Annotated in this window: 51 protein-coding genes and 1 pseudogene (2 of these 52 running past the window's edge); 23 read left to right on the top strand and 29 right to left on the bottom strand. The window is 63.9% G+C overall.

Annotation, left to right across the window (positions count from 1 at the left end; genetic code table 11):
- Positions 1-776 carry the 5' portion of a LysR family transcriptional regulator gene (locus NL532_RS27455; RefSeq protein ID WP_023827984.1) on the bottom strand. Its footprint begins 157 nt before the window's first position, so the window shows 776 of its 933 coding nt (coding positions 1-776); the start codon lies at positions 774-776; the stop codon falls past the left edge of the window.
- Between the two features lie 281 nt (positions 777-1,057).
- Here NL532_RS27455 and NL532_RS27460 point away from each other — a divergent pair, with 281 nt between their 5' ends.
- The 5 genes from NL532_RS27460 (at position 1,058) to NL532_RS27480 (ending at position 6,835) form a co-directional block, all read left to right on the top strand.
- Complete coding sequence (locus NL532_RS27460; protein ID WP_023738384.1) at positions 1,058-1,972, top strand: dihydrodipicolinate synthase family protein; 915 nt, start codon at positions 1,058-1,060, stop codon at positions 1,970-1,972.
- Between the two features lie 268 nt (positions 1,973-2,240).
- The gene (locus NL532_RS27465; RefSeq protein WP_245263069.1) at positions 2,241-4,073 is read left to right on the top strand and encodes an ABC transporter ATP-binding protein; all 1,833 of its coding nucleotides are present in this window, start codon (positions 2,241-2,243) and stop codon (positions 4,071-4,073) included.
- A complete protein-coding gene (locus tag NL532_RS27470) occupies positions 4,073-5,959 on the top strand; it encodes an ABC transporter ATP-binding protein (RefSeq protein WP_023818565.1) in 1,887 nt (628 codons plus the stop codon). Before NL532_RS27465 ends, NL532_RS27470 begins: the two co-directional genes overlap by 1 nt.
- A 361-nt stretch (positions 5,960-6,320) precedes the next feature.
- Positions 6,321-6,485 (top strand): DUF3309 family protein, encoded by a 165-nt coding sequence (locus tag NL532_RS27475; protein WP_023667887.1) that lies wholly within the window; start codon positions 6,321-6,323, stop codon positions 6,483-6,485.
- 215 nt (positions 6,486-6,700) lie between these two features.
- On the top strand, positions 6,701-6,835 hold the full coding sequence (locus tag NL532_RS27480; protein ID WP_023804413.1) for a hypothetical protein: 135 nt from the start codon (positions 6,701-6,703) through the stop codon (positions 6,833-6,835).
- On the opposite strand, the pseudogene NL532_RS27485 reads toward NL532_RS27480, so the two are convergent.
- Positions 6,826-8,006 (bottom strand): annotated as a pseudogene (locus NL532_RS27485) (MFS transporter). The gene NL532_RS27480 and the pseudogene NL532_RS27485 sit on opposite strands and share 10 nt — an antisense overlap.
- Positions 8,007-8,108: 102 nt before the next feature.
- Positions 8,109-8,336, bottom strand: a complete 228-nt coding sequence (locus NL532_RS27490) for a DUF1127 domain-containing protein (RefSeq protein WP_023692229.1) — start codon at positions 8,334-8,336, stop codon at positions 8,109-8,111.
- Positions 8,337-8,591: 255 nt separating this feature from the next.
- On the opposite strand from NL532_RS27490, the gene NL532_RS27495 reads away from it, so the two are divergent.
- Both NL532_RS27495 and NL532_RS27500 read left to right on the top strand, forming a co-directional pair.
- Positions 8,592-10,109 (top strand): winged helix-turn-helix domain-containing tetratricopeptide repeat protein, encoded by a 1,518-nt coding sequence (locus tag NL532_RS27495; RefSeq protein WP_031193231.1) that lies wholly within the window; start codon positions 8,592-8,594, stop codon positions 10,107-10,109.
- Between the two features lie 532 nt (positions 10,110-10,641).
- The gene (locus NL532_RS27500) at positions 10,642-12,138 is read left to right on the top strand and encodes an aldehyde dehydrogenase family protein (protein ID WP_023827983.1); all 1,497 of its coding nucleotides are present in this window, start codon (positions 10,642-10,644) and stop codon (positions 12,136-12,138) included.
- Between the two features lie 25 nt (positions 12,139-12,163).
- Here NL532_RS27500 and doeB read toward each other — a convergent pair whose 3' ends face one another.
- The 10 genes from doeB to ehuR all read right to left on the bottom strand — a co-directional run bounded on the left by doeB (position 12,164) and on the right by ehuR (position 22,219).
- The gene (gene doeB / locus NL532_RS27505) at positions 12,164-13,168 is read right to left on the bottom strand and encodes a N(2)-acetyl-L-2,4-diaminobutanoate deacetylase DoeB (RefSeq protein ID WP_023667881.1); all 1,005 of its coding nucleotides are present in this window, start codon (positions 13,166-13,168) and stop codon (positions 12,164-12,166) included.
- 5 nt (positions 13,169-13,173) lie between these two features.
- Entirely contained in the window at positions 13,174-14,352 is a 1,179-nt protein-coding gene (gene doeA / locus NL532_RS27510) for an ectoine hydrolase DoeA (protein ID WP_023667880.1), read from the bottom strand.
- 129 nt (positions 14,353-14,481) lie between these two features.
- Positions 14,482-15,474: a cyclodeaminase gene (locus NL532_RS27515; protein ID WP_023827982.1), complete on the bottom strand. Its 993-nt coding sequence runs from the start codon at positions 15,472-15,474 to the stop codon at positions 14,482-14,484.
- A gap of 231 nt (positions 15,475-15,705) precedes the next feature.
- Entirely contained in the window at positions 15,706-16,692 is a 987-nt protein-coding gene (eutB, locus tag NL532_RS27520) for a hydroxyectoine utilization dehydratase EutB (RefSeq protein WP_023753988.1), read from the bottom strand.
- Between the two features lie 5 nt (positions 16,693-16,697).
- Positions 16,698-17,477, bottom strand: coding sequence for an ectoine utilization protein EutA (gene eutA / locus NL532_RS27525; RefSeq protein ID WP_023753987.1), 780 nt, complete (start codon positions 17,475-17,477; stop codon positions 16,698-16,700).
- Positions 17,478-17,484: 7 nt separating this feature from the next.
- The gene (ehuD, locus tag NL532_RS27530) at positions 17,485-18,144 is read right to left on the bottom strand and encodes an ectoine/hydroxyectoine ABC transporter permease subunit EhuD (protein ID WP_023686970.1); all 660 of its coding nucleotides are present in this window, start codon (positions 18,142-18,144) and stop codon (positions 17,485-17,487) included.
- Entirely contained in the window at positions 18,144-18,803 is a 660-nt protein-coding gene (gene ehuC, locus NL532_RS27535; protein ID WP_023667875.1) for an ectoine/hydroxyectoine ABC transporter permease subunit EhuC, read from the bottom strand. The genes ehuD and ehuC overlap by 1 nt, the downstream gene beginning before the upstream one ends.
- 205 nt (positions 18,804-19,008) lie before the next feature.
- Positions 19,009-19,860, bottom strand: a complete 852-nt coding sequence (gene ehuB / locus NL532_RS27540) for an ectoine/hydroxyectoine ABC transporter substrate-binding protein EhuB (protein ID WP_023682674.1) — start codon at positions 19,858-19,860, stop codon at positions 19,009-19,011.
- A gap of 63 nt (positions 19,861-19,923) precedes the next feature.
- Positions 19,924-20,709, bottom strand: a complete 786-nt coding sequence (ehuA, locus tag NL532_RS27545; RefSeq protein WP_023682675.1) for an ectoine/hydroxyectoine ABC transporter ATP-binding protein EhuA — start codon at positions 20,707-20,709, stop codon at positions 19,924-19,926.
- Positions 20,710-20,833: 124 nt separating this feature from the next.
- Complete coding sequence (gene ehuR / locus NL532_RS27550; protein WP_023682676.1) at positions 20,834-22,219, bottom strand: MocR-like ectoine utilization transcription factor EhuR; 1,386 nt, start codon at positions 22,217-22,219, stop codon at positions 20,834-20,836.
- An 82-nt stretch (positions 22,220-22,301) separates the two neighbouring features.
- Here ehuR and NL532_RS27555 point away from each other — a divergent pair, with 82 nt between their 5' ends.
- From NL532_RS27555 to NL532_RS27600, 10 genes are all read left to right on the top strand, one after another.
- Positions 22,302-22,790, top strand: coding sequence for an Lrp/AsnC family transcriptional regulator (locus NL532_RS27555; protein WP_023686966.1), 489 nt, complete (start codon positions 22,302-22,304; stop codon positions 22,788-22,790).
- A 129-nt stretch (positions 22,791-22,919) separates the two neighbouring features.
- Positions 22,920-24,413: an NAD-dependent succinate-semialdehyde dehydrogenase gene (locus tag NL532_RS27560; protein WP_023686965.1), complete on the top strand. Its 1,494-nt coding sequence runs from the start codon at positions 22,920-22,922 to the stop codon at positions 24,411-24,413.
- Positions 24,414-24,444: 31 nt separating this feature from the next.
- Positions 24,445-25,824 (top strand): aspartate aminotransferase family protein, encoded by a 1,380-nt coding sequence (locus NL532_RS27565; protein ID WP_023686964.1) that lies wholly within the window; start codon positions 24,445-24,447, stop codon positions 25,822-25,824.
- 17 nt (positions 25,825-25,841) lie between these two features.
- On the top strand, positions 25,842-26,936 hold the full coding sequence (locus tag NL532_RS27570) for an alcohol dehydrogenase family protein (RefSeq protein ID WP_032899967.1): 1,095 nt from the start codon (positions 25,842-25,844) through the stop codon (positions 26,934-26,936).
- 363 nt (positions 26,937-27,299) lie between these two features.
- Positions 27,300-27,971, top strand: coding sequence for an amino acid ABC transporter permease (locus NL532_RS27575; protein ID WP_023827980.1), 672 nt, complete (start codon positions 27,300-27,302; stop codon positions 27,969-27,971).
- Complete coding sequence (locus tag NL532_RS27580; RefSeq protein ID WP_023825949.1) at positions 27,971-28,642, top strand: amino acid ABC transporter permease; 672 nt, start codon at positions 27,971-27,973, stop codon at positions 28,640-28,642. Before NL532_RS27575 ends, NL532_RS27580 begins: the two co-directional genes overlap by 1 nt.
- Position 28,643: 1 nt before the next feature.
- A complete protein-coding gene (locus NL532_RS27585) occupies positions 28,644-29,378 on the top strand; it encodes an amino acid ABC transporter ATP-binding protein (protein ID WP_023699816.1) in 735 nt (244 codons plus the stop codon).
- 2 nt (positions 29,379-29,380) lie between these two features.
- Positions 29,381-30,301 carry an isoaspartyl peptidase/L-asparaginase gene (locus tag NL532_RS27590; protein ID WP_031202556.1) on the top strand — a complete coding sequence of 307 codons (921 nt, stop codon included), beginning with the start codon at positions 29,381-29,383 and terminating at the stop codon, positions 30,299-30,301.
- A 17-nt stretch (positions 30,302-30,318) separates the two neighbouring features.
- The gene (locus NL532_RS27595) at positions 30,319-31,110 is read left to right on the top strand and encodes a transporter substrate-binding domain-containing protein (protein ID WP_023667863.1); all 792 of its coding nucleotides are present in this window, start codon (positions 30,319-30,321) and stop codon (positions 31,108-31,110) included.
- Positions 31,104-32,126 (top strand): LacI family DNA-binding transcriptional regulator, encoded by a 1,023-nt coding sequence (locus NL532_RS27600; RefSeq protein WP_023827979.1) that lies wholly within the window; start codon positions 31,104-31,106, stop codon positions 32,124-32,126. Before NL532_RS27595 ends, NL532_RS27600 begins: the two co-directional genes overlap by 7 nt.
- Positions 32,127-32,207: 81 nt before the next feature.
- On the opposite strand, the gene NL532_RS27605 is transcribed toward NL532_RS27600, so the two are convergent.
- From NL532_RS27605 to NL532_RS27630, 6 genes are read right to left on the bottom strand one after another with little or no spacing between them, the layout of a single operon-like run.
- Complete coding sequence (locus NL532_RS27605; RefSeq protein WP_023827978.1) at positions 32,208-33,467, bottom strand: ABC transporter substrate-binding protein; 1,260 nt, start codon at positions 33,465-33,467, stop codon at positions 32,208-32,210.
- A gap of 36 nt (positions 33,468-33,503) precedes the next feature.
- Positions 33,504-33,932 carry a hypothetical protein gene (locus tag NL532_RS27610; RefSeq protein ID WP_023827977.1) on the bottom strand — a complete coding sequence of 143 codons (429 nt, stop codon included), beginning with the start codon at positions 33,930-33,932 and terminating at the stop codon, positions 33,504-33,506.
- A complete protein-coding gene (locus NL532_RS27615) occupies positions 33,929-34,984 on the bottom strand; it encodes an aldo/keto reductase (protein ID WP_023827976.1) in 1,056 nt (351 codons plus the stop codon). The genes NL532_RS27610 and NL532_RS27615 overlap by 4 nt, the downstream gene beginning before the upstream one ends.
- On the bottom strand, positions 34,981-35,334 hold the full coding sequence (locus NL532_RS27620; protein ID WP_023732249.1) for a TIGR04076 family protein: 354 nt from the start codon (positions 35,332-35,334) through the stop codon (positions 34,981-34,983). The genes NL532_RS27615 and NL532_RS27620 overlap by 4 nt, the downstream gene beginning before the upstream one ends.
- Entirely contained in the window at positions 35,335-35,823 is a 489-nt protein-coding gene (locus tag NL532_RS27625; protein WP_023827975.1) for a DUF3830 family protein, read from the bottom strand.
- Position 35,824: 1 nt separating this feature from the next.
- On the bottom strand, positions 35,825-36,547 hold the full coding sequence (locus NL532_RS27630; protein WP_023686960.1) for a GntR family transcriptional regulator: 723 nt from the start codon (positions 36,545-36,547) through the stop codon (positions 35,825-35,827).
- A 124-nt stretch (positions 36,548-36,671) separates the two neighbouring features.
- On the opposite strand from NL532_RS27630, the gene NL532_RS27635 reads away from it, so the two are divergent.
- From NL532_RS27635 to NL532_RS27655, 5 genes are read left to right on the top strand one after another with little or no spacing between them, the layout of a single operon-like run.
- Positions 36,672-37,472 (top strand): ABC transporter ATP-binding protein, encoded by an 801-nt coding sequence (locus NL532_RS27635; RefSeq protein ID WP_023686959.1) that lies wholly within the window; start codon positions 36,672-36,674, stop codon positions 37,470-37,472.
- A complete protein-coding gene (locus tag NL532_RS27640; protein ID WP_023686958.1) occupies positions 37,469-38,215 on the top strand; it encodes an ABC transporter ATP-binding protein in 747 nt (248 codons plus the stop codon). Before NL532_RS27635 ends, NL532_RS27640 begins: the two co-directional genes overlap by 4 nt.
- Positions 38,212-39,120 (top strand): branched-chain amino acid ABC transporter permease, encoded by a 909-nt coding sequence (locus NL532_RS27645; protein ID WP_023682690.1) that lies wholly within the window; start codon positions 38,212-38,214, stop codon positions 39,118-39,120. The genes NL532_RS27640 and NL532_RS27645 overlap by 4 nt, the downstream gene beginning before the upstream one ends.
- Entirely contained in the window at positions 39,117-40,100 is a 984-nt protein-coding gene (locus tag NL532_RS27650) for a branched-chain amino acid ABC transporter permease (protein WP_023686957.1), read from the top strand. Before NL532_RS27645 ends, NL532_RS27650 begins: the two co-directional genes overlap by 4 nt.
- Positions 40,097-41,392, top strand: a complete 1,296-nt coding sequence (locus NL532_RS27655; RefSeq protein ID WP_023686956.1) for an NAD(P)/FAD-dependent oxidoreductase — start codon at positions 40,097-40,099, stop codon at positions 41,390-41,392. Before NL532_RS27650 ends, NL532_RS27655 begins: the two co-directional genes overlap by 4 nt.
- A gap of 130 nt (positions 41,393-41,522) precedes the next feature.
- Here the strand turns inward: NL532_RS27655 and NL532_RS27660 are convergent, their stop codons facing one another.
- The 8 genes from NL532_RS27660 to NL532_RS27695 form a co-directional block, all read right to left on the bottom strand.
- Complete coding sequence (locus tag NL532_RS27660; RefSeq protein WP_023823560.1) at positions 41,523-44,360, bottom strand: nitrate reductase; 2,838 nt, start codon at positions 44,358-44,360, stop codon at positions 41,523-41,525.
- Positions 44,361-44,363: 3 nt separating this feature from the next.
- Positions 44,364-44,693 (bottom strand): nitrite reductase small subunit NirD, encoded by a 330-nt coding sequence (nirD, locus tag NL532_RS27665; protein ID WP_023686954.1) that lies wholly within the window; start codon positions 44,691-44,693, stop codon positions 44,364-44,366.
- Between the two features lie 5 nt (positions 44,694-44,698).
- Positions 44,699-47,149 (bottom strand): nitrite reductase large subunit NirB, encoded by a 2,451-nt coding sequence (gene nirB, locus NL532_RS27670; RefSeq protein WP_023708118.1) that lies wholly within the window; start codon positions 47,147-47,149, stop codon positions 44,699-44,701.
- 4 nt (positions 47,150-47,153) lie between these two features.
- The gene (locus tag NL532_RS27675) at positions 47,154-47,951 is read right to left on the bottom strand and encodes an ABC transporter ATP-binding protein (protein WP_023827974.1); all 798 of its coding nucleotides are present in this window, start codon (positions 47,949-47,951) and stop codon (positions 47,154-47,156) included.
- Between the two features lie 10 nt (positions 47,952-47,961).
- Entirely contained in the window at positions 47,962-48,852 is an 891-nt protein-coding gene (gene ntrB / locus NL532_RS27680; RefSeq protein ID WP_023682697.1) for a nitrate ABC transporter permease, read from the bottom strand.
- Between the two features lie 94 nt (positions 48,853-48,946).
- A complete protein-coding gene (locus NL532_RS27685; protein WP_023667844.1) occupies positions 48,947-50,275 on the bottom strand; it encodes a CmpA/NrtA family ABC transporter substrate-binding protein in 1,329 nt (442 codons plus the stop codon).
- Between the two features lie 338 nt (positions 50,276-50,613).
- Positions 50,614-51,852 (bottom strand): CmpA/NrtA family ABC transporter substrate-binding protein, encoded by a 1,239-nt coding sequence (locus NL532_RS27690; protein WP_031202552.1) that lies wholly within the window; start codon positions 51,850-51,852, stop codon positions 50,614-50,616.
- Positions 51,853-51,854: 2 nt separating this feature from the next.
- On the bottom strand, positions 51,855-52,457 hold the full coding sequence (locus NL532_RS27695) for an ANTAR domain-containing response regulator (protein ID WP_023667842.1): 603 nt from the start codon (positions 52,455-52,457) through the stop codon (positions 51,855-51,857).
- Positions 52,458-52,739: 282 nt separating this feature from the next.
- Between NL532_RS27695 and NL532_RS27700 the strand changes: the two genes are divergently transcribed.
- Positions 52,740-55,028: a mechanosensitive ion channel family protein gene (locus tag NL532_RS27700; protein WP_245270155.1), complete on the top strand. Its 2,289-nt coding sequence runs from the start codon at positions 52,740-52,742 to the stop codon at positions 55,026-55,028.
- Between the two features lie 177 nt (positions 55,029-55,205).
- Here the strand turns inward: NL532_RS27700 and NL532_RS27705 are convergent, their stop codons facing one another.
- Together NL532_RS27705 and NL532_RS27710 are read right to left on the bottom strand one after the other, a co-directional pair.
- A complete protein-coding gene (locus tag NL532_RS27705) occupies positions 55,206-56,693 on the bottom strand; it encodes an aldehyde dehydrogenase (RefSeq protein ID WP_023692260.1) in 1,488 nt (495 codons plus the stop codon).
- Positions 56,690-57,671, bottom strand: the 3' portion of a protein-coding gene (locus NL532_RS27710) for a cytochrome P450 (RefSeq protein ID WP_023827971.1). Its footprint extends 212 nt past the window's final position; only the last 982 of its 1,194 coding nucleotides appear in the window; its start codon lies beyond the right edge, outside the window — the gene reads right to left on this strand; its stop codon occupies positions 56,690-56,692. Before NL532_RS27710 ends, NL532_RS27705 begins: the two co-directional genes overlap by 4 nt.

The raw sequence follows: 57,671 nt of genomic DNA on the forward strand, positions 1-57,671 counted from the left end.
GGCCACGGCAATTCGACGATCTCGCCGCGATCGAGCGCGTCGGCAACGGCCAGCCGCGGCACCAGGCCCATGCCGACACCAGTCGCCACCAAGCCCGCAATGGCGCCGATGCTGCCCGCTTCGGCGGCAAGTTCTGGCGCTGCAATCTCGGCAAAGGCAGTGTCGAACAGATGCCGGTAGACGCATCCGGTTTCCGTCACCACGAAACTCATCGCGGCGAGCGCGGTTAGGTCGTTCTGTCGCGATGCGGCCGCATGCTCAGCTGATGCGACAAGGACCAGCGGCTCGGCCGATATCGTGCGCCGGGCCAGACGTTCGTCCAGACCGCCCTTGTCGAAACAGAAGGCGACGTCGATCTCGCTCTCTTCGAGCTGCCGCAGCAGGGCATCGCTGCCGGCAATTTTCAGCCGCAGACCGATCTCCGGGTGGTCGCCTCGAAAGGCCGCCAGCCATTGCGGAAGTCTGACGGTCGCAATCGTCTCCAGCGCGCCGACCGTAACCGTTCCGGCGGTCATTCCCGTCGTTGCCTCGACGGCAATACGCGCCTCCTCCGCCAGTTGCAGAATCTCTTCCGCATAGGGTTTCAGCGCGTCGCCGGCCGTTGTCAGGTCGAGGCCGTGGCGCGAGCGGATGAAGAGGACGACACCAAGTTCGCTTTCCAGCGACTGGATCTGGTCGCTGACGCTCGACTGCGCCAGATGAACCTCCCGCGCTGCGCGGGTGATGTTGCGGTGCCGCGCCACGGCGAGGAAGGTCTTGAGCAATCGTGGGTGCATGCCGTTTCCGGATCTGTCTCTGTTCGACATTTCGGGCTTGGCTGGTCCATTTGCAACCCTGTTCCATTTGCAACCCCGGTCCATTTGCAACCCCGGTCCATTTGCAACCCATTGACGCCGGCGTCATCTGGTTGCGGCAGACCGAAGGGCCAGAATTTCGCGGCAATGACCCGCAAGTTTTCCCGCGGCCGGCGCGGTGGCCCAAGAGATCGCCTCTGGCAGATCGCATCGTACGTATGCTCTATGCCAAGCTGATTTCCAGCACCGATGGAAGGACCGACATGCCCCGCCCGCAAGGAACCATCGCCCCGATCCTGACGCCGTTCGAGAACGATGGCCGCATTGCCCGTGACCTTTGGATCTCACACGCCAAATGGGCGCTGGGCCAGGGCGCGCATTTCCTGTCGCCGTTCGGCACCACGGGCGAGGCGCTGTCGCTCTCGCTCGACGAGCGCATGCAGGCGCTGGAATGGCTGGTTGCATCAGGCATTTCGCCGGGGCGCATGATGCCCGGCACCGGCGTCACCGCACTGCCCGAAACCGTCGAACTGTCGAAGCACGCGGTCGGCCTCGGCTGCGCCGCCGTGATGGTGCTGCCATCGTTCTTCTACACGGCCGCCGGGGACGATGGCCAGGCGCGCTACTACAGCGAGCTGATCGAAAGGGTGGCCAACCCGGCGCTGAAGATGATCCTCTACCACATCCCGCAGAACTCCGGCGTGCCGGTAAGCCCTGCCCTGACCGCCCGGTTGAGCGCGGCGTTTCCAGAGACGGTCGTCGCCTACAAGGATAGCGCCGGCGACTGGAACAACACGGCGGCGGTGATTGCCGCCGCACCCGACGTCGCGGTGTTCCCCAGCTCGGAGGCGCAACTGACCAAGGGGCTCGCCAGTGGTGCTGCGGGCTGTATCTCCGCGACCGTCAATCTCAACGCTGCGGCCATCCGCGCCCTCTACGACGCGACGATCGCTGGCCAAGACGTCACGGAAGCGGACGCCGCGATCAGGGCGTTCCGCAAGGTGATCCAGGATGCAGGCCTGATCCCGGCAATGAAGGCCGTGCTGGCGGTGCGCTCCGGCGACAAACGCTGGCTCAACCTGCGCGCGCCGCATGAGAATGCGACGCTGGAAAGCGGCAAGGCGCTGCTCACTGCGCTCGGTCCCGCAGCCGATCACATTGGCCGAGGTCACGCATGATGGCGGTTGGCGCAACCCACATGCTCGCATCTTTTCAATCGGCCTAAAGTGACGAGCCTGCCGCCTCTAACGCCGACACGTGCTTAAGCGGTCGCGGACGATCAGCCCCTTTCAGGCACAGTGCGATACCGCCATTGGCCCTTGAACGGTCAAAATCGAGGCGTACCATCGCGGTATCTGAAACTGAGTCTGTTTTCATTCGTCTGGGCTAATGTCCGGATCGGATTGGGTATTTTCCTTGGCAATGGATGCAACCCGCGGCGCAGCGATGCGCGGCAAATCGTTTGCCCATGTGGCGGAGGCGTCCTGGGGCAAGGGCCTCAGCACGCTGCTGCGCATCCTGCGCATGACGTTGCGCCATCCCTGGCAGGTTGCGATCACCATCGCCTCGACCTTCATCGCCGCGACGCTGCAGCTGTTCATCCCGCGCCTGCTGGGCCACGCCATCGACCAGGCGCAAGGCGTGATGGCTGGAGGCGGCGGCGCGGCGGCTGAGCAGGCGCTGTGGACGACGGCGATCACCTTGCTCGTCGTCAGCATTCTGCGCGGCCTCTTCACCATGGCGCAGAATTATTATGGCGAGGCCGTTGGCCACCGCACCGGCTATGAGCTGCGCCTGGCCTTCTACGAGAAGATCCAGCGGCTGAGCTTCTCCTTCCATGACCGGGTGCATACCGGCGACCTGATTACGCTTGGCCTGCTCGACCTCGACGGCGTGCGCATGTTCTTTTCCACCGGCATATTGCGCGTGGTGCTGCTCGGCGTGCTGATCGGCGTCGGCTCCTATCTCCTGATCAGCACCGATCTCGAGCTCGGGCTGCTCAGTCTGAGTTTCGTGCCGTTCGTCGCCTGGCGCTCCTCGGTCACACAGCTCAGGCTGCGCAGCACCTGGCTGACGCTGCAGGAGCGGCTGTCAGTGCTGAGCCGGGTGATGGACGAGAACCTCGGCGGAATCCGCGTCGTGCGCGCCTTTGCGGCGCAGCGGCATGAGCTGGAAAAATTCGACCGCGCCAAGAAGTCGGCGCTGGAGCTTGCCGACCAGCGCGTCGACATCCGCGTCTCTAACACCAGCGCCATGAATTTTTCCTTCCTGGCGGCCATGGGCCTGGTGCTGTGGTTCGGTGGCCAGAAGGTGATCGCGGGCCAGATCAGCGTCGGCACGCTGGCGCAGTTCCTCACCTTCATGACCATCCTGCAGATGCCGGTGCGCCAGCTCGGGCTGATGGTCAACTCGTTCGCCCGCGCCTCGACCTGCGGCACAAGGCTGTTCGAACTGCTTGACGCCGAACTTGACATCGAGGATGCGCCTGATGCCAAGGATCTCGTGGTCACCGAAGGCTTGCTGCGCTTCGACAATGTCGGCTTCCGCTACGCGGGCGCCGGCGGCCGGCCGGCACTGTCGGGCATTTCCTTCGAGGCCCGGTCCGGCGAGACCGTCGGCATTGTCGGCCCGCCGGGCAGCGGCAAGTCGACCATCGCGCATCTGATCCCGCGCTTCTACGATGTGACGTCAGGCGCGATCACCATCGACGGGCAGGATATACGCGAGGTCACGCTGCAATCGTTGCGCAAGGCGGTCGGCGTCGTGCAGCAGGACGCCTTCCTGTTCACCACCTCGATCGAAAACAACATCGCCTATGGAAATCCGTGGGCGCGCGAGACCCGCATCGGGCAGGCGGCTGAATACGCCCAGTTGCACAATTACATCATCGGGCTTCCGGCCGGCTACACCACGGTCGTGGGCGAGCGCGGCTCATCGCTTTCCGGCGGCCAGCGGCAGCGCCTGACCATCGCCCGCACCCTGATGCTGCGGCCTTCGGTGCTGGTCTTCGACGATTCCACCGCGGCTGTCGACGCCGGCACCGAGCAGCGAATCCGCACCGCGATGAAGCGCTTCGCCAAGGACCGCGTGACGCTGATCATCTCGCACCGGCTGAGCTCGCTGATGCATGCCGACCAGATCCTGTTCGTCGAGAATGGCCGCATCGCCGAGCGCGGCATGCACCAGGAATTGCTGGCGCTGGGTGGACGCTACCGCGCGCTTTACGACCTGCAGCTGCGGCCGGACGACGATTTGCCGGTGGCGGTGGGAGCCGCATGATGTCGACACAGAACGACGACCAGAAGGAAGACACCAGCCGGCGGCCCACCAGGGCCGTCGTCGGTTCGCACCGCGACGAGGAAGAGGTCTTCGGCAAGGTCTACGATCCGCGTATCGTGCGCCGCATCTGGAGCTTCGTGAAACCGTATCAGGGCCGGATCTTCATCTCGGTTGCCGCCGTGCTGGTGTTCACGCTGACGCAATTGGCGATCCCGCTGGTCATCCGTTACGCCATCGACCACGGCATGGCCGCTGGCAAGGCCGACAGCTCCGTCATGAACTGGGCGATCGGCGCCTTCGCTCTGATCATCCTGATCAACTATGGCGCCAGCTATGTCCAGGAAAGTGTCGTCGGCAAGGTGGCCGAGAATGTGCTGTCGGATTTGCGCCGCGCCATGTTCAGCCATCTGCAGCGCGTCTCGCTGAGCTTCATGGACAAGACCGAAGTGGGACGGCTGATGTCGCGCCTGCAGGGCGACGTCAATTCCATGCAGGAATTCCTCGAGACGTCGGTCATGTCGGTGGGCGACATCGTGCTGCTGTTCGGCATCGTGAGCGTTCTGTTGTGGCTCGATTTCCGGCTCGGTCTGCTGACGCTGTCGACCATGCCGGCGCTGTTCATCGTGCGCCTGTTCTGGCTGCCGCGCGCCAAGGTCGCCTTCATGGCCGCGCATGAGACCAACTCGATCGCCAATGGCGCGCTGGCGGAAGGCATCCATGGCGTGCGCACTGTGCAGAGTCTCGAACGCCAGCACGTCAATTTCGACCTCTATGACGAGAAGGTGCTGGCCAATCTCAGGGCTCACCTGACCTCGGCCAAATATGCGCAGGTGATGGTGCCGATCGTCGACACGCTGACCGGCATTGCGATGGCGACGGTCATCGTCGTCGGCGGTTCGATGGTGCTGTCGCACAGCCTCGACATCGGCGTCATGGTGGCGTTCCTGTTCTACATCCAGCGCTTCTTCGACCCGATCCGCTCGCTCACCATGCAGTACAGTGTCATGCAGCGCGCCATGGCGTCGGGCCAACGCATCTCCGAAGTGCTGGACGTGCCGGTCGACGTTAGCGACAAACAAGGCGCGGTGGCGCTGACGCGCGACATGGACGGTTCGGTCGAGTTCAGGAACGTCACCTTCGGCTACCGGCAGAACCAGCCGGTGCTGAAAAACATCTCCTTCCGCGTCAATCCGGGCGAGACGGTTGCGCTTGTCGGCCCGACCGGTTCGGGCAAGTCGAGCTGCATGGCGCTGGTGCACCGCTTCTATGATGTCTGGTCGGGCGAGGTGCGGGTCGGCGGCCACGACGTGCGCGACGTGACGCAGGATTCGCTCGGCGACCAGGTGGCGATGGTGTTGCAGGAGCCATTCCTGTTTTCCGGCACGGTGCTGGAGAACATCCGCTACCACAAGACATCGGCTACCCGCGAAGAGGTTGTGCGCGCCGCGCAGGCCGTCGGCGCGCACGACTTCATCGAGCATTTGCCCGATGGCTACGACACCGAGCTCGAACAGCGCGGCGGCAATCTGTCCCTCGGCCAGCGCCAGCTGATCAGTTTCGCCCGGGCGCTGGTCGCCGACGCCAAGATCCTGGTGCTCGACGAGGCCACGGCGAGCATCGATTCCTACACCGAGATGCTGATCCAGAAAGCGCTGGTCACGCTGCTGGAAGGCCGCACCGGGCTGGTCATCGCGCACCGGCTGGCGACCATACGCGGCGCCGATCGCATCATCGTTCTACAGAACGGCGAGATCGTCGAGAGCGGAAATCACGAGCAGCTGATGGCGGCCAAGGGCCTCTATGCCAGGCTCTACAACATGAACTACGCATCGTTCGACGATATTGCCGAGGAAGACATAGGCGCGCCGGCCGGCAAGGCGACGTGAGCTGCTGCCGGTTCAGCTCGACTGGGAATGGTGCGGGGCCAAAACTCGTCGTCGACCAATTCGGCTTCAGATGACGACACGTTTCAGCTCGCCTTCCAGCGTAAGCCCGGCGTCAAGCCTGCCGCGCGTTCAGGTGGAGGAGCGGCCGGCCGCCTAAAGGGCAATCCCGCGTAAATTCTGAATTCTACGCGCCGCCTGGCGCGATGCACGCGCAGCTTGCGCCTGAACCTCAGCAAACGCCGTCATGATGGCTTTCGTTCCTTAGCCGTCGGATGAAAATCGCCGGGGAACAGGAAGGCTTGCTGGGAGTTTAGTTCTTCGAGCCGCGCCGTGAACGGCGCGGCAGCGAAGGAGACGGCATATGGGCCTGGGTACCATTCTTATTATCATCCTGATCATCGCGTTGCTCGGCGGCTTCAGCGGCCTCGGCGGCGGCCCCTTCTACGGCACTGGTTACTATGGCGGCGGTGGCCTCGGGCTGGTGCTGATCATCGTGATCATTCTGGTTGTTCTCGGGCGAATATAGCGTCGCCATTGGCGGCCGCCGAGTTCTACGGCGGCCGCGTTTTCGCCTGACATCGAGGTTTGAAGACATGGCAGCTGAAGACATTGCTGGTCCGGAAACACTGGGCCGGCCTCGGCGCGAGCGAGAGCGAACGCGACGAGCTGGGATATCCTAATGGTGGCACGATCCGAAGGCGGCGGGCGTAAGCTGCAGACCCCGACACCCGCCTGGCGGCCGTGGCGTTCATCGAGGCGGATCGGACGCTTCGAGGAACCCAGGACGGCGACGAGGCGGGTTCGGCCTTTCTCGCTCTTGTCGACAAGGGCAGCATCGGCCTGAAGGCCGCAATGGCAGGCACGCCTTACGCCTGAACGCGGTCAACCCGCCGTAACTCCGCCAGCAGAAACACCACCAGCACGCAGCACAGCAGGCCAAGCGACGATGGCAGTCCCTGATGTCCGGTCAGTTGCATCGCCAGCCCGGCCACGGGTGAGCCGACGATGCCGCCTACCCCCATACGAACGCGAAGGCGGCATTGCCGGCGATCAAGGCTTGACCGGTGAAACGCTCGCCGAGCTGGATCAGCGACAGCGTGTAGATCCCGAACGAGACCCCGCCCCAGACGAAGAAGAGCGGCCAGATAAGCCACGTAGCGAAGAGCAACGGCAACAGCAGGCAACCGGCCAGGCAAGCCAGGACACAGAACAGCATCATCGGCTTCGAGCCAAACCGTTCGGCGGCGCGCCCAAGCACGACCTGCAGCACGGCATTGCCGGCGATGAAACAGGTGATGAGCGAAGCGATGCGCTGCTCAGTGCTGCCGAGCGCGGCACCATAGACCGCGAACAGCGAAAGCAGGACTTGCTCGAAGGCGGCAGCCGTGAAGACTGCGAACAAGAGCAGCGGCGCCAGCGCGAAGAAGCCGCCGACCGACACCGCTTCGCCCTCACGCGGCATGTCGGGCAGGCGCGGCGCGACGGCAAGCACGATCAGGCCGCAGACAAGGAAGGCCGCGCTGCCGATGATGAAGGGTGGCCATCCTTGCGTGCCGACCAAGCCTAGCGACAGCGGGCCGAGGCCAAAGCCGGCGGAAACGATGGAGGAGTATAGGCCCATGATGCGGCCTCGGCGTGCGGCGGGTGTGATCGAGACCAGCCAGGTTTCACTGATCACGTAAAGCGGATTGGCAAAGAAGCCGAGCAGGAAGCGCAACGGCATCCAGGCCCATACATCCTGCGTCCAGGCAATCGCGATCAGGACGGTTGCTGCCAGGATCGAACACACAACCGCAAAGCGCGCCGCGCCCACCCGCCGGACCAGCGCCGGCGTGAAGAGCGACGATATAATGAAACCCAGAGGCGTCATCGCGGCCGAGAGGCCGATAAGGCCCGGTGTCGTCCCTTGCCGTTCCAGGATGAAGCTGAGCAGCGGATACGTCAGCCCCTGTGCTATGGCGAACACCGTAACTGTCGCGATGATGCCGGCCATCGCGGCCCATGCGATGTGGTTCTCCGGCGGTGACGTCGCGTCTTCGGCGCTCATGCCGACTTCGAAGCAGGATCGGCACGTTCCGGCAAGGGCAAATGCCGGCAAAGTGCCGCGGCACGCCCAAACAGGCGGTCGGGTGTTATCCGCGACATCAGCTCACACTTGCCAGAAGCGTTTGACGATTTCGGCCTCGACCTGGCGTCTGGTCAGACCGATATCGTCGATCAGGTGCGGATTGGCCTCCGCCATCTGCTTGAGGTCCCAGCGAAAGCGTATCCGCTCGCGCCAGGCCGCGATCATGCCCCGCGGGCCTGTCGGACGCCGGCCCGATGACACCGCCTTTTCCGGCAAGGCTGCACGAGCAGAAGCAAGGGTATCGTTCATGGCAACCTCCATTCGGTTTGAGGGGCGACAGCCCTCTGCTTGAAAGAGGTTGAATTCTGCCGCATGCGGACGGCGCCGTAATTAAGCCCGGCCAAATAGTTCTCAAAAGTTCCAAACCGGCTAGAGCACCTCGCCGTTTCATGGAAACGGCGAGGTGCTCAACTCTTTGTTTTGACGCCATACGTCCGTGAAGCGCTCCGCCGCGCTTTCCCGTGGGAAAACCGCCTTCACACCTTTCCTGGAATTGCTCTATAGATGCGCGTTATGCAGGGATCGCGCTTTGCCTTTGGTCCGTTCGTGCTTGATCCGGGTGCGGGAACGCTCCTTCGGGACCAAGTTCCCGTCGCCGCCGGCCACCGCGGACTGCAGCTGCTGGCGGCGCTCGTCGCCCGGCCCGGCGAGATCGTGGCCAAGGCCGAGTTGATGGATGCGGCATGGCCAGGCACCGCCGTTGAGGAAGGCAACCTCACCGTCCAGATTGCGCAATTGCGCAAGCTGCTGGGTCCGGCCACGAACGGCGGAGAATGGATATCGACCGTTCCGCGCGTCGGCTATCGCTTCGCCGGCGCCATCGAACAGCTCGGCGACGAGAAGCGACAGGCTTTGCCGCTGCCCGCCAAACCGTCGATAGCCGTGCTGCCCTTTGCCAATTTCAGCAACGACCCCGAGCAGGAAGCCTTCGCCGACGGGTTGACCGAAGACCTGATCACCGACCTGTCGAGGATCGGCGGCCTATTCGTCATCGCGCGCAACTCGACCTTTGCCTACAAGGGCAAGGCGGTGGATGTGCGCGAGGTCGCCAGGGAACTTGGCGTGCGCTATCTCTTGGAGGGCAGCGCCAGACGCGCCGCCGGGCGCGTGCGCATCAACGCCCAGCTGGTCGACGCGCTGAGCGGCGAGCATTTGTGGGCAGACCGCTTCGATCGCGGCCTGGAAGATATTTTTGCCGTTCAGGACGAGGTGACGGCCAAGATCGTCGAGGCGCTGCTGGGCCGGCTGCGCGCGCCGCTGCCGCGCAACCGGCCCCGAAATCTCGAGGCCTATGATCTGTGCGTGCGAGCCCGCAACCTGATCGACGTCTCGCCGGAGACGGCGCGCGAAGCGCATCTGTTGCTGACGCGCGCGCTTGCGCTCGATCCGGACTATGCCGAAGCCTATCGCTGGCTTGCCATGAACCACTGGATGGGATGGGTGCATTGGGGAGAGCCCATTGAGCCTGCCCGCGGCCTTGCCCTGGAACTGGCGCGCAAGGCTGTGGCGATCGATCCCAACGATGCCGGCTGCCACTGGGTGCTTGCCAACCTGCTTGCCTATGAGCGCAGATTCGACGAGGCGGATGTGGGATTTGCCAAGGCGTTCGAACTCGACCCGAACGAGGCCGATGCCTGGGCGACATTGTCCGACATCGCGATCCTGGCCGGGCGCGTCGAGGACGGCCTCGACTATATCAGCAAGGCGTTCCGGCTGAACCCGTTTCCGGCAAGCTGGTACTACCTGACGCTCGGCCAGGCGCAATATGCGGCGCGCGACTATGAAGCCGCGGTCGAGACGACGCGCCGGGACGAGACGTATCGGACAAGCTCGCGCCGTTTCCTTGCGGCAAGCCTTGCGCAACTCGGCCGGATCGACGAGGCGCGCGCCGAGGTCGACTTGTTCCTTGTCGCGAACCCACATTTCACCACCCGCCACTGGGTCGAGACGGAGCCGTTCCGCGACACTGCCACGCTCGACCATTTCGTCGATGGCTTCCGAAAGGCCGGCCTTCCGGAGTGACGGACCGGCGTGCTCGATCGATGCCAGGCACCGTCGGTTGCGGATCAATCCTGCCAATGTTTGCACGTCGCGAGGCCGCTCGACCGATCTTGCTTCCGCGAGCAGCCATCCAACAGCGATTGCAGCGAAGCGGCGCGCGAAACCTCTGTCACGGTGAAGCCGGCTGGAACGGCCACGATCGATCCGGCCACGGGTGAGCGCTGGGTGGCGGCTGGCGACTGCCTGTTGCGCTCTCGTCTGCAATGCCGGCATCACGGTCGCCGTGGGCAATGATCGGCTTGCCTCATTGAGCTTTTAGCGACGCGCTCCGACAACTCGCGATGATTTTTCTAGATGCCATTTGTCGAAGCACGATCTTTTCCGAAAGCCGGTTCCCACTTTTCGGGATCATGCTCTAGCGGCTGTCTGTTTCTTGTTGCTCGCGTGATCGGAAGTCACGCGCACAACCTGATTATCTGAGCGCCCTTTAGCTTTCCTTGTTTGAGGTTGGCGGCGGGAGTAATAGTCGCCACGGAATTGCGAGGAGGAAAAGATGACGCTGAACTTCGACCCGAAGGCGAAGGCCACGGCGTTGTACCATGGCGAATTCCGACCGATGTTCATTGGCGGCAAGTGGGTCGCGGCGCAGTCCGGCCACGGCATGCAGGCACTCAATCCGGCAACAGGCGAGGTGCTGGCGACAGTGCCGCGCGGCGGGGCTGCCGATATCGACTCGGCGGTGGCCGCCGCGCGCGCGGCCTTCGAAGGCCCATGGTCCAAATTCTCGCCCTACGAGCGGCAGTGCGTGCTGCTCAGGATCGCCGATCTCTTCGAGACGCATTGGGAAGAGCTCAGCGTTTCCGACACGCTGGATATGGGGCTGCCGATCACGCGCACGCTCGCTAACCGGCGCCGCGTCATCGGCATGCTGCGCTTCTATGCCGGCATGGCGACGGCGCTGCATGGCGAGACGATCGACAATTCGATTCCCGGCGAGATCGTCACCTTCACCCGGCGCGAGCCGGTGGGCGTCGTTGGTGCGATCATTCCCTGGAACGCGCCGACCGCCGCCTCGATCTGGAAGATCGCGCCGGCGCTGGCGACGGGCTGCACCATCGTGCTGAAACCGTCCGAGGATGCGTCGCTGACGCCGCTGCTGATCGCGCAACTGATGCAGGAAGCCGGCGTGCCCGACGGCGTCGTCAACGTCGTCACCGGCACCGGGGCCGAAGCCGGTGCGCGGCTCGCCGAACATCCAGACGTCAACAAGATCGTTTTCACCGGATCGACGCTGACCGGCCAGGCCATTGCGCGGGCAGCCGTGGCCAACCTCAAACGCGTTTCGCTGGAACTCGGCGGCAAGTCGCCGATCATCGTCTGCCGCGACGCCGACATCGACAAGGCTGTTCCGATCGCGGCGATGGCGGTGTTCGTGCATTCGGGCCAGATCTGCATTGCCGGCTCGCGGCTGTTCGTGGCGCGCGAAATCCATGACGAGTTCGTCCGCCGGCTCGCCGATTTCGCGGGCAGACTGCGGATCGGCCATGGCATCGAGGCAGAGACGGAAATCGGACCGCTCATCAATGCCAGGCAGGCAGGCAAGGTGGAGGGCTATATCAGGGCCGGCAGCGACGAAGGCGCCGAACTGGTCGCCGGTGGCTCGCGGCTGACCGGCGAGCTCTACGATGGCGGCAACTTCATTGCGCCGACGGTCTTCCGCGCCGTGTCGGACCAGATGACCATCGCGCGCGAGGAGATTTTCGGCCCGGTCATTTCGGCGATGCCCTTCGACACGCTCGACGAAGCGGTGGCGCGTGCCAATGCGACGCCCTATGGCCTGGCCGCCGGCATCTTCACCACGCATCTGGGCACCGCGCACAAGCTTGCGCGCCGGGTCAAGGCCGGCTCGGTCTGGGTCAACATGTACCATGCCATCGACCCGGCGGTGCCGTTCGGCGGCATGAAGATGTCGGGTTATGGCCGCGAGGGCGGCATCGAACATCTGCACGAGTATCTGGAGACCAAGTCGGTCTGGATCCAGACCGACTGATATTCGCGCGGCGTACTCTGCGAAATCACGATGAAACCACAACGGCCAGGACGGCGGCGCAGTCACCGGCTTTGACCAGGCCGGGGAAATGCCGCGCGGCCAGAATGCCGGACATTTTTGCCCGGATTTCCTGCGGAGCGATGCCGGTGCGGCCGGTGGAATGGATGCGCCCCAGCACCGAGCCTTCTTTCACAGGCTCGCCGAGATCGACCATGGTTTCGATCATGCCGTCGTCCTCGGCGAAGGAGAAGCAATCGCCCGACGGCATGTCGAGCCACTGCGTCGGGCTCTTCTCTACTGCACCGGCGACAATGCCGGCATGACGCAGCACATTGCTGATGCCGCGCCGCGCAATCCGCACCGTCTGTGCGCGCGAGGTGCCGCCGCCGCCAAGCTCGGTGCTGACGAAGACCTTGCCCATTTCCTCCGCCGCCGTGTCGTACATGCCGACGGAGTCGATCTCGATCATGCGCATGGAGAACGGAGCCGCGAATGCGGCGACCGCGTCGAAGGCTTTCTGCTCCAGTGCCTTGTCGGGCACCGTGTGCGCGGCACAGAAGGGCACGAAATCCAGCGTCCTGCCGCCGGAGTGGAAATCGAAGACGAGGTCGGCGCGCGGCAGCAGTTCGCGTTGAAAGTAGTCGGCGATCTTCTCGGTCACCGTGCCGTCGGGGCGGCCGGGAAAGCTGCGGTTCATATTGCCCTTGTCGATCGGCGACGTCCGCGTGCCGGCGCGGAAGGCCGGATAGTTCATCGCCGGCACAATGATCACCGTGCCGCTGACCTGTTTGGGATCGAGCGTGCGGGCAAGATCGTAGAGCGCCAGCGGCCCCTCATACTCGTCGCCATGGTTGCCGCCGGTGAGCAGCGCGGCCGGCCCCTTGCCGTTGCGGATGACGCAGATCGGGATCATCACCGAGCCCCAGGCCGAGTCGTCGCGGCTGTAGGGCAGGCGCAGGAAACCATGTTGCACGCCGTCCTTGTCGAAATCGACGGTCGGCGCGATCGGAGATGGGCGGAGGCTAGGCATCGGGCTCAATTCTTCACCACCAGTTTGCGCGGTACATTGGCGAGGCACTCTACACCGGTTTCGGTGATCAGGATGGATTCGGTGATTTCCAGTCCCATCGTCTCCAGCCACAGGCCGGTCATGAAATGGAAGGTCATGCCGGGCTTGAGTTCGGTGCGGTCGCCGGGGCGCAGGCTCATGGTGCGTTCGCCCCAATCCGGCGGATAGGATAGGCCGATGGAATAGCCGGTGCGGTTGTCCTTGACGATGCCATATTTCTTCAACACGGCGAAAAAGGCGTTGGCGATGTCCTCACAGGCATTGCCGGGCTTTGCCGCCGCCAGCCCCGCCTCCATGCCTTCCAGTGTCGCCTTCTCGGCATCGAGGAATTCCTGTGTCGGCTTGCCGAGAAAGACGGTGCGCGACAGCGGGCAATGGTAGCGGTTGTAGCAGCCGGCGATCTCGAAGAAGGTGCCCTCGCCCGACTTCATCGGCTGGTCGTCCCAGGTGAGATGCGGCGCCGAGGCGTCGGCGCCCGACGGCAGCAGCGGCACGATCGCCGGATAGTCGCCGCCGACGCCATCGACACCGCGCGTGCCGGCATCGTAGATCTCGGCGACCAGATCGCATTTGCGCATGCCGACCTGGATCTTGTCGACGATGCGCTGGTGCATGGCTTCGACGATGCGGGCCGCCTTGCGCATATAGTCGATTTCAGTCGGGCTCTTCACCGCGCGCTGCCAATTGACCAGCGCTGTCGCGTCGACGAAGCGGGCGTTGGGCAGGTGCTTCTGCAACGCGGCGAAGGCGGCAGCCGAGAACCAGTAATTGTCCATCTCGACGCCGATGGTCAGCTTGCCCCAGCCGCGATCACTGAGCACTCTGGCCAAAAAATCCATCGGGTGGCGCTCGGTCGACTGCACGTAGTGGTCGGCATAGCCGACGATGTTGTCATGCGCGAGATAGGCGGTGCGCTTGGCGCCATTGGCATCCTGGCCGCGACCGTACCAGACCGGCTCGCCCGATGGTGGCACGATCACCGCCTGATGCACATAGAACGACCAGCCATCATAGCCGGTCAGCCAGGCCATGTTGGATGGGTCGCTGATAACAAGCAGATCGACGCCTTTCCCCTCCATGGCTTTTCGCGTCTTGGCGAGGCGATCCGCAAATTCGCCACGCGAGAATTTTAGGTTCGGCTGCATTGTTCTTGGTCCTCGTTTGTTGGGCCTGGAGCCTGTTTCAACTTTGTTGGAAACAGGCTCGTCGTTCTTGTTTGAACGTGATCTCTGGGAAAAACCGGGTTCCACTTCCGGATCACGCTTTGGCCAGCATCAGCTTTCAAAAATGGTTCCGGCATTGGCCGCCCGCGCCCGGTTGCGAGCGAGCGTGGCGATCGCCGTATCCTGCACGCCGGTGCCGGTGAGGTCGGCGATGGTGATGTCGCTGGGTGAGCGCCTTCCGTGCCGTTCGCCGGCGATGATCTGGCCGAGTTCGGTGACCGCGGCATCGGCTCCCATCACGCCCGATGCGATGGCGTGATGCAGTTCTCCCAGACGCCGTGTCTGCTTGGCGCTGTCGGCGACATAGAGATCCGCCATGCGCAGGATCGCCGGCGCGATCTCGTTCTTGTGTTCGGCATCCGAGCCCATGGCGGTGATGTGCTGCCCGGCAACGACAAAGCCGGCCTTGATCAGCGGCTCGGTCGACGGCGTGGTGGTGACGATGATGTCGGCGCCGATGGTTGCTTTGGCTGCATCCGGCTCGGCGCGCACGAGAATGCCGAGCTTTTCGCGCAGCGCGCCTGCGGCCGTCTCCGCCTTGACCGCATCGCGCGCCCAGATGCGTGCCTCGGCGATCGGCCGCACCAACATGAGCGCTTCGAGTTGCAGCCCGGCTTGCACGCCGGCGCCGAAGATTGCGGCGACGGACGAATCCGGCCGCGACAGATGCTTCGCCGCGACGGCGCCGGCAGCAGCGGTGCGGACATCTGTGAGATAGCCATTGTCCAGCAGCAGCGCCTCGACCACACCGGTTCTTGCCGAGAGCAACACCATCATGCCGCCCCCGCTGGGCAGACCGAGCTTCGGATTGTCGAAGAAGCCGGAGCTTATCTTAACGGCGAAACCGTCTATTCCAGGCACATAGGCCGACTTCACATCGACCTCGCCGCGCTGCTCGTGAATGTCCAACCGCAGGATCGGCGGCATCGCCACCGGCAATGTGGCGAGCGCGCGGAAAGCGTTTTCGACGCAGGCGACCGCGTCGAGATCGAGCGGCACGATTGTGCGCAGTTCCTTCTCGGTGAGGATCGTCATCCGGCTCATGCGATGCGCTCCGCGAAGGCGCGCACTGCGAAGGATAGTGTTCCTTCACACCCCCCTCTGTCCTGCCGGCCATCTCCCCCGCAAGGGGGGAGATTGGACTGCACTCCTGCCTTCGCCAATCTCCAGCGCAGCAAGAACAGCGACCGCATCGAAGCTGCCGATCTCCCCCCTTGCGGGGGAGATGTCCGGCAGGACAGAGGGGGTGGGCGGGAATTCGGCGTGGGAGAGTTTTCATGCCGCGCGCTCCGCGATTGCGTCACCGCAGACGATCTTGCGATGCGTGTTCATGTCGATATTGCGGCCCGAGAGAAGAACGACCACCGGCCCGGTCGCCTTGACCTTCCCGGCAAGCAGCGCGGCGATGCCGACCGCGCCGGCGCCTTCGACGATCTCGCGCTCCTGTTCATAGGCATGGCGGATGCCGGCGGCGATCTCGTCCTCGCTGAGCAGGATGACGTCGTCGAGCAGATCGCGGCACATGGCGAAGGTCAGCCGGTTGCCGAGACCGATGCCGCCGCCGAGCGAATCCGCCAGCGTCGGCAGTTCTTCCACCTCGACCGGGCGACCGGCATCCAGGCTCGCCTTCATCGCAGCACCACGCGCCATCGAAACGCCGATGATTTTTGTCCCGGGGCTGACGCCCTTGACGGCGGCGGCGATGCCCGAGGCGAGTCCACCACCGGAGAGTTGCACCAGGACGAGAGCGGCATCCGGGACCTGCTCGATCATCTCCAGTCCGAGCGTGCCTTGCCCGGCGATGATGGCCGGGTGGTCGAAGGGCGGCAGCATCACCAGTCCCTCCTGCGCCACCAGCCGTTCGACCTCCTGCTGCGCCTCGTCCTGACTGTTGCCGATGATGCGGACATCCGCGCCAAGCCGACGGATTTCGTCGAGCTTGTTGCCCGGCACCAGTCGCGACATGCAGATCACCGCACGCATGCCTTCGAGCTTCGCGGCATGGGCCAGCGCACGGCCATGATTGCCGGTCGACGCCGCGACCACGCCGCGCGCCTTCTCCTCGGCGCTCAGCGAAGCAATGGCATTCGAGGCGCCGCGCAGCTTGAAGCTGCCGGTGGTCTGGCGGTGTTCAAGCTTGAGGTGGACGGGGATGCCCAGTCGTTCGGAAAGGCTGTGAGATAACCCTGTCGGCGTGCGTTCGATTTTGCCGGCAATTCGCTCCCGGGCGGCACGAATATCGTTAAGGGTGACTGTCGTCATGATCGTCAATCGCGCGGCAAAGGCAGCGTCATCAGACGGCCAAATTCGGGATGCGACGTCCCGTCGCCACACAACCGCAAACAATTCCAGGCGCTGGCCTGATTGCTGGTGACGACCGGGCGGTCGATCGCCTGTTCCATCCCGGGAACCGCGAGCGCTCCGCGCAATGCGGTGCAGGACACGAACAGTGCATCGGCCTGCGCATTCGTCGCCTCACGAGCCAGGTCGGCGATCGCTGCCGGCGCAATGCGCGCCATCTCGCGATCGTCCTCGAAGCCGAGGCAGGTGAAGCTGACGATCTCAAAGCCGCGCTCGGCGAAATACGTCGCCATCGGTCTGGAGGTTTCTACCGTGTAAGGGGTGAGGATGCTGATCTTCTTGGCACCCAGCGCCTTCAGCCCGCGGACGCCTGCCATGGGCGGCGTGACCACAGGAACCCCTGATTTGGCAGACTGGATCGCGGCCTCGATTTCAGCGTCGCCAATCACTACCGAGGCCGAGGTGCAGGAGTAGCAGATCGCGTCGAGGTTTTCGTCGGGCAGGATCAACGCCGCACCCGCCGCCAGCTCGGGCTGCATCTTGCGAAGGTTTTCCGGCGTCGTCGGATTCTTGTAGGGAATGCGCGCGACATAGACGCCGACCCGCTCGCTCGCCACCATGCGGCGGAAATCCGGTTCGCTGGTGTGGTCGGTGGCAAGGATGATCAGGCCGACGCGCTTTTCCAGCGGGCGCGCATCGAGCGCCGGCCTTGTCGGCATCAGCCTGATCTCGGGCAGCGGTTTCATCTCAGAATTACCTTTCGATCTTGCCGTAGCGATGTTCCAGCCAGCGCAGCAGCACGACCGAGAAGAGGCTGATGACGAGGAAGAAAGCGCCGACCAGCGTGATCGGCTCAATGTAGCGATAGTAGGTGTTGGCGACGCTCTTTGCCTGGTTCATCAGCTCCAGCACGGTGATTGCCGATAGCAGCGGTGTCTCCTTGAACATGGCGATGAAATAATTGGCCAGCGCCGGGATCATCGGTGGGATCGCTTGCGGAATGATGATGTTGGTCCAGGTCTGCGTGGCGCTCAGATTGCAGGCCTTGGCCGCCTCCCACTGGCCGCGCGGCACGTTGTCGATGCCGGCGCGATAGACTTCCGCCGTGTAGGTGCCGTAGTGCAGGCCGAGCCCGATGACGCCGGCGACCAGCGGCGGCAACAGGATGCCGAAATCCGGCAGGACATAGAAGATGAAATAAAGTTGCACCAGAAGTGGCGTGCCGCGGATGAATTCGGCCGCCCAGCCGACGGTGCGCGACAGGACCTTGTTGGGCGAGCGTCGCGCCAGCGCGATGCCCAGACCCACGATAGCGGCCAGCACGGAGCCGAGCAGCGTTGCCAGGATGGTGATCTTCACGCCCTGGATCAGCGTCGGCAGGATCTCCCAGACGAAGTTCCAGTCCCAATCCATCAGACGCGCACCCCGTCGAGGCCGCGCGCCATGCGGCGTTCCAATGAACGCACGCCCCAGGAGATGATCAGCGCCAGGGCGAAATAGATGATCAGGATGGTGGTGAACGGCGCCAGCGTGTTGCCGGTCTGCGAGCGCACGACCTGCGCCTGAAAGGTGAGATCGGCGAGCGAGATCAGCGACACCACGGAGGTCGCCTTGAGCAGCTCGATGGCGTTGTTGCCGAAGGTCGGCAGCATGACCAGCAGCGCCTGCGGCAGGATGACATGGCGCATACCTTGCCAGCGGCCGAGGTTGAGCGCGATGCAGGCTTCATATTGTTCGCGGCCGACCGACTGGATGGCGCCGCGTACCACCTCGGCCGCATAGGCGCCGACATTGAGGCCCAGCGCCAGCACACCCGCCTGCAGCGGGGTCAGTTCGAGGCCGATCAACGGCAACACGAAATAGGCAAAGAACAGCTGCACGAAGATCGAGGTGCCGCGGAAGAATTCTATATAGGCGGTTGCAAGCCAACGCAGCGCGAAGAAGCGCGACACGCGGCCCATGCCGGCGAGGAAGGCCATGATCAGGGCGAGCACCGACCCCATCAGCGTCAGCTCGATGGTGACAAGCGCTCCCTGCAATATCAGGCCGAGGTAGCCGGACCACTGGGTCATTCGGGTTCCAACGTTGGCGGTTAGCTTCCTTCTCCCCGTTCACGGAGAGAAGATGCCAGTCCACCCTCCGAAGCTGCAGCGCAGCTGCTGCGGAGGACGGGCAGGCAGATGAGGGGCAGCGCTAAATTCTCAGAACCTGGCGCCGCCCCTCATCCGGCCCTTCGGGCCACCTTCTCCCCGTGAACGGGGAGAAGGCAAAACGGCGCTATTTCGCCGCGCAGAGCTTGTCCCGCGTGGTCGACATCGCGGCTGCGGCCGAGAAGCCGTAGGGCTCGATGATCTTGGCGAACTCGCCGGATTTCTTCAGCTTGGCGAGCTCGACATCGAAGGCGTCGCGCAGGGCCTCATCGCCTTTCTTGAAGGCGGCGCCGTCGCAATAGACCGGCGCGCCGACCACCGGGGCGATGACTTCGAGGTTCGGATCGTTGGCTTTCTTGACGAGGTCGTTGATCGACAGGACGGGAAGCGAATAGGCATCGATGCGACCGTCCTGCAGCATCTTCAGGCCGCTCTGGCCGTCCGGCACGACGATGACGCGCTCGCGCGGCACGCCGGCGTTGAGCGCCAGCTTCTCCTCGGTGCCGCCACCGGGCGCGCCAATGGTGGCTGACGTGTCCTTGGCGACGTCCTCGTAGCTCTTGAAGCCCTTCGGATTGCCCTTCTTCACCAGCATCGCCTCGGCGTCGCACAGCACCGGCTCGGAATAGACGACCGCCGCGCAACGCTCCGGCTTCATGAACAGGCCGGCGGTGACGACGTCGAAGCGGCCGGCCTGCAGGCCGGGGATCATCGCGCCATATTCGGAGATCGAAGCGACGATGTCGGCAACACCGAGACGCTTGAAGACCTCGCGCGCCACGTCGGGCGCCGCACCCGAAACTTTGCCGTCGGCGGCGACCGCCGTATAGGGCGGCTCGTTGGCGATCGCGACGCGGGCAAAGCCCTGCGCCTTCAATTGCTCGAGCTTGCTGTCATCGGCCGAACCGGTGCTCGACGCGGCGAGCACCGCCGTCAGTGCGAGACCGGCGACGCCGGCCAGAATGCCAAGTTTCTTCATTGTTCCCAACTCCTTGTTGTCTTCTTGGTTTTGTCTGGGGCGGTCTTCCGCCCCGCAAAGCGGTCAGACACGATGTCCGGCCGCGATGATCTTCTTCAGGAAGCCTTGCGTGCGCTCCTGCTTTGGATGGCGGAAAATCTCGTCTGGTTTGCCCTCTTCGACGATCTTGCCGCGGTCGAAGAACAGCACGCGGTCGGCGAAGTCGTGGGCAAAGCCCATCTCGTGGGTGACCAGCAGCATGGTCATGTCGGTCTCTGCGGCGAGCTTGCGCATGACATTCATCACCTCCTCGACCAGCTCCGGATCGAGGGCCGACGTCACCTCGTCGAACAGCATGATCTTCGGCGACAATGCCAGCGCACGGGCAATCGCCACGCGCTGCTTCTGGCCGCCGGACAGCTGCGCCGGCATCGACTTCGCCTTGTCGGCCATGCCGACCATGTCGAGCAGTTCCATGGCCCGCTTTTCAGCGGCGGCGCGAGGCGTGCCCTTGGTCAGCATCGGCGCCAGCGTGACGTTATCCATGACGCATTTGTGCGGAAACAGATTGAACAGCTGGAAGACCATGCCGATCTTCTGCCGCATCTTGGTCAGGTGCCGCTCGTCGGCGGGCAGCAGCTGGCCGTTGCGCTCCATGTGATAGAGCTGCTCGCCATCGATCTGGATATGGCCGCCGTCGATCTTCTCCAGCGTCATCAGGATTCGCAGGATCGTCGTCTTGCCCGAGCCGGACGGGCCGATCAGCGCCAGCTTCTCGCCGGGCATGACCTGCATCGACAGGCCGTCCAGTACCTTGAACGAGCCGAAGCTCTTCGAAATGGCGTCGACCTTGATGATGGGTGAGGACAAATGAATTTCCCCTGCTGGAGAAGCCTGTGCCCTTAACGATGCGGAACGCGCCAAATCATGTCAATTGGGAAAATAAAATCATGACAATATTTCCGGCACTGCATGATTCCAGAGCAATTCCCGCTTAGATTGCGAGCAGCAGATGCTCCGGATCGCCAAGCAGCAACTTGGTGACAACGCCGAGGCCGGCGCGCAGTTCCCCCTCGGTGGTCGAGCCGAGCGAGATGCGCACCGCCGGATGCCAGGGCGCATCCGAGATGCGGAAGGAGGTGCCGGGCGCGATCGCCACGCCTTGCAGGCGGGCCTGGGCGACGAAGCTTTCCTCGGCACGGTCCGCGGGCAGTTGCAACCAGACATGCAGCCCGTCGCGCCTGGCGCGATAACCAACCCCGCCCAGCACCTCGGCTGCGATGTCCTGGCGGCGGCGCAATGCCGCGCGCTGCCAGCGAACGAGTTCCATCGCCGTGCCGTCGGTCACCCATTTGGTGGCGATCTCGGCCACCAGCGGCGTCGCCATCCAGTTCGACACCAGATGCCGGTTGGCAACGGCGGCGACATAGCGGTCGGGCGCCGCGAGATAGCCGATGCGCAGGCCAGGTACGGTGATCTTGGTGAAGGAAGTGACGTAGAGCGTGCGCTCCGGCGCAAAGGCGGCGACCGGCGGCGGCCGGTCCTCGATCAGCGGACCCAGCACATCGTTCTCGATGATGGCGATGTCGTGCTTGCGCGCGACCGCGGCGATCTCTTCGCGCCGCCGAGCGTCCATCAGCGTCGCCGTCGGGTTGATCACCGACGGTTGCACGAATACCGCGCGAATGTCGGTGAGCCGGCAGACCTCGTCCAACGCCTCCGGGATCAGGCCATTGCCGTCGATCGGCAGGCCTTCCAGGTTGAAGCCGAGATAGCGCGCCAGCGGCACCAGCGTGTGGTGGCCGATGGCCTCGGTGGCGACAGTCGATCCCGGCGGCGCAACGCTCATCAGCGCCACGGTCATCCCGGCGGTCGCGCCATTGGTCAGGCTGATATTCTGTGCGGAGGTGTCGAGCCCACACAGTTTCAGCCATTCGACAGCCACCGCGCGGTGACGCGGGAACACCATGTTGGGCCGGAACGACAACGCCGAACTGGATGGCAGGTTTTCGGCCAGCCAGCCCAGCGCCTGCTTCAGCCGCTCCAAATGCATCGGCTCGCAGACCGGCTTCAGGATTGACAGATCGATGACCTCGCCGAGGCGCTCCGGCAGATAGGGCGGCTCCGGGTCGCGGCGCTGCGTCTGGACAAAGCTGCCACGGCCGATCTCGCCCGAAATCAGGCCGCGCCGGATCAGTTCTTCGTAGGCGCGGCTGACCGTCTGCACCGACAGTTTTAAATCGTCTGCCAGCCTTCGATGCGTTGGAAGCCGCGCGCCGTTGGCCAGCCGCCCGTCATGAATGGCGCGGGCGAACTGGTCGGCCAGCGTTTGATAGGCTGGCCGACGGATGAGCGCAGGGTCGGGTTGCCATGATGTCATGACTTAATAGAGATCGAAATCAGTGCAATTGACAATCGAAATAATGCGCCGTCATGGTGATGCCGACAAAAAGCGGACGCCGATGACATCGAAACTCGACGCGGTCGACCTCAGGATACTCGACGCCATCCAGCGCGACGGGCGCATCACCAAGCTGGCGCTGGCCGAACAGGTCGGGCTGTCGCCGACGCCGTGCTGGATGCGGCTGCGCAAGCTGGAGAAGGCAGGCATCGTCTCGGGCTACCACGCCAGGATCGCCATGCGCGTGGTGGCGCCGGTCGCCACCGTGTTGATGGAGGTGACGCTGGCCAGCCATCGCCAGGCCGATTTCGACCGCTTCGAACGCGTCATCCGCGACATCCCCGAAATCGTCGCCTGCTGGTCGGTGGGCGGCGGCGTCGACTATGTGGTCAAGGTGATGACGCGCGACATCGACGCCTATCAGCGGCTGGTCGACGACCTGCTGGAGCGCGAGATCGGCATCGACCGCTACTTCACCTACATCGTCACCAAGACGGTGAAGGACGAAATCGTGCTGCCGATAGCCGACCTGCTGCCGGCGTCGGCATAAGCCCGGAGAGAATGTCTGTCGGGACGGCACAATAGAGAGAGTCTCTCTCCTTCAGGGCGTCGAAACAGTCTCTCTGTCTGCATGTGACGGATAGTCTTCCCGCATCGTCCGAACCGGGAGGCCTCGACCATGTCCGCGCATTTTGCCCGCTCGCATCGCCATGAGGCGCTCGACCGCCTCTCCGACCGCCGGCTGCTGCGCGAGCTTGCCTATGTCGATGGGCATTGGACCGCGAGCGAAGCGGCCGAAAGCTTTGAAGTCACCGATCCGGCCACAGGCGCGACGGTCGCGTTTGTCGCCGCGCTCGATGCGCAGCAAACGACAAGGGCAATCGGTGCCGCCGCGCGTGCCTTCCCGGCTTGGCGGTCACTGCTGCCGCAGGAGCGGTCGAGAATTCTGCGAAAATGGTTCGAGCTGATCATCGCGGCGAAAGACGACCTTGCCCTGCTGATGACTTTGGAACAAGGCAAGCCGCTGCAGGAATCGCTCGGCGAAATCGACTATGCCGCCTCTTTCGTCGAATGGTATGCCGAAGAGGCAAAGCGCCTCAACGCCGAGAGCGTCACCAGCCATCTGCCGAATGCCGAGATGATGGTGAGGCGCGAGCCGCTCGGCGTTGTCGGCGTCGTCACGCCCTGGAATTTTCCGGCGGCGATGCTGACCCGCAAGGCGGCCGCCGCACTCGCCGCCGGCTGCACCATCGTCGCACACCCGTCCTCGGAGACGCCGCTGTCGGCGCTGGCGCTGGCTGAACTCGGCGAGCGCGCCGGCCTGCCCGCCGGTGTCTTCAACGTCATCACCGGCAAGGCAGCGACGATCGTCGGGCGCATGTGCGAAGACCCGCGCGTCCGCGCCATGAGTTTTACCGGCTCGACGGAGATCGGCCGGTTGATCGCCGCACAGTGTGCTCCGACGATGAAGCGGCTGGTGATGGAGCTTGGCGGCCATGCGCCGCTGATCGTCTTTGCCGACGCCGATGTCGACAACGCAGTGAGCATTGCCATCGATGCCAAGTTTGCAACGTCAGGCCAGGACTGCCTTGCCGCCAACCGCATCTATGTCCAGCGCCCGATCTACGATCGCTTCTGCGCCGCCTTTGCCGAGCGCATCGAGGCGCTGCGGACCGGCAATGGGCTTGTCGAAAAGATCGATATCGGACCGCTGATGCATGAGCGCGCCGTGACCAAGGTCGAGGAACAGGTCGCCGATGCCGTCGCCCATGGCGCGCGCTGCCTCACCGGCGGCAAGCGGCATCAGGCCGGGCCGCTGTTCTACCAGCCGACGTTGCTGGCCGATGTCAGCGACGAAGCGCTGATCATGCGCGAGGAGACCTTTGGGCCGGTCGCCGCAGTCACGCCGTTCGACAGTGAGGACGAGGTGATCGCCCGTGCCAACGCCACAGAATATGGCCTCGTCGCCTATGTCGTTACCGAGAATGGCGCCCGCCAGCAACGTATGGGCCGCGCGCTCGACTACGGCATGGTCGCCATCAACCGCGTCAAGATCACCGGAGCGCCGATCCCCTTCGGCGGCGTCAAGCAATCCGGCATCGGCCGCGAAGGCTCGCGCCACGGGCTCGAAGCTTTCACCGATCTGAAGTACCTCTGTCTGGACGTCACATAGTCCGTCCGGCCATCTCTCAAGGAGTCAAAAAATGCTCGACCAGTCCAACGAACTCAACGCCTGGGATCGCGACCATTTCTTCCATCCTTCGACCCATATGGGCACGCATGCGCGGGGCGAGAGCCCGACCCGCATCATGGCCGGCGGTGAAGGCGTCACCGTCTGGGACAACAATGGCAAGAAGAGCATCGATGCCTTTGCCGGTCTCTATTGCGTCAATGTCGGCTATGGCCGCCAAAAGATCGCGGATGCCATCGCCACCCAGGCGAAGAACCTCGCCTATTACCACGCCTATGTCGGCCACGGCACCGAGGCTTCGATCACACTGGCCAAGATGATCATCGACCGCGCGCCGAAGGGCATGTCGAGGGTCTATTTCGGCCTCTCGGGTTCGGATGCCAACGAGACCAACATCAAGCTGATCTGGTACTACAACAACGTGCTTGGGCGGCCGGAGAAGAAGAAGATCATCTCGCGCTGGCGCGGCTATCACGGTTCGGGCGTGATGACGGGATCACTGACCGGGCTCGACCTGTTCCACAACGCCTTCGACCTGCCGCGCGCGCCGGTCCTGCACACCGAAGCGCCCTACTATTTCCGCCGCGCCGACCGCTCGATGAGCGAGGAGCAGTTCTCGCAGCATTGCGCCGACAGACTGGAAGAGATGATCCTGGCCGAAGGTCCCGAAACCGTCGCCGCCTTCATCGGCGAGCCGATCCTCGGTACTGGCGGCATCGTGCCGCCGCCGGCCGGCTACTGGGAGAAGATCCAGGCGGTGCTGAAGAAGTATGACGTGCTGCTGGTCGCCGACGAGGTGGTGACGGGCTTCGGCCGTCTGGGCACCATGTTCGGCTCCGACCATTACGGCATCAAGCCAGACCTCATCACCATCGCCAAGGGGCTGACCTCGGCCTACGCGCCGCTGTCGGGCGTCATCGTTGCCGACAAGATGTGGCAGGTGCTGGTGCAGGGCTCCGACAAGCTCGGTTCGCTCGGCCATGGCTGGACCTATGCCGCGCATCCGATCTGCGTCGCCGCAGGTGTCGCCAATCTCGAACTGATCGACGAACTGGACCTGGTGACGAACGCCGGTGAGACCGGCGCTTATTTCCGCGCCGAACTGACCAAGGCTGTCGGCGGGCACAGACACGTCGGCGACGTGCGCGGCGACGGCATGCTGGCGGCGGTCGAATTTGTCGCCGACAAGGACGACCGGGTGTTCTTCGACGCCTCGCTCAAGATCGGGCCGCAAGTGGCGACAGCACTTGCCGCCAGCGGCGTCATCGGCCGCGCCATGCCGCAGGGCGACATACTAGGCTTCGCGCCGCCGCTCTGCCTGACGCGTGAGGAAGCCGACATCGTCGTTTCCAAAACCGCCGATGCCGTCAACAGCGTGTTTTCCAATCTCTGAGATCGACCGTGAATGCCATGACCAAGACCCTCCCCGCCACCATGGCCGCCGTGCTGCTCACCGGGCATGGCGGACCGGAAAAGCTCGTCTATCGCAGCGATGTGAAAGTGCCTGTGCCTGCCGCCGGCGAGGTGCTGGTTAAGGTCAGCGCTTGCGGTATGAACAACACCGATGTCTGGGTACGCCAGGGCGCCTATGGCACGGAGGAGGACGCTGCCGCCGTGTCGACGTGGCGGCGGCAAGGCAACACGCTTACCTTCCCGCGCATCCAGGGCACCGACACGGTCGGCACCATCGCTGCCGTCGGCGAAGGCGTTTCCCCGGGCCGTATCGGCGAACGGGTAATGGTCGACTTTTCGATCTACAACCGCGACGACGATTCGCTCGCCGACATCGACTATATGGGCCACGGTCGCGACGGCGGGTACGCCGAGTACCAGACGGTGCCGGGCGAGAATGCGCATGTCGTCGATACTGAAATGAGCGACGTCGAACTCGCCACCTTCTGCTGCGCCTACCTCACCGGCGAACAGATGCTGGAGCGCTCCGGGCTGAAAGCCGGCGAACGCGTGCTGGTCACCGGCGCCTCGGGCGGCGTCGGTTCCGGCATCGTGCAGCTGGCGCGGGCGCGCGGCGCCATTCCCTATGCGGTCGTCGGCAAGGGCAAGGAGCAGGCGGTGCGCGACATCGGCGCCGAAGCGGTCATTACCCGGGGCGTTGCCGATCTTCCCGCCGCCGTGAATGAAGCCACTGGCGACCAGCCGATCGATGTGGTCGCCGATCTCGTCGGCGGCGCGATCTTCAACGACCTGCTGCGCATCCTGCGACCTGAAGGCCGCTACACCACGGCAGGCGCCATCGCCGGCCCGGTCGTGCAGCTCGATCTCCGGACCATGTATCTCAAGCAGCTGCAACTGCATGGCTCAAGCCAGGGCACCCGCGCCGACTTCCGCCGCATCGTCGGTTATATCGAGGCGAAGAAGATCCGACCGCTGGTCGGCGGCGTCTACAGGCTCTCCGATTTTCAAAAGGCGCAGGCAGACTTCATCGCCAAGGACTTTGTCGGCAAGCTGGTGGTTGTGCCGGACGCCATGTGGAACATCCGGGCATAACGGCTCCCCAACGCTCCTACGTCAGAGCGCGTCGTAAACGGCATCAATCAATACCTTGCGGCGTGGATCGACGTCGTCGAAACCCAGCATGCGGTTGGTGACGTAGCCGAATCCGACGCCGGCGCCGGATCGGCAAAACCGAGGGCGCCGCCCCAGCCGCCATCGCAGCGACGCGCGGCTGGCATAGGCGGCGTCGTCGAGTTGAAAGCCGGCGGCGAATTGCCGGCGCTTGAGACATAGCGCGCATGAGGCGAACCGGAATCATCGCAACGAATGCAATCCACAGGCCGGCAACCAGACCCTGCATCTTGACAGACGAGGCGAAAGCCAAAAGAGTGAAACCGGTTTCACTGGAGACCACCGGTGCATTTCGACCTGTCCATTCTTCTGCCGCATCTGGGTTTTCTGGCGCGCGGCGCCGAACTCACGGCGGCGGCTTGCGCGCTGTCGCTGGTGGGAAGCGTCGTCATGGGCGCGTTGGTGGCGATCGCACGCACCTCCGCCTCGGCACTGCTTCGACGGATCGCCTTCGTCTATGTCGATCTCTTCCGCAATGTGCCGTTCATCGTCCAGCTGTTCTTCTTCTATTACGGCCTGCCCGAGCTCGGCATTTACATCGATGCCTTCACCACCGGCGTCGTGGCGCTTTCGATTGCCGGCGGCGCCTATGCCTCAGACATCATTCGCGCCGGCATCCTCGCCATCGACCAGGGCATCATCGACGCCGCTGAAGTGAGCGGCCTGTCCAGGCGCAAGATCTTCACCCGCATCGTGCTGCCGATTGCGCTGCGCACCTCCGTGCGACCGCTCGGATCCGTGCTCATCAACATGATCCTTACGTCCTCGATCCTCTCGACCATCACGCTCAACGAGCTCACCGGCTCGGCCCAGATCGTGGTCTCGCAGACCTATCGGCCCTTCGAGGTCTATGTGGTGCTGCTCTGTGCCTATGCGGCCCTGACCTATCTGGTCTCGCTGGGCGTCACCCTGCTCCACCGCCATCTCAATCGGGACATGATGGAGGCGGTCGACTGATGCGGTTCAGCGACTTCACCTCCTACGACCTGATCCTGCTGGCGCAAGGTCTCGGCACCAACATCGCGCTGTTTCTCGTCACCTCTCTGATCGGACTGCTGATTGGCCTGAGCTGGGCGTTGGTGCGGTTCTACCGTGTGCCGGTTCTGGCCCAGGTCGTCACCTTCCTGTCGGAGCTGTTGAAGAACTCGCCGGTGTTGGTGCAGCTGTTCCTGGTGTTCTTCGGCCTGCCGGCGCTGTTGCATATAAGGGTGACGCCGGTCACCGCAGCGACCATCACTCTGTCGGCGAACACCGCGGCATTCGTCTATGTCATCGCGGTCTCGGCGATCGAGTCGATCGAACGCGAGCAGGTCGAGGCCGCGCGTGTCTTCGGCCTGACCCGGTGGCAGGTCCTGCGCCATATCGTTTCGCCCCAGGCTGCCGCCTTCGCGGTCGGCCCGCTCGTCGCGCTGCTGGTCAACCAGCTTCAGGTGACGTCGCTGATTTCTGTCATCGGCGTCGTCGACCTGACCAAGATTGGCCACATCCTCAACATGCGAACCTTGAAGCCGTTCGCGGTCTGGACCGTCGTCGGGCTGCTCTACTATGGCGCGGCAAAGCTGGTCGCCCTGCTTGGCGAGCGTCTTGAAAACCGCCTGCGGGCGCACAGCGCCTGGCGGGGGCTTTAACATGCTCAAGATCGAAAACGTGCACAAAGCGTTCGGCGAGGTCACTGTGCTGGACGGCGTCGACCTGACGATCGCGCCCGGCGAAGTGGTCTCGATCCTCGGGTCGTCGGGGTCCGGCAAGTCGACACTAATCCGTTGCATCAACGGCCTCGAAAAGCTGAAGTCGGGCCGCATCACGGTCGACGATTTCGATGTCAGCAAGCCGAAGGAGCTGGCCGAGGCGCGCAAGCGCTCAGGCACCGTCTTCCAGCTGTTCAACCTCTATCCGCATATGAGCGCGCTTCAGAACATTACGCTCGCCCCGATCGAGGTGCTGAAGATGCCGCGCCCTGAGGCCGAGGCGCTGGCGCGCAAGCTGCTCGAGTCCGTCGGCCTCGCCGATCGGGCCAACGCCTACCCGGCGCAGTTGTCGGGCGGGCAGCGCCAGCGTGTCGGCATCTGCCGGGCGCTCGCCATGCAGCCGCGCTATCTGCTGCTCGATGAAGTGACCAGCGCGCTCGACCCGGAAATGACTTCCGAGGTGCTGGCCATCCTGGCAAAGCTCGCCGCGCAAGGCACGACGATGCTGTTCGTCACCCACGAGATCGAATTCGCGCGCGAGATTTCCAACCGCATCGTCTTCCTCGACAAGGGCAGGCTGGTGGTCGATCTGCCAACGGATCGTTTCTTCGCCGCGGACGGCGGCCGGGCGCAGCCGCGGGTTGCGCAGTTTCTCTCCAAGATGCGCAAGGACTAGGAATGCTGCTGTTAGCCAACAACGAAGCATGGCCGGGATTCGAAACCTCGGTGCAAATGCTGCGCGATGGCGCCGTCAGCCTGGACGCGATGGTTGCCGGCATCGGCATGGTGGAGAAAGAGGTCAAGGTTCGCAGCGTCGGTTATGGCGGCTGGCCGAACATGCTGGGCGAGATGGAGTTCGACGCCGGCGTCATGGACGGCAATACAAGAGAGGTCGGTTCAGTCGGCGCCGTGCCAAGGACCTTGGCGGTCGCTGCCCTGGCGCAGCAGGTAATGAAGCGCCTGCCGCATGTGATGCTGACCGGCGAAGGGGCGCGGCGCTTTGCCAGCGAAATCGGTTTTGCCGAAGACGAAGTCTTGTTCGAGGACAGCAAGCGCGTCTGGTGGGTGCGGCTGCAACAGGAACTCACACCGCAACAGCTGGCGAAATTCCCCGATATCGATCTGGCGCCGCTCAGCCGTACTATCACCGATCCCGAGCGGGTCCGCGACACCACCGTCTTCCTGTCGGCGGATGCGCGGCGCGGCATCCATGCCGCGACTTCGACCTCGGGCTGGGCCTGGAAATATCCGGGCCGGCTCGGCGATTCTCCCATTCCCGGCGCAGGCTTTTACGCCGACAGCCGCTATGGCGCGGCGGCGTGCACCCATACCGGCGAGATGACGATGCGCTGCACGACCGCGCGGACCGTCGTGCTGGCCATGAAGCTTGGCCGATCCTTGTCGGATGCGGTCGCGCTGGCGGTCGAGGAACTGGCTGAACTCGACACCGGCTTCCTGGCCGGAGTGGTCATCCACGCCGTGGACGCCGAGCAGAACCACGAGGTGGTGAATTTCAGATGCGAGGGCGAGGTCCGCTACTGGCTCTGGAAGGATTCTATGTCCGCACCCGAATTGCGGGCGGCAAGACGCGTCACTTGAAAATAAGGAGAGGAACCATGAAAACCGTACTGCGTGCCTTCGCCGCGCTGGCCATCGTGGCCGGTTCGGCATTTCCAGCCCTTGCCGGCATGATTGACGACATCCGCTCACGCGGCACCATTCGCATCGGCGTATCGCTCGGCGGCGAGCCGATCGGCTTTCGGGATGCACAAAACAACCCTGTCGGCTACGATGTCGATGTCGCGACGCTGCTGGCGCAAAAGCTCGGCGTGCCGGTCGAGTTCGTCGACGTCTCGGGCGATGCGCGTATTTCCATGCTGGTGTCGGGACAGATCGATGTCGCGGTCGCAAACACCTCGGCAACGCTCGAGCGGGCCAAGACCGTCAACTTCACCATCCCCTACAACCGGGCCGGGCTGCGCGTCATCGTCCAGAAGGATGCCGGGATAACCGACCTCAAGGGGCTCGCCGGCAAGAAGGTTGTCGTCGGCCGCGGCACCACGGGCGAAACCTTCCTCAAGGCAGCCGTGCCGGACGCAGAGCTCGTCTATGTCGACCAGTTCGCGCCCGACGGGGTTCTGCAGCTGCAACAGAAGCGCGTCGATGCGGCGATCGAGGATTCCTCGCTGCTCGATTACCTCGCAACCAAGACACCGAGCCTGGTGACGCTGCCTGGCCTCTATTCCAACGATCCGATCGGCATCGCGGTCGCCAAGGGCGATCCCGAATTCGTCCGCTGGCTCGACATGTTCGTGTCCGACTTCATCCAGTCGGGCACCTACGAGGCGACCTACAAGAAGTGGTGGGGGCCGGGCTCCAACCCGCCGGCGCTCAACCCGCTGTGGTGACACCCACTACCGGCAACCGATCGGCGCACAGTCGAGGCGCCGTCGCAACGATCGCCGATGTCGCGCGGCTGGCAGGCGTGTCGCGTGCCGCGGCCAGCCGTGCGCTGTCGAGCGGACCGCGACCGGTCTCGGCGGACAAACGCGAACGTGTCGTGCAGGCCGCCGCGCAGCTCGGCTACAAACCCAATCTCCTGGCGCAAAGCCTGACCACCAAGACCGTCAATCTGGTTGCCGTCGTGGTCAACCACATTCACGACCTTTCAGATCTCGACCTGTTCGACCGGCTGCTCGACGCAATCCAGTCGATCGGCAAGCAGGTCATCCTCATCCGCATCGGCTCGGCGGAAGGGGTCGAGGATTTTCTGCGCAACGGCGTTGCCTATCATGTCGATGCCGCCGTGGTGTTCTCCGACTTTGCCGATGCAGCGACGGTGCGGCGCATGTTTCGCTCGAACCTGGTCATCATGCTGAACGGACTGCATGACGATCTGTCACCCACCGTCATTCCCGATGAAGGCGTCGGCATCGCCGAGGCCGTGGCGGATGCGGCGGCCAAGCGCGCGCGCACGGCCAGCCTGCTGACCGGCCGTTCGTCCTCGCGAGTCGAACAGCTGCGCATCGGCCACTACCTCGGAGCGTTCCGGCATCATGGAATTGAACTGCTGCAGACGGTCCAGGGAGACTATTCCTACGAGTCGGGCTATGCGGCAGCCGCCGGCCTGACGGGACGCGGCTGTCCCGATGCGGTCTTTTGTACGTCCGACGCGATGGCCATGGGTGTTCTGGATGTCTGCCGGGCGGATTTCCCCGACAGCCGGCCCAGCCGCTTCCGCCTCTATGGCTTCGACAATGTGTCCCTGACCAATTTCGACGCCTACCCGATATCGTCAATCGGCTACGACAAATCAGACTATGTGGGTCATATCGTTGGCGCCCTCTCCAATCCGCAGGTCTTCATGCCCGGCCAGCCGCCTGTCGTTATATTGACCCGGCTGATTTCGCGCTTGACCGCGTAACCAGCGCCGATGTTGGACTGCTTGTCCGGCGTCGATCTCCCAGAGATCGAACGGAGATCGCGCCGGACAATGTACCAGCGCCTACTGCAATTTCGCCTGCAGCGCGTTGACGTCGTCGGTTGTCATTTCACCGTCCGTCGTCACCTTGCCGTCGACGATCTTCCACAACCGGAACGGGCCGGTGATGTCGCCATATTTGTCGAAGCTGACCGGACCGATGACGCCTTCATAGCGGATCGGCTTGCCATTCTTGATCAGGCCGAGCGCCTTGGCGAACTCGTCCTTGCCGGCATAGATCGGTGTGCCGGCAGGATCGACCGCCTTGTACATGGCATCCTTGATCTTGGCTGGATCCTCGGAGCCGGCAATGGCAATGGCGAGACCGACAATGGCGCCGGCATCATAGGAACGGTCGGCTGCCGGGTTCGACGGTTCGATGCCCGAAAACTCCTTGTAGTTTTTCAGGAAATAGTCGGTGGATGCCGTCGGGCTGGTGCCGGAAGAGGTACCATAGGCATCCTTCAGATAATCGGCGCCGACGGATTCGATGAAGTCCGGGCTGTTCATGCCGTCATTGAGCAGGAATTTCTGCACGCCGCCCTGCGATATCCAGGTGCGGGCGACCGTTGCGCCGTCGACCGGCGTGCTGACGAGGTAGAGTCCGTCCGGCTCGCCTCCCATCGCCGCCGTCACTTCCGAAGCATAGCTCGACTGCTTTTCGTTGTAGGGCGTGTCGGAGACGATGGTGCCGCCGAGCGCTTTGTAGGCACGCGAGAATTCGGCCACCATGTTGACGCCGAAGTCGTTGTTGACATGGATGATCGACAGTTTCTTGAAGCCCTTGTCGATGGCGTATTTGGCGGCGGCCACGCCTTGCAGCGCGTCCGACGTGATGGTGCGGAAGAAGATGCCGTTGGTCTTGCCGTCGCGGCCAAGGGCGGTCAGCGTCGGCGAGGATGAAGCCGGCGACACCTGCACGATCTTGGCCGGCCCGGTGACCGAGGTCAAAATCGGGATCGACACCGAGGAGATGATGCCGCCGATGATCACCGGCACCTTCTTGACCTGTACCAGCTGGGTCGCGGCATCGACCGCGATATTGCCCTGGCTCTGGCTGTCGCGCGTGTCGGTTGCGAGATCGCAGCCGCGTACGCCACCGGCTTCATTGATGTCGCGGAAGGCCATTTCGACGGACTTCGCGCCGGCCTGGCCGTATTCGCCGGCCGGACCGGTGAGCTCCATGACCAGGCCGACGGTGATCTTGCAGTCCGCTGCGTGTGCGGCGCCGGCCATCGTCACGAGAGCCAGTGCTGTGGTGATTTGAAGTATCGTCTTCTTCATTGCCGTTCCCCTTTTCTTGTTTGAACTTTTGCCTGTTCAGCCTTCCGGCGCCTGCAGCCAGGTCTCATGCAGATGCCGCCATTCGACGCCGTTTGGTGCCGATGAACTGGTGGTGAAGACCGCACTGGACTGCCGGCGACTGTGTTTGCCGGCGCGCAGTTGCGCCTCGATGTAGAAGATGACGATCGTGTCCGCGTCCTGCCAACCCGGCCTGATGTCCTCGATCGATATGGCAAAACCGTCGTTGCAAGTGGCGCGGCTTGTCCGGACATGATCGACGACCGCGTCGCGATCGAGGATCTGGCCATTCGGCGCCACCATGGTGAGGCCTTCGCCCATGACAGCCTCGAAGCGGCCGAACTCCACAGCGTCGGCTCGCGCGGCGACAAACCAGTCGACGAAGAAGCGATGCAGGTCGACGATTTCAGCGCTGGCACGCGAAAAAAGGGAAGGCTCTCCGCTCATTTCTTCCCCGCATTGAGGTTGTAATGCATGATCGAGCCGTGGCGGCCGTGACGGTCGCGCTCCAGCGTGTAGACATCGCCCGCGAGGCCGGTGCTTTGCGCGAGTACTGCGGCGATCCTGGCACGGTCTTCCGCATCGAGCACGATGTCCATGATCTTGGCATTGGCCAGCGCATGCGCCTGGTTGCGCGCGCCGACAATGACGGCCGCCACTTGTGGCTGTTCGAGCACCCAGGCCGAAGCGATGGTGGCAATGTCGACGCCGTGGCGATCGCCGACCGCTTTCAGCGCCTTGAGCAAGGACTGGAACAGCTCCCAGCCGCCGAAGTCGTCGATGATCAGCTTGTATTTGACCAGCGAGCGGTTTTCGAGCGGCGTGGAGGGCTCGGCCACGCCAAGCCATTTGTCGCTGAGGAAGCCGCCCGCCACCGAGCCGTAGCAGAGGAAGCGGACACCGTTCTTAGCGGCAAGGCCCGCAAGGCTGTTTGCCGGCCGCTGGTCGAGCACTGAATATTGCAGTTGCTGGCTGACCAGCGGGATGCCCGCGGAGAGGATTTCGGCTAGCCTCGGCGTATCGAAATTGGTGGTGCCGAGATTGCGCACCTTGCCTTCCAGCCGAAGCTCGTCGAGCCAACCCATCGCCTCGACGTAACGAGGCTGGTCATAATCCCACCAGTGAAACTGCACGAGATCGATCCGCTCCGTCTTCAGCCTGCGAAGCGACTGATCGACGATGCCCCTGATGTAGTCGCGGCTGATGCTTGCCAGTCGTTCGAGGTCCGGCACCAGCTTGGTGTGCACCTTCATCCTGGCCGCGACATCGAGACCGCGATCGCGCGCCAGCCGCAGGCGCGCGGCGCCGATCAGTTCCTCGACGCCGGTGTAGATGTCGGCGCAATCATAGGTCCAGATGCCGGCATCGAAAGTGGCGATCAGGTCGGTCACCGCCTGGCTGCGGTCGACGGCGCCATGGCCACCGGCGAGCTGCCAGCCGCCGCGGATGACGCGCGAGATCGTATAGCCGGGGCTGAGTTCGATCGTCCTGGCGCTCATCTTTTGTCGGTCTCCTTCGGCAGCGGCACGGCCGTGGTTTCGGCATGGCTGAACCGCCGCTTGGCAAGCCTGACGATGCGGAGCCGGCTGGCGCAATTGGGATCGGGACAGGCGATCTCGGCATCCGAGGTCATCCAGTCATTTGCATGCGTCGGGCGCTGCTTTGCCGCCAGGAGCGGCAACACGGCCGAGATCGAATAGATCGAAAAACCCTGCCCTGCCGGCAGCGAGAGCATTTCGCCCTTGAGTTCGAAATAGTCGCCGGCCCTGGCGCCGCAATAGACCGGCTTGCCCTCGGGGATGACCGCTTCGACGCGCAGATCGAAGAGTTCGAAACTGTCGTCGGCCATTCAGGCCTCCACCAGGCTGAAGGTGATGTCACAGGCGCCGTTGCGGCGGATGAAGCCGCAGGCGGCGGCAAACTGATCGCGCTCTCCGGCAAGCACTTGCGCGACCACGCTGCCGGCCAGCCAGCCGATCGGGAACAGCAGCCGCGCCCCCTGCCCGTAGTACAGGCCGATATCGAAGATGGCATTGGGATTGCCGCCCCACACGCGTGGCGGCACATAGGACAGCACGATATCGCCGGGCTGCGGCGTCAGCGTTGCATTCTCCGGTGGCAAAGACTGGGCATAGGCCTGGCCGTGGAGATCGGCTGACGGAACCGGGCACGAGATTTCCGGTCCTGTCCACATCGCATGGATGCCTGGGATGATGCGTGGCTGCGCCAGATACGCCAGCAGGAAGGCGGCATTCTCCGGCGCCTTTTCGGGCAATAGCAGCGCCGTCACGGAAAGCTTCGAGCGTGGTTCTGTGATGCCGATGGCGGGCTTGGGCATGTCAGTCCTTCGCCGATTGAAGTTTGTCGCGCAGGAAGGCGAAGGGGCGGCTGATGTCGGCTACCAGCGCCTCGCGCGCCGCTTGCGCATCCTGTTTGGCAAGTGCCGCGACAATTCGACGATGATAGTGGGCGGTATCAACCTCGCCTGCCTCGGAGAAGGCATAGATGGCGACGCGGATGCAGGGACCCGATTGAAGCCAGAGGCTTTCGATCATCGGGATCAGCACAGCCGAGCCGCAGCAGCGGTAGATCTCAAAATGGAAGCTCTGGTTGAGCGTCGCTTCGCGATCGATATCCTTCTTGTGCTTCAGGGCCCGCATCTCGTCCCACTCGCCCAGCATGGCTTCGATCGATGCGATCTGGCGCGGGCTCATGCGCCTGGCGGCAAGCGCTATCGCTTCGCCTTCGATGAGGGAGCGGGCACGCAGGAGGTCGTCGATGCGCTCCAGCGTGATCGGCGGCACGCGCACGGAACGGTTGGGCAGCGCCTCCAGCGCCTTTTCCGTGATCAGCCGGCCGAGCGCTTCGCGTACCGGCATGGTCGAGGTGACCAGCGCATCGGCAAGACCACGGATGGTCAGCACCTGGTTTGGCTCGAAAAGGCCACCGATCAGAGCACGGCGCAACTCGGAATAGACGCGATCCTGCACCGTCTCGCGGCCGACCGGCGTAAGCTGGGCTGCGATCGTCTCGTTGTTCTTTTCGATGGCAGCCTTCTGCATTACCGGCATTTGCCCCGTTTTCGGCTTGCGAATGAAATTAAAGCCGAATAGCGTGATCAAAGCAAGTGTGATCACAAATCAAAAATCAGGAGGCGACAACGATCGTCTTCGGCCAGAGGGTTTGATGAGCGATGCAGCGGAGCGCCAACGGCAGGAGACCCGTGCGCCAGTTCTGACGGCACGAAACGTCGTCAGGCGTTTTGGCGGCCTTGTCGCCGTCAACGATGTCTCGTTTGATGTCAAAGCGGGCGAAATCCTCGGCCTGATCGGGCCGAATGGCGCCGGCAAGACGACGATGTTCGATCTGTTGGCGGGCAGCATATTGCCAACCAGCGGCGATATCCTGCTCAATGGCACGCGCGTCTCCGGCGAAGCCGCTCATCTGCGTATCGGCCGTGGTCTTGGCCGCACCTTCCAGATCCCGCGCCCCCTGCCCAATCTGACGCTGATCGAAAACATCATGCTGGCGGCGCAGGGCCAAGCCGGCGAAAAATTGCTCGCCAACTTCGTCACGCCGTGGCGAGTGGCGGCACAGGAAAGAGCAGCCAGGGCAAAGGCACTCGAGCTGCTCGAGCTCGTCTCGCTCGCTCGGCTGGCGCACGAACCGGCGCGCGTGCTTTCCGGCGGTCAACGCAAGCTGCTCGAACTCGCCCGCGTCATGATGGCCGATCCGGCGATCATCCTGCTCGACGAACCGGCCGCCGGCGTCAACGCGACGCTGCTCGAGATCATCATCGACCGCATCCGCGACATCAACGCGCACGGCATCACCTTTCTGCTGATCGAGCACAATATCGACATGGTGACGCGGCTCTGCCATCGCGTCCTCGTCATGGCGAGCGGCCAGTTGCTCAGCGAAGGCACGGCGGAAGAGGTCGCCCGCGACCCGCGCGTCATCGAGGCCTATCTCGGAGGTGCGGCATGAGCGAAACTGTCCTCAACGTCCGCAATCTCGAGGCCGGCTATGAGCCCGGCGTGCCGATTGTGCGCGGCGCCTCGATCACCGTCGGCAAGGGGGAGATCGTCGTCGTGCTCGGCCCCAACGGCGCCGGCAAGTCGAGCTTCATCAAGGCGATCGCCGGCCTTGTCCCGATCACCGGCGGCACCGTATTTCTGGACGGCAAGGACATCACCGCCGCTCCCGCGCACACCATGGTTCGGCTCGGCCTGGCCTTCGTACCGCAGACGGAGAACATCTTCCCGCTAATGTCGGTCGAGGACAATCTGAAGGTCGCCTGCGGCATCCTCGAGCGACGCGAAATCCCTGCCCGCATCGAGGAAATGTATGCGGCCTTCCCCGACCTCGTCCGCCAGCGCCGCACCGCCGCCGGCAATCTGTCGGGCGGACAGCGGCAGATGCTCGCCGTCGCACGTGCGCTGATCGTCCATCCCAAGGTGCTGCTGCTCGACGAGCCATCGGCCGGCCTCTCGCCGAAATTCGTATCGATGGTGTTCGAGATGCTGGCCGGCATCCGCAGGTCCGGCGTCACCATCCTGCTGGTCGAACAGAACGCCAAGGCAGCGCTGGCCATCGGCGACCGCGCCTATGTGCTGGTCGAAGGCAAGGACCGGCACGAGGGTGTGGCGTCCGAATTGTGGAACGATCCTGTCGTCGCCGAACTCTATCTCGGCCAACGCCCTCACGCCGGCAAGGGAGGCGCGGCATGAGCCTGCAATTTGTCGTCGATGGGTTGCTGACCGGTTCGATGATCGGCCTCGGCGCCATTGGCGTGACGCTCACCTATTCGATCCTGCGCTTCTCGAACTTCTCCCATGGCGACTTCATGGCCTGGGGCACCTATGCGACGCTCGCCGTCGTGAGCACCATCGGCGCGATGTTCGGCAAGGTGGAGCCCATTGGACCGCTGTCCTTCGGCTGGTCGCTGCTGGTTGCGCTGGTTGTCGGCATGACTTTCACCGCCCTGCTGGCGCTGTTGCTCGACAAGGTGCTGTTTTCGCGGCTGCGCTCGCAGGGGCAAGCCATCATCGTGGTGATGGCGAGCTTCGGCGCCTCGATGGCGCTGCGCAGCCTGCTCGAATTCACCTTCAGCTCACGCCCGACCTATTTCAGCCGGGCGATCCAGATCGCCATGCCGGTCGGCTTCGGCATCCGCATCACGCCCGATCAGATCGCGCTGCTGCTGCTGACCGCAGTGCTGGTGCTCGGCGTGCATCTGTTGATGACACGCACGCAGACCGGCCGCTCCATGCAGGCGCTGAGCCAGAATGCGGCCCTGGCCCGCATCGTCGGCATCGATGTTGCCTCCGTGGTGCGCGTCACCTGGATCATCGGCGGGGCGCTGGCCTGTGTGGCCGGCGTGATGATCGGCATTCTGGTGCAGATCCGCCCGTTCATGGGCTTCGACATGCTGCTACCGATGTTCGCCGCCGCCATCCTGGGCGGCATCGGCAGCATACCGGGCGCCGTGCTCGGCGGCCTGATCATTGGCCTTGCCGAAGCCGGTGCGGTGCAGCTGATCGGCGCCGAATGGCGCGCCGCAATCTCCTTCATCATCCTGATGGCGGTGCTGTTCGTGCGGCCGATCGGCCTGTTTGGTGTGAGGGAACGCTGATGGACCTGCTCGGCTACGGCGCCTTCTTCCTGACCACCGCACTGATCTTTTCGCTGGTCACACTGGGGCTCAATCTGCAGTGGGGGCTGACTGGCCTTTTCAATGTCGGTCTTGCCGGTTTCGTCGCCATCGGCGCCTATACATCGGCGCTGCTCACGACCCCGGACGATGCCGCGCGCTTCGGCGGCTTCGGTCTGCCGATCCTGGCCGGCTGGGCGGGCGCCATGATCGTCGGCGGTATCGCCGCAGCAATTACCGGCATGGCCACGCTGCGTCTGCGATCAGACTACCTGGCGATCACCACCTTCGGCGTCGCCGTCGTCGTGCAGCTGGTCGCGCTCAACGCGCAAAAACTCACGGGCGGCCCGTTCGGCATCGGTTTCATCCCGCGCCCGTTCGGCGGCCTTGCCGAAACGCCGCTGTTGTTCAACGTGTCGAACCTCGCCGTCGTTTCGGCTGTGACGCTGATCGCCTATCTCGCTCTGGAGCACCTGTCGCGCAGCCCCTGGGGCCGCGTGCTCAAGGCGCTGCGCGAGGACGAGCGAGCGGCGATTTCGCTGGGCAAGAGCGCGCGCTTCTACCGCGTCCAGGCCTTTGCCGTCGGCGGCGCCATCATGGCGCTGGCCGGCGCTTTGCAGGCGCATTTCACCGGCTTCATCGCGCCCGATAACTATCTGCCGATCCTGACCTTCCAGGTCTGGGTGATGCTGATCGTCGGCGGCTCGGGCAGCAATGCCGGCGCCATTGCCGGCAGCATCCTGGTCTGGGCGATATGGGCGGGGTCGGGCACGCTGACCAGCGTGCTGTTTGCGCCCGAGCAGCAAGCACGCGCGGCCTCGCTGCAGATCGTCGCCATCGGCGTCATGCTCTGCGTCATCCTGCTGATCCGGCCGAACGGATTGTTCGGCGACCGGCCGCGCCGGCCGAAGCCCGGCAAACAGACAAAGGCGGCGGCCAGCGAGAACGAGGCCGGACCATGAATGCCATGATCCGGCAAGACGTGCATGGCGTTTCACTCTGGCATGCCGTCAGCCGCAACCGCCGCGACCGGGGCACGCTGCAAGGCGGGCTCGACGTCGATCTCGCAATCGTTGGCGGCGGCTTTTCCGGCCTGTCGACGGCATTGCATGCCGCCGAGAAGGGGCTTTCGGTCGCGGTCCTCGAAGCCGAATTCATTGCCTGTGGTGCGACCGGCCGGAATGCCGGCTTCGTCGTTCCGAACTTTGCCAAGCGGGATCCAGACGACATCATCACCGAACTCGGACCCGAGCGCGGCGGGAGGCTGATCGATTTCGCCGCGGGAAGCGCTGACCTGGTCTTCGGCCTGATCAAGCGGCATGGCATCGAATGCGACGCTGTGCAGAATGGTTGGATCCAGCCGGCGCATTCGTCCGCCGCGCTGGAAAAGACGCGATCGCGCGCCGAGCAATGGGCGGCGCGGGGCAGGCCGACCGTAACGCTCGATGCCAAGGCGGTCACGACGCTCACCGGTATCGGCGGCTACGCCGGCGGTTGGATGGATAACTCGGGCGGCGTCCTCAATCCGGTCGAGTATGCGCGCGGCCTGGCCGATGCCGCCGAAAAAGCCGGCGCGCGGATCTTCGAGCAGACGCGCGTCGCTTCCATCGACCGCGCTGCGGATGGCTGGACCTTGACGACCGCATCCGGCGCCGTGCGTGCGGGCAAGGTGGTGATCGCCACCAACGCCTATGGCGGGGCACTGAACCGGACACTGGCGCGGACCTATATCCCGCTGAAAGTCTTCCAGATCGCCACTGCGCCGCTGTCGCGGGCCATACGCGCGCGCCTGCTGCCCGGCGGCCAGGGCGTTGGCGACACCAGGCGCAACCTGTTCACGTGCCGCTTCGATGGCCAGAACCGGCTGATCAGCGGCGGCATGCATGTCGTCGGAGCCGGCGCTGAGACGCGCATGCCGCAAACGATTTGGCGACGGCTCGCCAGGCATCTCGATTTGCCTGACCTGCCGCCGCTTGCCTACAGCTGGACAGGCGTGGCGGCGGTGGTGCCGGATTTCCTGCCGCGTCTCATCGACCTCGGCCCGGGCCTGATCGCCGGCTTCGCCTGCAACGGTCGCGGCATCGCCATGACCACGGCAATGGGCAAAGTGCTGGCGGACTGGGCGAGCGGAACGGACGCCCGATTTCTGCCGCTCCCCTTCGCACCGCCAGCGCCGATCCCGCTGCACAACCTCGTGCGCTATGCACCGAATATGCTGCTCCCCTGGAGCATCCTGCGCGACCGGCTGGATTAGACAGCCAAGCCAGGTGATCCTCCTGCCGGCGCGCTCACAGCGACCCGAAAAGGACCGCCACACCTTCCGCAATCGATGACCGTGGTGGCCCAAGAGGATATAGTCAGATCCCCTCCCCATCCAGCCGCATCTACTCCGCAGCCTGAACCCGATTGGCCTGGATGACCGCCCGGATCTCGGACCGGCAGGAGCCGCAATTGGTGCCGGCCTTCAGGGCGCCGCCTATGGCTTCGACTGTCGCGCACCCGGCTGCCACTGCCGCCGCGATCTGGTTGACCCCGACGCTGAAACAGGAGCAGACGGTCGCGCCCGCATCGGGCCGATCGGCGCCGGCGCGACCGGCGACGATCCTGAAGCGTTCGCGTTGGCTGGTGTGAACCTCCTGGAGTTGCTGTGCCGCCCAACCCCGCGAAACCGCCACCGGTCCCGACGCGATAAACAAAGCCCCGGCGAGGTGCTGGTCGTCGAAGGCAGCAATACGATGCTGGCCGGTATCGCGGTCGTGATAAGCGAGCGTATCGGCTACGGGAACATCGAAAAGCGAACCAGCAAAACCAGCCCAGTCGATGTCGTCGTCAGCAAAGGCAAGCTCCACCCGCCAGCCGCCCTTGCATTTGGCCACGGCCCAGTAATCTGCTGCGACCGCCACCGGCTTGCGGCGCACCACGGCGAAGCCGAAGGCTCTCGCGGCGAACTTCTCGATGCGGGCGCCGACATGTTTCAGCGCAGGCTGACCGGAAACCGGATCGGTCAGAGGCGCGGTCAGCGTGTCGAGCCGGCCTTTTGCCGAAAACTGGTCAGTCCAGTGCATCGGCGCAAACACGCTGCCCTGGCGCTGGCGTGCCGTCACCAGCGCGCGCACCAGCACATCGCCGCGCGGGCTGGAGACGCGCACGATGTCGGCGTCGCCAATGCCGTGATGCGTGGCATCCGCGGGGTGGATCTCGACGAAGGGCTCGGCCATGTGCTGGGAGAGACGTGGGCTTTTCCCAGTGCGGGTCATCGTGTGCCAATGGTCGCGAACACGGCCGGTGTTGAGGATCAGCGGATAGTCCGGGCTGGTGCGTGTCTCGACGATGGGACGAATGGCGATGAAGCGGGCCTTGCGGTCGGGATTGTAGAAATTGCCGTTGGCGAAGAAGCGGGTGCTGGAAGGGTCAAGTCCCGCTTGAACACCCCCCTCTGTCCTGCCGGACATCTCCCCCGCAAGGGGGGAGATTGGCAGCTTTGACGCCGGCATATCTTCTGCATCGTTGGTAATTGGCGAAGGCCGAGGCGACGGCTGATCTCCCCCCTTGCGGGGGAGATGGCCGGCAGGCCAGAGGGGGGTGGCTGTGCTCGGCGCCGGCCACTGGAACGGAGCCAATTCTTCATAGGCGTCGGCATCGATCGCACCATAAGCGCCGATATCGAAATCCCGCGCGCCGTCATTCTCGAAACCCGACAGCGCGGCGTGTTCGGCGAAAACCTCCGCCGGCGTCACATGCGCAAACGCCTCGCCAAACCCCATCCGCTTGCCCACCTCGGCAATGATCTGCCAATCCGGCCGCGCCTCGCCGGGCACCGCAAGAAAGCTGCGCTGGCGCGAGATGCGGCGCTCTGAATTGGTCACGGTGCCGTCCTTCTCGCCCCAGGCGGCGGCGGGTAGCCGCACATGGGCGTGACGCACGGTGTCCGTGCTCGCCAGCACATCCGAAACCACGACAAACGGGCAGGCCTTGATCGCCGCCTCGACGGCATCGGCATCCGGCATCGAGTCGACCGGGTTGGTGGCCATGATCCACAATGCCTTGATGCGGCCGGCGGCGATCGCCTGAAACATCTCGACCGCCTTCAGACCGGGCTTTGGGGCGACGGCCGGCGCATTCCAGAAACGCTGCACGCGGTCACGGTGCTCGGGGTTTTCGATCTCCATATGGGCGGCCAGCATATTGGCCATGCCGCCGACCTCGCGGCCGCCCATGGCGTTGGGCTGGCCGGTCACTGAAAACGGTCCTGCCCCAGGTTTGCCGATGCGGCCGGTGGCGAGATGGCAGTTGATGATGGCGTTGACCTTGTCGGTGCCCGAAGACGACTGGTTCACTCCCTGGCTGTAGACAGTGACGGTTTTCGCAGTCGCGGCGAACAGGTTGTAGAAGCGGGTGAGCTCGTCCTCGCTCAGGCCGGTGGCGGCGGCAATGCCGGCAAGGTCGAGCGCCGATGCGGCGAAGAGAGCTTGGCCGAAGCCGGTCGTGTGTGCGGTCACATAGCCGCGGTCGAGTGCGTTGTGCTGGCCGAGCCAGGCGAGCAGACCAGTGAACAAAGCAACGTCGCCATCCGGCGCGATCGCCAGGTGAATGTCGGCGATATCAGCGGTCATGGTGCGGCGCGGGTCGACCAGCACGACCTTCATCTCCGGTCGTTTTTCCCGGGCCGCCGCGATGCGCTGGAAGAGCACGGGATGGCACCAGGCGAGATTGGAGCCGACCAGCACGATCAGGTCGGCGAGCTCGAGATCCTCGTAGGTGCCGGGCACGGTGTCGGAGCCGAAGGCGCGGCGGTGGCCGGCAACCGAGGAGGCCATGCATAGCCGCGAATTGGTGTCGATGTTGGCCGAGCCGATGAAGCCCTTCATCAGCTTGTTGGCGACATAGTAGTCTTCGGTCAGCAACTGGCCGGAGACATAGAAGGCGACGGAGTCAGGACCGTGCTCGGCGATGGTTTGCGAAAAGGTCGAAGCGACGCGGTCGAGCGCCTCGTCCCAGCCGGCACGGCGACCGTGGATTTCGGGGTAGAGCAGCCTGCCGTCGAGGTCGATGGTTTCGGCCAGGGCCGAGCCCTTGGAGCAGAGCCGGCCGAAGTTCGCTGGATGGTCGGGGTCGCCGCGGACGCTGACTTCACCGTCCGCGGCGACTTTCGCCAGCACGCCGCAACCCACCCCGCAATAGGGGCAGGTGGTCCTCACCTCGCGCGCTTCGCCCAGTTCCATGCTTCAGGCCGCGCGGCTGGCCAGCGCTTTCAGCGCAATGAACAGGAGCTCGCCCTCGATCCGCACAGGAATGGTGCGCACGGCGCCCTCGTCGGCGCCGAGCGCCTTGCCCGTCTCCAGCGAGATGACCCAATTGTGCAAGGGACAGGTGACGGCGGTGCCGTGGACGATGCCTTGGCTCAGCGGCCCACCTCTGTGCGGGCAATGATCGTCGATGGCATAGACCTGATCGTCCTGCGTGCGGAAGACGGCGATCTTGCCCTCGGGTGTGTCGACGCAGCGCGCGCCACGCCGCGGGATGTCGGAGAGTGAGCCGATCGATATCCAGTCCATTTTGATCACTCCGCCGCCTGCGCAAACCCGACAGAAGCCATTGGCCGGAACTCGTGCTTGTCCTTGCCGGAGACGCGTTCCGACCACGGGTCGACCTGGGCGAATTTCTGGCTGAAGACGAAGCGCTCGTAATAGGCCTTGCGCTTTGCACCGTCGTCCATGATCTGGCGCTTGATCTCGGGGATGCCGATGCGCTTGGCCCATTTGTAGATGCGCTCGAGATAGCGGCCCTGCTCGCGATACATCTGCGTCAGCGCCACGATATGCTCCAGCGCCTCGTCCTCGGTCTTGACCAGGCCAAGCACTTCGGTGCCCTTGATGTCGAGGCCGGCGGCGCCGGCGAAATGGATCTCGTAGCCACTGTCGACACAGATCACGCCGACATCCTTGCAGGTCGCCTCGGCGCAGTTGCGCGGACAGCCCGACACCGCCATTTTGACCTTGGCCGGGGTCCACGAGCCCCACATGAATTTCTCGATGCGAATGCCGAGGCCGGTCGAATCCTGCGTGCCGAAGCGGCACCAGTCGGAGCCGACACAGGTCTTCACCGTGCGCAGGCCCTTGGCGTAAGCATGGCCTGAGACGAAGCCGGCCTGGCCGAGATCGGCCCACACCGCCGGCAGATCCTCCTTGCGGATGCCCAGCATGTCGATGCGCTGGCCGCCGGTGACCTTGACCATCGGTATCTCGAACTTGTCGACGACGTCGGCGATGGCGCGCAGTTCGGCGGCGTTGGTGACGCCGCCCCACATGCGCGGCACCACCGAATAGGTGCCGTCCTTCTGGATGTTGGCGTGGACGCGTTCGTTGATGAAGCGCGACTGATAGTCGTCGGCGTAATCGTTCGGCCAGTCGCAGACGAGGTAGTAGTTGAGCGCCGGCCGACATTTTGCGCAGCCGCAGGAGGTCGTCCATTCCAGCTCCTGCATGACGGCGGGAATGGTCTTCAGGCTCTTGGCGATGATCAGCCGGCGCACCTCGTCATGGCCGAGCGTGGTGCAGCCGCACATCGGTTGCACGGCGGCCGGGTTGTATTTGTCGCCGATGGTCAGCACCATCAGCTTCTCGACCAGCCCGGTGCACGAACCGCAGGAAGCCGATGCCTTGGTGTGGGCGCGCACGTCGTCGAGCGAAGCCAGGCCCTTGGCCGTGATCGCGCCGGTGATCTTTCCCTTGCAAACGCCGTTGCAGCCGCAGATTTCCGCATCATCCGGCAAGGCTGCAACGGCCGCCATAGGGTCCAGCGGGGCACCCCCCTGGTAGGACTGGCCGAAGATGAGCGTGTCGCGCATCTCCGATATGTCGGTCTGCTTCTTCTTGAGATCGTTGAACCAGGCCCCATCCGCCGTCTCGCCATAAAGCACGGTGCCGATGATGCGGTCGTCCTTGAGCACAAGGCGCTTGTAGACGCCGGCGGCGGCATCGCGCAGCACGATCTCCTGGCGGTCCTCGCCTTCGGCGAAGTCGCCAAGCGAGAACAGGTCGATGCCGGTGACCTTGAGCTTGGTCGGCGTGTCCATGTGGACGAAGGCCGCTGCCTCGTTGCCGGCCAACTGGTTCGCGGCAACGCGCGCCATCTCGTAGAGCGGCGCGACCAGCCCGTAGACCTGGCCGTTGACCTCGGCGCATTCGCCGAGCGCGTAGACGTCGGGGTCGTTGCTGCGCATGCCGGCATCGACGACAATACCACGATTGACGGCTATGCCGGCCTCCTTGGCCAGCGCCGCATTCGGCCGGATGCCGACCGCCATCACCACCAGCGTTGCCGGGATGATGGTGCCGTCGGCAAGCTCCACCTGCCCGACCTTGCCGTTGCCGGTGATCGCCTGGGTGTTGGCCTTGGTGATGACCTTGATGCCGCGCTGTTCCACCGCGCGCTGCAGGAGATAGCCGGCGGCTGGATCGAGCTGACGCTCCATCAATGTCGGCATGACATGCAGCACGGTGACGTCCATGCCTTGGGCGTTCAAACCTGCTGCCGCCTCCAGCCCGAGCAGGCCGCCGCCGATGACCACGGCCTTGGCGCGCGACTGGGCGGCAAGCATCATGGCCTGAACATCGTCGAGGTCGCGATAGGTCAGCACGCCCGGCAGATCGTGACCGGGCACCGGAATGATGAAAGGCACTGATCCGGTGGCGATGACGAGCTTGTCGTAAGGCTCGGTGACGCCGTGGTCGGAGGTGACGGTCTTGGCCGCCCGGTCGATGGCGACGATCTTGTGACCCTTGTAGAGGGTGATGTTGTTGGCGATGTACCAGCCGTCGCCGTGGATGATGATTTCCTCATAGGCCTTTTCGCCGGAGAGAACCGGCGACAGCATGATGCGGTCGTAGTTCACCCGCGGCTCGGCGTTGAAGATGGTCACGGTGTAGCGGCCCGGCGCCTGTTCGAGCAGATGCTCCAGCATGCGCCCAGGGGCCATGCCGTTGCCGATGATGACGAGCTTTTCGGTCATGGCGTTACTCCGCGGCTTCGACGAAGCGATGACGTTCATAGAGGAACTTCAGCACCGCTTCGCGGCAGCGCAAAAAGGTGCGGTCGGAAGAGAGTTCGACGCGGCGACGCGGCCGTGCCAGCGGCACCGCAAGCACCTCGCCGATGGTCGCCGCCGGACCGTTGGTCATCATGACGATGCGATCGGACAACAATACCGCCTCGTCGACATCGTGGGTGATCATGATCGTCGTCGAGCCGAGCCTGGAATGGATGTCCATGACCGCGTCCTGAAGATGGGCGCGCGTCAGCGCGTCGAGTGCACCGAACGGCTCGTCGAGCAACAGGATCTTCGGCTCCATGGCAAGCGCCCGGGCAATGCCGACGCGCTGCTTCATGCCGCCCGATATTTCGGCCGGCCGCTTGTCCTTGGCATGGGCCATCTGCACGAGATCAAGATTGCGCCTGATCCAGTCATGCCGTTCGGTCCTGCTCTTGGAACGACCAAAGACTTTCGACACCGCCAGGCTGATGTTTTCGTAGACGGTGAGCCATGGCAGCAGGCTGTGGTTCTGGAACACCACGGCGCGCTCGGGTCCGGGGCTGTCGACCTCCTTGTTTTCAAGCAGCACGGCGCCGGCGGAAACCTTGGTCAGCCCGGCGATCAGATTGAGCAAGGTCGACTTGCCACAGCCGGAATGGCCGATGATGGAGACGAATTCGCCCTTGTCGATGGTCAGCCTGATGTCCTTGAGCACCTCGCTGACCTGACCGCCGCGGGCAAAGGATTTGTCGATATGGTCGAGCTTCAGATAGGCCGTCATCGCCCTCTCCTCACTTTGCCGTTGTGCCGCGGGTGACGAAAGCGCCGACCGCAGCGACCAGGCGGTCGAGGCAGAAACCGGTGACGCCGATATAGGCGAGCGCGACGATGATGTCGGGCAGCCGCGACGAGTTCCAGGCGTCCCAGATGAAGAAGCCGATGCCGACGCCGCCGGTCAGCATTTCGGCGGCGACGATGGCGAGCCAGGACAGGCCGATGCCGATTCTGAGGCCGGTGAAGATGTAGGGTGCGGCGGCCGGAACCATGATCTTGACGAAGAATTCGAACTGGTTGAGCCGCAAGATGCGTGAGACGTTGCGGTAGTCTTCCGGAATGTTTCGCACGCCGACGGCGGTGTTGATGATGATCGGCCAGATCGAGGTGATGAAGATAACGAACAGCGCCGACGGGCTGGAATCGCGGAAAGCAGCCAGCGACAGCGGCAACCAGGCCAGCGGCGGCACGGTGCGCAGTATCTGGAACACCGGATCGAGGCCACGCATGGCCCAGATCGACTGGCCGACCAGGGCGCCGAGCGCGACGCCGACGATCGCCGCCAGGCCGAAGCCGATGGCGACGCGCTGCAGAGAGATCAGCACCCGCCACGCAAGGCCGATATCCTGCGGGCCGTTGTTGAAGAACGGATGCGCGATCAGGTCATAGGCCTCGTTCCACACCTGGCTGGGCGGCGGCAGGCTGGCGGTCGGCGACGAGCAGGCGATCTGCCACACGACCAGCATGAAGGCGATAACGATGACCGGCGGCACCAGGGCGGTGGCCAGCCTGCCGGCGATCGCGATCGGGTCGAAGCGGCGCCGCGCTTTGGCGGTGAAAGCGATGACCGCGGCAGGCTTCGCGGGGAACGCCTTCACCGTGGTTTCCTCAATGGCTTGGATGGACATGTCTGAGTATAACTCCGGGGTCGATGCGGGCGACAAGCGGCGAAGCGCCGTTGCGCTGGGGGCGACAAACGGCGCAACGCGCCGTTTGCGCCGGTCAAGCCGATGCCTTGATCTTCAGGCTGTCGAGATAGGCCGACGGGTTGGCCGGGTCGAAAATCTTGCCGTCGAAGAATGTCTCGACGCCACGCGACGACGAGGCCGGAATATCGGCTGCGGCAACGCCGAGATCCTTCGCCGCCTCGCGCCAGATATCCTCGCGATTGACCTGATCGACCAGCGTCTTGATGTCGGTGGTCGGCGCGAATTTTCCCCAACGGATGTTTTCGGCGAGGAACCAGCTGTCGTGGCTCTTGTAGGGATAGGAGACGCCACCCTTCCAGAATTTCATGTAGAGGTCAGTGCCGGTGGCCACGCGGCCATTGCCGTAGTTGATGTCGCCCTTGAGGCGGCCGATAATGTCGGCGACAGGCACGTTCATCCATTGCCGCTTGCCGATGATGGCGGCCATCTCGTCCTTGTTCTCCGTGGCCTCACACCATTGCTGGGCCTCCATGACGGCCATCACGATCGCCTTGGTGGCGTTCGGGTATTTGTCGATGAATTCGGCGCGGAGGCCGAGCGCCTTTTCGGGATGACCCTTCCACAGTTCGCCGGTGGTGGCGGCGGTGAAACCAACGCCCTGGTGGACGAGCTGTTCGTTCCACGGTTCGCCAACGCAGAACACGTCCATGTTGCCGACTTTCATGTTGGCGACCATCTGCGGCGGCGGCACGACAATGGTCGAGACGTCCTTGTCGGGATCGATGCCGCCGGCGGCAAGCCAGTAACGGAGCCACAAATCATGGGTCCCGCCCGGGAACGTCATGGCGGCCTTGATTTCCTTGCCGGCCGCCTTCTTGGCGGCGAAGGCGTCCTTCAGCTTGGAGGCGTCGAGCCCGACACCGGTGCCGGCGTATTCCTGCGCAACCGAAATGCCCTGGCAGTCGTAGTTGAGCCGCGCCACGATAGCCATCGGCATCGGCTGGTTGTTCTGCGTCACCTTGCCGGTGTGCATGAGATAGGGCAGCGGCGTCAGGATGTGAGCGCCGTCGATGCCGTTGGCTTCGCCGCCGAGCATCAGATTGTCGCGCGTCGCGCCCCAGGAGGCCTGCTTGATCACCTCGACGTCGGGCATGCCGAACTTGGCGAACAGCCCCTTCTCCTTGGCGATCATCAGCGGCGCCGCGTCGGTCAGCGCGATGAAGCCGAGCTTGGCGCCGGTGACCTCCGGAGCGGTCGTGGCGGCATAGGCGCCCGAGGGGAAGAGCTTGCGGGCCGCCACGAACAGGCCGGCCGTCATGGCGCTGCTGACAAGAAAATCGCGGCGCGTCACATCCTTGAGCGATGTTCCCGTCCCGATCCATTTTCCTATTTTTTCTTTCATCGTGATCTCCGGTTGAACGCTTCGTCGAGTGGCCCAAAACAAAAAAGCCGCCGTCCAGGCCTCGCGCGTCCGTACATCCGGGATCGCGTCGTTGACCTGAGCGGCAGCTTTGCCTGTGGCGCCCGCCATTGGACGCCTGTTCCGTGACCCGCGAAGGGTCTGGCTAATTCAAAGCAGGAACCGTGCCAGTTCTGAGTGAAACGAAAAACCTAAATGAAATCAACATTACGCGCCAGACGCCGGCACGTGAGGCGACATCGCAAGCAGGTCAAAGATTGTTCATTACAGCAATCGCACGCACATTTTTTGTGCAATGCACAAGAATGGCGCGAGAATGATCAGGCTTCCGCGCGAGCGACTTTCTGGCGCGCTATATAGCCGTCGATCTCGTCGGGGTCGAAGGTCTGACCGTCGAAGAAGCCGTCCGGCCCAAGCACCAAGCCTGCCCCAGTCGCACCGACAGCCGTGGCGACCTTAAGCGCGCCCTCGACCTTCGCATTGGCGCCGGGAAGTGCAACGCCAAGCGGCTTTAGCGCCGAGCGGTAGAGGTCCGGACGGTAGCAGTCACGGGCGATAGCAAGGTTTTCCGGCGTGTGCTCGACATGCCCCCAGCGCACCATCTGCGTATAGAACCACAGCGCATGGCTCTTCCACGGAAAGTTCGCCGCCTTGTCGAAGGGCAGGAAGAAGTCGTCGACATCCAGTTCGGCGCCGCCGCCCAGTTCAAGATGGCCGGTCAGGATCGGCATCTGGACAGCTGGTGGCAGGCCCAGGAAGCCAGCTTGAGCCATCACACCAGCCAGTTCGGCGTGGTTGCCCGGATCCTGGCACCAGCGCGCCGAATGATGCAGCGCGCGCAGCAATGCTGCCAGCGCGACCGGGTTCTCCTGCGACCAGGCCTTGCGCACGCCGATCACCTTCTCCGGACTGTTGCGCCACAGCAGCGCCTTGACGGTGACGATATGGCCGGTGCCGGCGGCGACCGAGGCGCTGTTCCAGGGCTCGCCCACGCAGTAGCCGTCGATCCGCCCGGCGACCAGCGCATCGGCCATGAAGGGCGGTGGCACGATGACGATCTCGATCTCGCGCTCCGGATCGATGCCGCACCCGGCAAGCCAGTAGCGCAGTTCGTAATTATGCCCCGAATGCGGGTGCACCACGGCAAAGCGCAGCGGATCGCCGCCAGCCCTGGCGCGCTCGCGAATGAACGCACGAAGGGCTGCGCCCGCCCGCGCGGGCTCGAGATCGGGTATGGCGCCGTGTGCCGCCATGCCTTCCCAGACGGCGTTGGAGATGGTGACGCAATTTCCGCCAAGCCCGAGCGAAAACGGCACGATGGTCTCGGAAGCAAGCGGCGTCAGCCCGAGATTGCAGGCGAGCGGCATCGGCCCCAGCATGTGCGCCAGGTGGAAATGGCCGATGGCGATGCGGTCGCGGATGTTGGCCCAGGAGGTCTCGCGGTGCAGTGTGAGATCGATGCCCTCGCGTGCGGCAAATCCAAGCTCACCCGCCGCAACCAGCACGGCACTGTCGAAGAGCGGCATGAAGCCGGCGGTGATCTGGTGCTCGGCGCTCATGCTCATTCGTCCTCCGACGGCCCGAGCAGCCCGGCGGCAGTCACCAGGCTCTGGGCAATGTCGCCGATCTTGCGGTTCTGGTTCATCGCCGTCTTGCGCAGGAGCGTGTAGGCGGCCTCTTCGGTCAGGCCGCGCGACTTCATCAGGATGCCCTTGGCACGGTCGATCACCTTGCGGCTCTCAAGCTCCCCTCGAACCTCTTCCAGCTCGCGCGCCATGCGCGAGAAAGCGTTGAAGCGGCTGACCGCCATGTCCAGGATCGGCTTGACGCGCTCTTGCCTGAGGCCGTCGACGACATAGGCCGAAACGCCGGCATCGACCGCCGCTTCGATCGATGCCTGGTCCGATCGGTCGACGAACATGGCGATCGGCCGCTTCACCGCACGCGACAGCTGGAACATGTTTTCCAGCATGTCGCGGTTCGGGTTTTCCAGGTCGATGACGATGACGTCCGGCTCGATCTCGGCGATGCGCCGCGCAATGCCGGTCACGTCGTGGATGACGGTGACCCGCTCATGGCCGGCCTCGCGCAAACCTGCCTCGATGATCGCGGCGCGGATACGGTTTTCGTCGATGACCAGGACGGCGAGTGAGCTGCGGACCATGCGTGCATTGTGGGCAAGGTCGCAAAATTGTGCAATGCGGCATGGTCACAGGCTCCCGCCGCGGAGCAACCGACGACCGACAACGACCCGGTCTAGGTGGTCGGGACAAGGAACGCAGCGCAACGCTGGCGCTGGTGATGACAGCCTTGCCGGTCGCCTGGTGCCCTACCCAACGGTCTAGGTGCGATGAGACTTGCACTGCAACATCGGCTTGTTAAAGGTGGGGGCAACGACGGACATAGCTGTCCTTGCTCGCCGATCTGACCGGAAGGTTACCGCACGATGCTGCTCATGAAACGACGATTGGGAGCCAGCAAGCTGGCGCGCCCGGCACGGCGTCTCGGAGGCCTGACGACGATGTTTGCCCTGATTGCCGGGCCGCTCATCCTTGGCATCGCCCTCCTGCTGGCTGGCCCGGCACAGGCGCAGTCACCGGCCGCCGTCGCGCCCGACAAGGTCAAACAGCTGTTCGAGCTTCTCGACGATCCGTCGGTGAAGGCCTGGGTGGCCGAGCAACGAAATCCGGCCGCTGGATCAACGGAAGCGCCTGCCGAGACTAGCGCTCCGCCGGCCGACGCCGTGGCCGCACCGGGCCAGATGAATACTATGGCATCCTCGACGCTCGATCGGATCAAGCATCACATCGAAAAGATCGTGCGAACCTTGCCTTCGCTGCCGGACCAGTTCGCGCGCGTCCGGGCCAATACCATGGACGATATGTCCAGCAAGGGCCCCGTCAGCATATTGGTGCTGATTGCGATCTTTATCGCTGCCGGCCTGGCGCTCACCTGGGCAATATACAAGCTCACCCGTCCATTTCGTCTTTGGATCATCGCGCAACCCAGAGATACGCCCATCGGGCGGGCCAAGAAGATCGGCGGCCGCACGCTTTATTCCAGCATGATGATCGGCTCGTTCGCGCTGGGCAGCGCCGGTGCGTTCATGCTGTTCGACTGGCCAGCGCTCATCCGCGAGATTGTGCTGACATTTCTGATGGCTGCGGTCTTTACGTGGGCTGTGCGCCTATACGTGATGGCCACACTCGTCCCTTCTTTCATGGAGGTCGAGCACGCCATCGAGGTTCGTGCCCTGCCGATCACCGACGGAGCTGCTGACCATTGGGCTTATTGGCTGCCCCGGATCGTCGGCGTTTTCGCCTTCTTCGCCGCCGCGTTTGTCCTCTTGCCGGGTCTCGGCATAGACCAGGACGGAATGATGGTCCTGTCCGTCGGCGCCGATTTCATATTGCTGTTGCTCTTCCTGCTGGCCATTTGGCGTCGGCCAAGAACGCAGCGAGACGGCGCGCGCCACAGCGGTCACACGGCAGTGACATGGTTGTTGACGGCTTATTTCGTCGTTCTGTTCCTCGAACGCATTGCCGGCCTCTACACATTCTTCTGGTTTACCTTCACCGCATTCTTCCTGCCTTTGGCAATTGTGCTGACAGAGCGCGGGGTTAATTTCGTCCTGCGGCCCGGTTCGGAAGATGCGGGCCGGCCGACGATCCCGGCGGTGACGATCGCTGTCATCGATCGCGGTATCCGGATGATTTTCATCCTCGCGGCGGCTTACCTTCTCGCACGCGTACTGGGCCTGGACATGCAATCCATGCGCGGCAGCGATACGACCACCATGCTCATATTGCGCGGCTTGATCAACGTCGTGGTCATTGCCCTTGCTGCCGATTTCGGCTGGTCGATCATCAAAGCCTTGATTGAACGAAAGCTGGGCGTCGCGATACCGCAAGCGGTGGTGAGCGAAGAAGACATCCTCACCCTCGATCCGCATCAGGCGCGGCTGCACACGCTGTTGCCGATCATCCAGAACATTCTGCTAGCAGTGATCATCGTGATGGCGGTGCTGATGATGCTCGCTTCGATCGGCATCCAGATCGGCCCGCTGATCGCCGGCGCCGGCGTCGTCGGCGTCGCGGTGGGTTTTGGCGCGCAAACCATCGTCAAGGACGTGATCTCTGGCGTGTTTTATCTGCTCGACGATGCTTTCCGTGTCGGCGAATACATTTCATCGGGCAGCTACAGGGGTACGGTGGAGAGCTTTTCGCTGCGCTCGGTGAAGCTGCGCCACCATCGTGGTCCGCTGTTCACGATACCTTTCGGCGAACTCGGCGCCGTGCAGAACCAGAGCCGTGACTGGGTCACCGACAAATTCAACATCACCGTTGGCTATGACACCGATATCGACTTTGCTCGCAAACTGATCAAGCGAATTGGCCTGGAACTGGCGGAAGATCCGGAGTTCAAACACTGGGTGATCGAACCGATCAAGATGCAGGGGGTGCAGGAGTTCGGCGAGTACGGCATCGTCTTGAGGGTCAAGGTCACGACCAGACCTGGAGGCGCCTTCAGCATGAAAGGCAGGTTCTTCTTGCGCCTCCGCCAGGCCTTCAAGGAGCAGGGCATCGAGCTCCCATTCCCGACCGTTCACGTCCAGGGGCTGCAAGACCCGCATGGGACAGAGAATGCGCCTTTGGAGATCACACCCGAATTACGAATGGCCGTCGCCCAGTCGCACACCAATCGGCGCAGAAAAAAAGCGAGCACAACGGAGTAGGACGCCGTGATACCGGCCGGCCGCAACACGGCTTTCCGCGCAAAACCAGGACCCACGACACCACGCTAGTCGGAACTGCCGATAGCGGTGACGCGATCGCCGCCAACCAGCACCAGCGTGGCGTTTCTGAGGCCAAGCTTGACGAAAAGAGCAGATACGCTGGCCTTTCCGCAAGGCTCAGAGCGCAATCCAGGCGGTCTTGAGGTCGACAAATTTCTCCAGCGCATGCAGCGACTTGTCACGGCCGAAACCGGACTGTTTGACGCCGCCAAGCGGCACGGTGATATCGGCTCCGCCATAGGTGTTGACGTGGACGACACCGGCGTTGATGGCGCGCACCATGCGATGGGCCGTGGAAAGATTGGCGGTCCACACCGCCGAGGCAAGTCCGTAGACAGTGGAGTTGGCGAGATGCACCGCCTCCTCCTCGGTCTCGAAGCGCATCACGCCGAGCACCGGTCCGAACACCTCCTCGCGCGCCAACTGCATCTCTTGCGTCACGTTCTCGAAGATCGTCGGCGCCATGTAGCTGCCGCCAGTCTCGGTCAGTATCCGTTCGCCACCGGCGACGAGACGGGCGCCTTCGGCTTGCGCCATGGCGACGAAGCCGAGATTCTTGTCCAGCTGTTCGGCGCTCGATACCGCACCGATATCGCTGGCGAGATCGAGCGGGTCGCCGACCTTGAGCCGCGTGGTTGCCGAGACAAGTTCGTCCATGAAAAGATCATAGACCGACGACTGGACGAGCAGACGCGAGCCCGCCACGCAGACCTGGCCTGAATTGCGAAAGATGCCGTTGGCCGAGACGACCGCCGCCTGCTTCAGGTCCGGAGCGTCGGCAAAGACGATGTTGGGCGACTTGCCGCCAAGCTCGAGGAAGACCCGCTTCAAATTGGAACGGGCGGAGTATTCGAGCAGCCGCCGGCCGACCGGCCCCGATCCGGTAAAGGCGATGGCGTCGACATCCATGTGGAGGCCAAGCGCTTCGCCGGCGACAGCACCATGCCCGGTAACGACGTTGAACACGCCTTCGGGAAGTCCAGCCTCGCTTGCGAGTTCGGCCAGCCGCAGCAAGGTCAGCGAGGCGATCTCCGGCGGCTTGACGACGACGCTGTTGCCGGTGGCCAGTGCGGGCGCAATCTTCCAGGCGCCGATCATCAGCGGGAAGTTCCACGGCACGATGACGCCGACGACACCGAGTGGCTCCCTGTGGATCAGCCCGAGCACATTGTCGGCCGTCGGCGCGATCTCGCCATAGACCTTGTCGATCGCCTCGGCGTAGTAGCGGATGGTGCCGGCCGCCGACAGCGGCTCGGCCTTGTAGGCCATGCCGATCTCGGTGCCGTTGTCGCGCACGCCAAGCACGGCCAGCTCATCGACATGTTTTTCGATCAGCTCGGCAAATTTCGTCAGCACCTTCTTGCGAAAGGCAGGGGCGGCGCGCGACCATGAACCCTTCTCGAATGCTTTTCGCGCCGATCGGACCGCGCGATCGATGTCGGCGGCATTGCCGTCAGCGATGCTGGCAAAAGGGCGGCCGTCGATCGGCGAAATCACCGCCAGTGTCGCGCCGCTCGTCGCTGCGGCCTGTACGCCATCGATAAACAAGCCCCGCTCGCCGATCTCCGTCTTGCGCAGCGCGTCGATGGCATTCTGGCTGATCATTGATGGCGGACTCCCAGGGAAACATACAACGTGGTTGGCGCACGGAATTCCCAGCCGCGAAACACCGGCACCTTGCCCGGCACCAGGCTGAGATCGGGGAAGCGCAGGAGCAGCAGCCTTAACGCGAGGCACATCTGCTCGCGCGCGAAAAACCGGCCCGAACAGAAATGATGACCAAAGCCGAAGGCGGCATGATTACCTTCCCTGCGGTTGATGTCGAAGCGGTCTGGATCGGCAAAGCGGCTCTCGTCGCGGCTTGCCGAGGAGACAAGTGCAGCGACCGCGGCGCCGGCAGGGATGGTTACGCCGCCAAGCTCGACCGCCCGCGTCGTCTGCCGCGTCTGGGTTCCGATCGGCGCCACCCAGCGCAAGCCTTCATCGACAGCCCTGGGCACAAAGGTCTCGGGATCGGCGAGCACCTGCCGCAATTGTTCGGGATGCGCAAGCAGGCCGGCGAGGATCGAACCGGCACCATGTCCGGGCTCCTGCATGCCGCCAAGCAGAATGACCTTGATGCTCGGCATCAAGAAATCGATCGGCCGCGTCGTGCCTTCCGGCATGCCGTCATGCAGCATATGCGACAGCGCCGAGCCGTCGGGGGCGCGCGCCAGTCTATCCAGAGTCGGCCGGATGGCTGCGCCGACCTCGGCGCTGATCGCGTCGGCGATCTCTTGCCGTTTTGGGTCGTTCTCGAAATTGATGGCGCCCTGCGCAAGGCCATAGAACCAGCGGCGCAGCGTCGGCATGTCGATGTCGGCAAGGCCAAGCGAGCGCGCCAGGCTGAGCATCGACACCGGCTCGAAATAATCCGCCATCAGCTCGGCGGAGCCTTGTTCGGCGATCCGGTCGAGAAAAGGTTCGGCAATCGACCGCACGAGGTCGCCGGCATAGGCGGCGACGGTGCGCGGCCGGTATTTCGGATCGACGCCTTGGCGCAGCTGTCTATGCGTTTCGCCGTCGGTGGTCAGGATGGTCGGC

The organism is Mesorhizobium sp. C120A, from assembly GCF_030323105.1.
GTDB lineage: Bacteria > Pseudomonadota > Alphaproteobacteria > Rhizobiales > Rhizobiaceae > Mesorhizobium.

Coding starts and splice junctions, on each gene's coding strand:
- NL532_RS27585 (WP_023699816.1), top strand. CDS start 28,644: ATGCTCAAGATCGAAAACGTGCACAAAGCGTTCGGCGAGGTCACTGTG.
- nirB (WP_023708118.1), bottom strand. CDS start 47,149: ATGACCGAAAAGCTCGTCATCATCGGCAACGGCATGGCCCCTGGGCGC.
- NL532_RS27490 (WP_023692229.1), bottom strand. CDS start 8,336: ATGAACGATACCCTTGCTTCTGCTCGTGCAGCCTTGCCGGAAAAGGCG.
- doeA (WP_023667880.1), bottom strand. CDS start 14,352: ATGCAGCCGAACCTAAAATTCTCGCGTGGCGAATTTGCGGATCGCCTC.
- eutA (WP_023753987.1), bottom strand. CDS start 17,477: ATGAAACCGCTGCCCGAGATCAGGCTGATGCCGACAAGGCCGGCGCTC.
- ehuC (WP_023667875.1), bottom strand. CDS start 18,803: ATGACCCAGTGGTCCGGCTACCTCGGCCTGATATTGCAGGGAGCGCTT.
- NL532_RS27675 (WP_023827974.1), bottom strand. CDS start 47,951: ATGACGGCCTATCTGAAGCTCGACCATATCGACAAATCCTTTGCCCGC.
- NL532_RS27560 (WP_023686965.1), top strand. CDS start 22,920: ATGTCCGCGCATTTTGCCCGCTCGCATCGCCATGAGGCGCTCGACCGC.
- eutB (WP_023753988.1), bottom strand. CDS start 16,692: ATGACGACAGTCACCCTTAACGATATTCGTGCCGCCCGGGAGCGAATT.
- NL532_RS27605 (WP_023827978.1), bottom strand. CDS start 33,467: ATGAAGAAGACGATACTTCAAATCACCACAGCACTGGCTCTCGTGACG.
- NL532_RS27705 (WP_023692260.1), bottom strand. CDS start 56,693: ATGATCAGCCAGAATGCCATCGACGCGCTGCGCAAGACGGAGATCGGC.
- NL532_RS27590 (WP_031202556.1), top strand. CDS start 29,381: ATGCTGCTGTTAGCCAACAACGAAGCATGGCCGGGATTCGAAACCTCG.
- ehuD (WP_023686970.1), bottom strand. CDS start 18,144: ATGGATTGGGACTGGAACTTCGTCTGGGAGATCCTGCCGACGCTGATC.
- NL532_RS27555 (WP_023686966.1), top strand. CDS start 22,302: ATGACATCGAAACTCGACGCGGTCGACCTCAGGATACTCGACGCCATC.
- ehuR (WP_023682676.1), bottom strand. CDS start 22,219: ATGACATCATGGCAACCCGACCCTGCGCTCATCCGTCGGCCAGCCTAT.
- NL532_RS27625 (WP_023827975.1), bottom strand. CDS start 35,823: ATGCCCAAGCCCGCCATCGGCATCACAGAACCACGCTCGAAGCTTTCC.
- NL532_RS27690 (WP_031202552.1), bottom strand. CDS start 51,852: ATGAGCGCCGAGCACCAGATCACCGCCGGCTTCATGCCGCTCTTCGAC.
- NL532_RS27700 (WP_245270155.1), top strand. CDS start 52,740: ATGCTGCTCATGAAACGACGATTGGGAGCCAGCAAGCTGGCGCGCCCG.
- NL532_RS27570 (WP_032899967.1), top strand. CDS start 25,842: ATGACCAAGACCCTCCCCGCCACCATGGCCGCCGTGCTGCTCACCGGG.
- NL532_RS27470 (WP_023818565.1), top strand. CDS start 4,073: ATGTCGACACAGAACGACGACCAGAAGGAAGACACCAGCCGGCGGCCC.
- ntrB (WP_023682697.1), bottom strand. CDS start 48,852: ATGTCCATCCAAGCCATTGAGGAAACCACGGTGAAGGCGTTCCCCGCG.
- NL532_RS27460 (WP_023738384.1), top strand. CDS start 1,058: ATGCCCCGCCCGCAAGGAACCATCGCCCCGATCCTGACGCCGTTCGAG.
- doeB (WP_023667881.1), bottom strand. CDS start 13,168: ATGCCTAGCCTCCGCCCATCTCCGATCGCGCCGACCGTCGATTTCGAC.
- NL532_RS27610 (WP_023827977.1), bottom strand. CDS start 33,932: ATGAGCGGAGAGCCTTCCCTTTTTTCGCGTGCCAGCGCTGAAATCGTC.
- NL532_RS27655 (WP_023686956.1), top strand. CDS start 40,097: ATGAATGCCATGATCCGGCAAGACGTGCATGGCGTTTCACTCTGGCAT.
- NL532_RS27515 (WP_023827982.1), bottom strand. CDS start 15,474: ATGAGCCGGATGACGATCCTCACCGAGAAGGAACTGCGCACAATCGTG.
- nirD (WP_023686954.1), bottom strand. CDS start 44,693: ATGGACTGGATATCGATCGGCTCACTCTCCGACATCCCGCGGCGTGGC.
- NL532_RS27620 (WP_023732249.1), bottom strand. CDS start 35,334: ATGGCCGACGACAGTTTCGAACTCTTCGATCTGCGCGTCGAAGCGGTC.
- NL532_RS27640 (WP_023686958.1), top strand. CDS start 37,469: ATGAGCGAAACTGTCCTCAACGTCCGCAATCTCGAGGCCGGCTATGAG.
- ehuB (WP_023682674.1), bottom strand. CDS start 19,860: ATGAAGAAACTTGGCATTCTGGCCGGCGTCGCCGGTCTCGCACTGACG.
- NL532_RS27565 (WP_023686964.1), top strand. CDS start 24,445: ATGCTCGACCAGTCCAACGAACTCAACGCCTGGGATCGCGACCATTTC.
- NL532_RS27580 (WP_023825949.1), top strand. CDS start 27,971: ATGCGGTTCAGCGACTTCACCTCCTACGACCTGATCCTGCTGGCGCAA.
- NL532_RS27635 (WP_023686959.1), top strand. CDS start 36,672: ATGAGCGATGCAGCGGAGCGCCAACGGCAGGAGACCCGTGCGCCAGTT.
- NL532_RS27695 (WP_023667842.1), bottom strand. CDS start 52,457: ATGGTCCGCAGCTCACTCGCCGTCCTGGTCATCGACGAAAACCGTATC.
- NL532_RS27475 (WP_023667887.1), top strand. CDS start 6,321: ATGGGCCTGGGTACCATTCTTATTATCATCCTGATCATCGCGTTGCTC.
- NL532_RS27630 (WP_023686960.1), bottom strand. CDS start 36,547: ATGCAGAAGGCTGCCATCGAAAAGAACAACGAGACGATCGCAGCCCAG.
- NL532_RS27495 (WP_031193231.1), top strand. CDS start 8,592: ATGCGCGTTATGCAGGGATCGCGCTTTGCCTTTGGTCCGTTCGTGCTT.
- NL532_RS27645 (WP_023682690.1), top strand. CDS start 38,212: ATGAGCCTGCAATTTGTCGTCGATGGGTTGCTGACCGGTTCGATGATC.
- NL532_RS27615 (WP_023827976.1), bottom strand. CDS start 34,984: ATGAGCGCCAGGACGATCGAACTCAGCCCCGGCTATACGATCTCGCGC.
- NL532_RS27595 (WP_023667863.1), top strand. CDS start 30,319: ATGAAAACCGTACTGCGTGCCTTCGCCGCGCTGGCCATCGTGGCCGGT.
- NL532_RS27660 (WP_023823560.1), bottom strand. CDS start 44,360: ATGGAACTGGGCGAAGCGCGCGAGGTGAGGACCACCTGCCCCTATTGC.
- NL532_RS27685 (WP_023667844.1), bottom strand. CDS start 50,275: ATGAAAGAAAAAATAGGAAAATGGATCGGGACGGGAACATCGCTCAAG.
- NL532_RS27465 (WP_245263069.1), top strand. CDS start 2,241: ATGCGCGGCAAATCGTTTGCCCATGTGGCGGAGGCGTCCTGGGGCAAG.
- NL532_RS27500 (WP_023827983.1), top strand. CDS start 10,642: ATGACGCTGAACTTCGACCCGAAGGCGAAGGCCACGGCGTTGTACCAT.